Source organism: Candidatus Krumholzibacteriota bacterium, assembly GCA_016931295.1.
In the GTDB taxonomy this organism is placed as follows: domain Bacteria; phylum Krumholzibacteriota; class Krumholzibacteriia; order Krumholzibacteriales; family Krumholzibacteriaceae; genus JAFGEZ01.
In genome coordinates, this window is the sequence record JAFGEZ010000002.1 from 1 (window position 1) to 55238 (window position 55238).

The window sequence follows — 55238 nt, forward strand, 5'->3', positions numbered from 1 at the left end:
CGGTTCCGCTGTTCACCACGCCGGTCGTGACGATCCTGGTGCTCGCCATGATCCTCGCGGCGGCCGTGTTCATGCGGAAGCACGCCATCAACAGGGCGTAACGATCCGGAACGATCGCGACCCGTCTCGTGACGGGTAACCGAAAGACATTCGTTGGGCCACGGAAAGAAGCCAGAAGTTGATCGCGGAGCGGTAGAGACGGCGGGCGGATTCCGCGGGGAATTCATCCGGTTCCTCATCCTCTTCTTCATCATCTGGCTTCTTTCCTATTTTTTGACCCGTCGCGCGCCCGGCCTCCTCGTCGGGATGCAGGAGATCGTCGCCCGCGAGCTCGCCTGGTTCCTCGCGCGCTTCGGGTACTCCTTCAAGCTCGCCGGCTCGTCCTTCCTCTTCTACACGGCCCACGGCGGCGAGAACCTCGTCGTCATCGCCGAGTGTACGGGCGTGTACACGTCGATCATCTTCCTCTCGATCGTGGGCGCGTATCCCGCGCGCGCATGGGAGAAGATCGTCGGCATCCTCGTCGGGTTGCCGGCCATCCACCTCCTCAACTTCGTCCGCATGGTCGTCGTCGCGCTTGTGCTCTTCCACCGGCGCGAACTCTTCGACCTCGTCCACGGGTACCTGTGGCAGGTGGTCTTCTTCATATTCATGCTGGGGCTGGTCGCGCTGTGGATGGGCAGGATCGTGGGCAGGTTCAGGCCGCAGCTGCCCGGGACCCGTCTCGCCGGCGGCCTCGTCTTCGTCGCCAGGATCGTGGCGGCGGCCACCGCGCTCTTCCTCGTGCAACACTACCTGCTCGGGGGGCTCTACATGCGACTCGTCGCGCAGGGGGCGCGTCCGCTTCTCGCCCTCTTCGGCCACCGGATCGTGATGGATCGGGCGATGCGGATCACCGAGGAGATCTCGCTGAACCCGGTCGTCTTCCTCTCCCTGGTGCTCGCCGTGCCGGCCCTGGCGTGGCGGCGGCGCCTCGGGGCGGCGGCGATCGGTCTCGTCATCCTCACCGCCCTGAACAGCATCGTCGTCTTCCTGGCCTTCCTGAGCGCCTACCGCGGGAGCGAGAGGCTCTGGACGGGCACGGAGTTCTTCATGCTGACGATGAATCTCTTCGTTCCGCTGCTGCTCTGGCTCATGCTCGTGCCCGTCGGCAGGCTCCTCTCGCGATCGCGGAGCGCCGGCGGCGCATAGCGTTCCCTCGACATCCGTGGATCAGCCGGTCATGGGGTTTCCGGTTCCCCGGCGGCGATCTCCGCGAGCAACCGCCCCGTGAGGGCCGAGCGGGGCTCATCGGCGAGGATATCGCGGTCGCTCTCGAACCCGTCCCGCTTCTTCACGAGCAGCCAGCGGGTTTTCGGGCCCGCCCCCGTGCGGATCAGGGCGAACCCGCCGCGGAGCTTGCGCCCTTCGAGAAAGATCTCGATCATCCCCTCCTCGCGCGACGCTGCCATCGTGGCGCCCCCCTCCTCCTTCTCCGCGCGGAGGTTGCGATAGGTGCCCGTGTCCCACACCATGACCGTCCCGCCGCCGTACTCCCCCTCGGGGATGATTCCCTCGAATTCGGCGTAGGAGAGCGGGTGGTCCTCGGTGGGCACGGCGAGCCTGCGCTCGCGCGTCGAAAGGGACGGACCCTTCGGAACGGCCCACGAGGCGAGGACGCCGTCGATCTCGATGCGGAAATCGTAGTGGAGATTGCGGGCGTCGTGCTTCTGCACGACGAACCGGAAACCGCCGGCGGTGTTGCCGCCCGCCTCGTCCGCCGGCTCGGGGGTGCGATTGAAATCGCGTTTGCCGCGGTAGTCGTCGAGCGGACGCTTCGCCGCCATGGCCGTTACTCCCCGGGCTTGAGGGCGTACCCGTCCGGGCGGTCCTCGACAATCCAGCCGAGGGCGGCGATCTCGTCGCGGAGCCGGTCGGCCTCCGCCCAGTTCTTCGCGGCGCGCGCGGCCACGCGCTCCTCGGCGAGTTGGGCGACCTCGCCGGGGATCTCGGCCCCGGCCGCCGGCAGGCCACCCCGGAAGAGGCCAAGGATGCGGTCGAAGACCGTCATCGCCCCGAGGAGCTCGTCGATCGCCCCGCGGTCGGCGAGGAGCGCGCCCTCGCCGCGGAAGCGGTTGAGCTCGCGGACGAGCCGGAAGACGTGGCCGATCGCCTCGGCGCTGTTGAAGTCGTCGTCCATCGCCTCCTCGAAGCGGTTTTTCACCTCGCCGGCGAGGGCGGCGAGTTTCTCCGTCTCCGTTGACCGCGCCGGGGCGGCGCCGCCGTCGAGCGCGCGGCGGCTCTCGTCGAGCCAGCGGCAGACGTTGCGGATCCGGTCGAGGCCGGCCGCCGCCTCCTCGAGGCGCTCGCGGCTGAACTCGGCGTTCGACCGGAAGTGCGTGGAGAGGAGATAGAACCGCACCACCTCGCCGGAAAACTCCTTCGTGATGTCCGCGATCGAGAAGAAGTGCCCCGTCGATTTCGACATCTTCTCGCCCTTGAGGTTGAGAAGCCCGTTGTGCATCCAGTAGCGGACGAAGGGGCTGCCGGTGGCCGCCTCGCTCTGGGCGATCTCGTTCTCGTGATGGGGAAAGATGAGATCGAGCCCCCCGCCGTGCATGTCGAGGGTGTCGCCGAGGTACTTCGTCGACATCACCGAGCACTCGATGTGCCAACCGGGGCGGCCCCGGCCCCAGGGGGAATCCCACGCCGGCTCGCCGGGCTTCGCCCCCTTCCAGAGGGTGAAGTCGAGCGGGTCCTCCTTGCCCTCGCCCGCCTCGATGCGGGCGCCGACCCGGAGCTCGTCGATCCGCCTGCCGGAGAGCTTGCCGTAGCCGCCGAACGTGCGGACGCGGTAGTAGACGTCGCCGCCGGAGGCATAGGCGCAGCCCTTGTCGATGAGACGTTCGACGAAGGAGATGATGTCCCCGATGTGCTCGGTCGCCTTCGGATAGACGTCGGCGGGCAGGATGTTGAGCGTCTCGGCGGCCCGGAAGTACTTCTCGATGTTGCGGCCGGCGACCTCGCCGAACTCGACCCCCTCGTCGTTGGCCCTGGCGATGATCTTGTCGTCGACGTCGGTGAAGTTCTGGACGTAGGTGACGTCGTATCCCTTCCACGCGAGATAGCGGCGGATCATGTCGCCGGCGACGAACGCGAGCATGTGCCCCATGTGCGGCTCGTCCTGGACGGTCATCCCGCAGAAATAGATGCCGACCCTGCCCTCCCGGACCGTTGTGAACTCCTCCTTCTTCTTCGTGTACTCGTTGTAGATCGTCAGTGCCATCCCGGCTCTTCCTCCTCTGTCGCTACGCGAGACCCGCGACCGTCTTCGCGTCGAGCGCACGGACCGTCTCCACGACGAGCCTGACCGCGCTGTCGACGTCGCGGCGAAGGACGATCCCCGCCGCGCTGTGGATGTATCTCGTCGGCACGCCGAGGACGATCGTCGGCACGCCGTCCCGGCTGACCTGCACGCGCCCGCCGTCGGTGCCACCGAGCGGTATCGCGGAAAAATGATAGGGGATCTTCTTCTTCTCCGCCACGGCGATCACGAGATCGCGCAGCCTCGTGTTCGGAATGAGCGAGGCGTCGTAGACGCAGATCGACACGCCCGCCCCGAGCTTTTCCGTGCTCCCCTCGGGCGCGCCCGGCAGATCGCTCGCGATGTTGACGTCGACGGCGACACAGACGTCGGGATCGACGCGGTGCGCGGCGGTCTGCGCCCCGCGGAGGCCGACCTCCTCCTGGACCGTGCCGACGCCGTAGACGGCGTTCACCGGGCGGAAACGGGAGAGGCGGCGAAGCGACTCGACGAGCACGGCGCAGCCGAGGCGGTCGTCCCAGGCCTTGGCCATGTACGTCTTCCCGCCGGCGAGCATGGTGAAGGGCCCCCACGGCACGATCGGATCGCCCGGACGGATCCCGAGGCTCTCCGGCGTCTTCTTCCCCGTGAGCCCGACGTCGACGAAGAGGTCTTTCGTTTTGACGGGCTTGTCGCGCTCCTCCCGCTCCATCATGAAGGGGCTCTTCGACGAAACGACGCCCCGCACGTCGCCGCGCGACGTGCGGACGACGACGGGGAGACCGATCATGCGCGGTTCCCACCACGCGCCGAGCGTGTTGAACCGGATGAAGTTGCCCGTGAAATGGGACACCATGAAGCCGATCTCGTCCATGTGGGCCGCCACCATGACGCGCGGACGCTCCGGCCCCTTTTCGAGACGGGCGATCAGCGAGCCGAGGCGGTCGCGTTCGATCGCGGCCACCCCCTCGAGGTTGCGGGCCATCAAATCGAAGACCTCCCCCTCGTAACCGGGCACGCCGACGGCCTCGACCAGCTCCCGCATCAGGGATTCCATACGGTCCATCGTCAACTCCTGTCTGTGCTGCGCCGCTCGACGGCCATGCGGCAGATCCGCTCGACGAGCTCGTCGAAGCCGATGCCCGCGGCGGCGGCCGCCATCGGCACGAGGCTGAGCTCCGTCATGCCGGGAAGGGTGTTGACCTCGAGGCAGGCGGGCACGCCATCCTCCCTCAGCCGGAAATCGACGCGCGCGTAGTCGCGGCAGCGCAGGGCCCGGAATGCGAGAACGGCCTCGCGCGCGAGACGCCCGGCCGTCTTTGCCGGCAGATCGGCCGGCGCGACGTACCGGCTCGTACCCTTCGTGTACTTTCGCTTGTAATCGTAGAATCCCCCCTCGGGGATGATCTCGACGACGGGGAGGGCCCTTCCGTCGAGTATCGCCACGGTCACCTCTCGTCCGGGCACGTATGCCTCGACGATCGCGTCGTCCCACCGGTGCGCCTCGGCGAGAGCGGCGTCGAGCGCGTCCGGGCCCTCGACGAACGAGAAGCCGACGCTGGATCCCTGCGTGTTCGGCTTGACGACGAGCGGATACCCGATGCGCTCCCGGACGGCCCCGACGAAATCGCCCGCCGCGAGGCCGGCCGGCACGAGGAGATGGTCGGCGGTCGAGACGCCCGCCTCGCGGAAGAGGGCTTTCGACCGGTCCTTGTCCATCGCCAGCGCCGAGCCGAGCACGCCGGTGCCGGCGAAGGGGATTCCCGCCTCCCCGAGCAGCGCCTGAACGGTGCCGTCCTCGCCGCTCCCCCCGTGCAAACCCACGAAGACTGCCTCCGCCTCGAGGATCGCCGGCGAGGAGAGCCACCCGAGGACCTTTCCGGGTTCGAGGGGCGGCGGCGGCGTTCCCGGCGTCTCGTCGATGCGACCGCCGCCCGCCGCGGCCTCGCCGCCGGGAAGGGCCGGATCGACCGCCGCCGCGTCGTGTCCGCGCCTGCGGAGTGCGGCGAGCACACCCGTGCCGCTCGCGATCGAGACGTCGCGCTCGGGCGATCGCCCGCCGAGAAGCACCGCGATTTTCATGAGGGCCGCCCCTTTCCCCCGCCGTCCGTCGCGGCGGCGTCGAGCGCGCAAAGCACGTCCTCGCGCCCCCTGACGGCGATGACGGCGGCGAGATCCGGCCCGTGCACGGCCCCCGTGAGCGCCGCCCGAAGGGGCATGAAGAGATGCCGGCCCTTCGCGCCCACCGCCGCTCCCGCCGATTTCACGGCCGCCGCGATGGCGTCGCGTTCCCACGCGTCGAGTCCGGCGAGGGCATCCCGGACGGCGCGAAGGATCGGCGCCGCGCCGGCGAGCGCCACGCGCGCCTCCTCGTCCAGCTCCGGCGATCCCGGCCGGAAGGGCGCAACCGCGGCGGCGAGCCGGGAGAAGGCGGGGAGCTGCTCCGCGGCGATGTCGAATATCCGCCCGAGCGCCGCGCGGTCGTAGGTCCCGGCGAAGCCGGGCGGGAACCAGGGAAGCGCGTCGTCGAGAAACCGCGCCGCGCCGCCGTCGCGCACGTGCCGCGCGCACACCCACTCCATCTTCACCTCGTCGAAGATGCTCGGGCTCGGCGAGACGCGCTCGAGCGTGAAAACCCGGACGAGCTCCTCCACGGAGAGGATCTCGCGCCCGTCGCCGGGAGACCAGCCGAGGAAGGCGAGGTAGTTGACGATGCCGTCGCGCGGAAAACCGCGCTCTCGGAAATCGGCCACGTTCGGCGCGCCGTGCCGCTTGCTCAGCTTCGAGCGATCGGCCCCGAGGATGAGCGGCAGGTGCGCGAACCGCGGCGCGTCGAGGCCGAGGGACTCGTAGATCACGATCTGCCGGAGGGTGTTGGACAGGTGCTCCTCGCCGCGCACGACGTGGGTGATCTCCATCATGGCGTCGTCGACGGCGGCGGCGAAGTTGTAGGTCGGCATGCCGTTCGAGCGCATGACGACGAAGTCGCCGACCATCCCCGGCGGAAAGACGACCTCGCCGCGGATGATGTCCTCGATCCGCCGCTCCTCTTCGGCGGGAAAGCGGAAACGGACGCTCGCGAGGCGCCCCTCGCCGCGCAGGCGCTCCCGTTCCGCCGCGGTCAGTTGGCTGCAGCTGCCGTCGTACCGCGGGGGCTCGCCCCGGGCGGTCATCTCCTCCCGTTTCCGATCGAGTTCCTCCTCGGTGCAGAAGCAGGGATAGGCCATGTCGGCGGCGAGAAGGCGGTCGACGTGCGTCCGGTAGATCTCCATGCGGTTTGACTGGCGGTAGGGACCCCGGGAGCCGTTTCTGCCCGGCCCCTCGTCCCAGTCGAGCCCGAGCCAGGCGAGGTCCTCGAGCAGCTGCGTCTCCAGGGCGGGGTCGGAGCGTTCGCGGTCCGTGTCCTCGACGCGCACGATGAACCGCCCGCCCTCGTGCCGCGCGAAGAGCCAGTTGAAGAGGGCCGTCCGCGCCCCCCCCATGTGGAGATGCCCGGTCGGACTCGGCGCGAACCGTACCCGCACGTCGCTCACCGTCGCCTCGTTCCTTTTCTCGCCGCGCCCCTCGCGGCGCCGGTCACGTCCTCGCCAGCAGCACCACGGCCCGCGCGGCGATCCCGCGCTCCTCCCCCACCGGGCCGAGCCCCTCGCCGCGCGTCGCCTTCACCGAGACGACGGCCGCGTCGATACCCGCCGCCTCCGCCATCCGCCTCGACATCTCCGCCCGGTGCGGCGCGATGGCCGGCCGCTCGGCGTGGACGATGCAGTCGGCGTTCACGATGCGCCAGCCCCGTTCGGCCGCCATCGCGGCGACCCGGCGGAGCAGTTCGAGGCTCGCGATCCCCGCGAACTCGTCTGTCTCGGGGAAGTGCGCCCCGAGATCCCCGAGGTTCAGCGCCCCGAGGATGGCGTCGCAGAGCGCGTGCACGAGGGCGTCGGCGTCCGAGTGGCCGGCGAGCCCCCGGTCGTGCGGGATCTCGACGCCACCGAGCACGAGGGGGCGCCCCCCGGCGAGCGGGTGGATGTCGTACCCGATCCCGATCCGCAGCGCGTCCTCCGTCATCGCTCCCTTTCCCCGCCGGGAAGCCAAACCGCCGGGGGATGCCCGGCGGCGGCATTCGACGTCGTTTCCCGTCGCCGGCGACCGGTCATTCGCCGGCGGTCGGCATCTCCAGCCTGGCCCCCACGAGAAAGCTCCTGACGATATCGACGTCTTCCTTGTACGTCACCTTGATGTTCCAGCGTTCCCCCTCGACCGCCCGGACGGGGAAACCGGCGGCGAGGACGAGGGAACTCTCGTCGGTCGCCGTCCGTCCCGATTCCTCGGCGGCCTCGAAGGCTTTCCTGAGCACGTCGAGCCGGAAGGCCTGCGGCGTCTGTATCCCGACGACGCGGTCGCGGGGGATGGCGCTCTCGATCGCCTCGTCGCGGATCCTCGCGATCGAGTCCGTAACCTGGAGCACCGGGACGGCGGCCCCGTACTCGCGGGCCGCCTTCACGATCCGCTCGACCATCGGCACGGAGAAGACCGGCCGGCTCGCGTCGTGCACGAGCACGAGATCGGCCTCCCCCACCTCGGCGAGGCCGCGAGCCACCGATTCCTGGCGGGTCTCGCCGCCGGCGTGGACCGAGTATTCGATTTCCTCGAGTTCGGGCGCGAGGGTTTCCCGCGCGCGGTCCTCCATTCCCGAGAGGACCATCACGACGAAGCGCGAAACGCCGCCCCAGGCGGCCACCGCCGCGATCGACCGCGCGAGGAGCGTCCTGCCCTCGATCGGGTAGAAGCTTTTCGGCAGATCCCGGCTGAACCTGATGCCGCGCCCCGCCGCGGGAATGATGCAAACGTTCTTCTCGCCCTGCATTGGCACGTCCCTCTGTCAGAAGATCTCTACCTTGAAGTATCGTTTCGGATTCGCCTTGATGTCGGTGACGAGTTCGTCGAACCCGGCCAGGGCCTCCTCGAGTCGGTCCATCAGCTCGCGGTCGTGGATGAGCGAGCCGAGCGTGCTCTCGTCGTCCTCGAGCCGCGCGGCGATCCCCGCGAGGGCCGCCGTCAGCTCGTTCATCCGATCGACGAGCGCGGGCAGATCGCCGCTCATCTCATCGATGGAGACGACGATGCTGTCCATGCGTTCGGCGTTCCGCTCGACGAAATCCTCCATGCGCTCGCTCGAGCGCCGGAAGGAGGCGATCCCCCGCTCGAACTCGGGAGCGTTCACGTCCAGCGTCCGGCGCAGCTCGCCGGTGATCGCGGCGAGATTGGCGATCGTCGAGTCGAGCCGCTCCCCCTTCGTCAGCACGCCGGTGATCTCGTGGATGTCGCGCGCGAGCAGCGTGAGATCCTCGAGCAGGATGCCCATGTGCGCGAGGGCCTCGGAGATCCCCGGGTCGTAGACGCCCTGGAGCACCGCCCCCGGCTCGACGTGGACATCGGATTCGCCGAGGATGATCGAGACGACGCGCTCGCCCATGATCCCGACCGTCTGCAGCACGACGCGGGAATCGTCCGGGATGCCGTCCACGTCGCGGAGCTTCATCGTCACCAGGACGTCGCGGTCGCGCAGCTCCACGCGCTTCACCTCGCCGCGCTCCACGCCGTTCACGTTCACCACGTCGCCGGGGTCGATCCCGCCGACCATCGGGAAGACGGCGTGGAGATCCCACGTCGTCCTGCCGATCTTGAACCCCTGGAACCACATCAGTCCCACGGTGAGGACGAGGATGGCGAGAAAGATCGTGAATCCGACGCGCAACTCGAGTCGCCTGTAGGTCATTCGACGCTCCCCCGGCTTCCGTCAGACCGCCTTGATCGGGCCTTCGGCGGTCCCCTCGATGAACTGTCTCACGATCGGATCCCGCGTCTCGCGGGTCTCCCCGGGCGTCCCGCTGAAGATGATCCGTCCGCCGTGCAGCATGGCGATGCGGTCGCCGACCTTGTACGCGCTCTTGATATCGTGCGTGACGACGACCGACGTGATGTTCAACTCCCGCTCGAGCCCCCTGATCAGTTCGTTGATGACGTCCGACATGATCGGATCGAGGCCCGTGGTCGGCTCGTCGTAGAGGACCACGTCGGGATTCATCACCACCGCCCGCGCGAGACCCACCCGCTTCTTCATCCCCCCGCTCAGCTCGGCCGGCATGGTGTCGTGGATCCCGGTCAGCCCGACGAGCCGCAGCTTCTCGCAGACGATGCGCTGGATCTCCTCTTCCCCGAGATCGGTGTGCTTCCTGAGCGGCAGCCCCACGTTCTCCCCGACCGTCATCGAATCGAAGAGGGCCGCGCCCTGGAAGAGCATACCAAAGCGCATGCGCATTTCAAATATCTTTCTCCGCGAGAAATGCGTTATGTCGTTGTCCTCGAAAAAGATGGTGCCTTCGTCGGGGCGAAGCAGCCCCGTGATGTGCTTGAGCAGGACGCTCTTGCCGCAGCCGCTCCGCCCGATCACGACGAGGGTCCGGCAACGCTCGATGTCGAGATCGAGACGGTCGAGCACGCGCGTGCCCTTGAAGGTCTTCGAGATCCCCCGCAGGCGGATGATCGGGTCGTCGCATTCCCAGTGCACCGTCTCACCTCCCCTATTCCGGGGCGAACAGGACCCGGAATATCAGCGTCGCAAGCAGGTAGTTGGAGACGAGGATGAGCAGGCAGGAGGAGACGACGGCCCGCATCGTCGAGATCCCGACCCCCTCGGCGCCTCCCCGCGTGGCGAATCCGTTGTAGCAGCCCATCAGGGCGATGATGAAGCCGAAGACGAAGGTCTTCATCAGCCCGCCCACGACGTCCTGGTACCGGAAGAGGAGCTTGAGCCCGTTGGCGAACATCGCGTACCCGACGCCCATCGAGATCTTCGAGACGACCATCCCCCCGACGATGGCGAGCAGGTCGGAGAAGATCGTGAGAACGGGCAGCATGATCGTCGCCGCCACCATGCGCGGGAGGACGAGATACTCGATCGGGTCGATGGCGATCATCTCCATCGCGTCGATCTGCTCGGTGACCTTCATCGTGCCGAGCTCGGCGGCGATCGCCGCGCTCACCCGCCCGCCCACCACGAGGGCGGTGAGGACGGGGCCGAGTTCGAGCGTGACCGTCTTGCCCACGACGGCGCCAACGTAGTGGAGGGGGATGTAGCCGTGGAACTGGTAGGCCGCCTGGACGGCCGTGACGGCGCCGACGAACAGCGAGGTGACGACGACGAGCGGGATCGAGCCGATGCCGATCTTCTCCATCTGGTCGAAGGTGTTGCGCATGTTGCGGAAGAGCTTCGGGACCGACTGCACCAGCTGCCAGAAGAGGATCGAGATGCCACCGATCTCTTCGACGAACCCGAGGAAGAACCTGCCGAGCATCGCGAGCAGTCTCATCCGGTCACCTCCGCGGCCCCGCGGGGCCGTCGGTCAGGTCTCGAAGTACTCGTCGCCGCCGCCCCCGCCGGCGCCCACCGGCGCGGCGAGCGACCGGAACCGCGTATACTGCTTCTCGAAGAGCAGGTTGACCGTGCCGGTCGGACCGTTCCGCTGCTTGCCGATGATGAGCTCGGCGATCCCCTCCTTCTCGGGGTCGCCCGGGTCGTAGAACTCCGGCCGGTAGAGGAAGAGGACGAGATCGGCGTCCTGCTCGATCGCGCCGGACTCGCGGAGGTCGGAGAGCATCGGGCGCTTGTCGCCGCCGCGCGACTCGACGGCGCGGCTGAGCTGCGAGAGGGCGAGGACGGGGATGTCGAGCTCCTTCGCGAGCGCCTTGAGGGAGCGGGAGATCGAGGAGATCTCCTGCTGCCGGTTCTCCGACCGCTCGCTCGCCCGGGCGAGCTGGAGATAATCGACGACGACCATCGCCAGGTCGTGCTCGGCCTTGAGCCGCCGCGCGCGCGCCCGCATGTCGAGGGTCGTGATCGCCGGGGCGTCGTCGATGAAGATGGGCGCCTCGGAGAGGAGCCCGGCGGCGTTCGTCAGCCGCTCGATGTCCTTGGCCGAGGTGAAGCCGCGGCGGACCTTCTGCGCGTCGACCTGCGCCTCGGCGCAGAGGAGACGCTGGACGAGGAGCTCGCGGGACATTTCCAGGCTGAAGATCGCCACGGGCTTGCGGTCGACGAGGGAGACGTGCTGCGCGACGTTCAGGGCGAAGCTCGTCTTCCCCATCGACGGCCGCCCCGCGATGATGACGAAGTCGCTCTGGTGGAAGCCGGCCGTGTACTTGTCGAGGTCGAGGAACCCGCTCGAGATCCCCGTGACGCTCTCGCGCGTCTCGTGGATGCGCTGGATCTCCTCGAAGCGCTCCTTGAGGATCTCCTTGATGTGGGTGAACCCCGAGGTGACGCGGTTCTCCGAGATGCGGAAGATCTTCTGCTCGGCCTCGTCGAGGATCGTGTCGGCCGGTTCCCCGGCGCGGTAGCACTCGCCGGCGATCTCGGTGGAGGCGCGGATCAGCTGCCGGAGGATGTGCTTCTCGAGCACGATGTTCGCGTAGTACTCGATGTTCGCCGCTGTCGGCACGGAGTCGACGAGCTCGGTGAGCGCGCCGGGGCCGCCGATCGCATCGAGATCGCCGGCGCGGCGCAGCTCCTCAGAGAGGGTCATCGCGTCGATCGGTTCGCGCCGCATGAAGAGCGCGATCATCGCCCGGTAGACGCGCCCGTGCGCCGGGCGGTAGAAGGCCTCGGGCGGGAGGATCTCGATCGCCCGGGTCGCCGCCTCCTGCTCGAGGAGGATGCCGCCGAGCACCGCGCGCTCGGCGTCGACCGCCTGCGGGGGCACGCGGTCGATGACCGCGTCGGGGGCGGTCTGCCCTGTCGTCTTCGCCATCGTCGCCTGTCCTTCCGGCGGCCGTCCCGTCGGCTCCGCCCGTTACCCCGCCATCTCCTCGTCGTAGAGTTTCCGGACGAGCTGGATGTCCTCCCAGGCGGCCCGCTTGAGGTTCGGGTTGCGGAGCAGGGCGGCCGGGTGGTACGTCACGAGGACGCGGATGTCGTCGTAGTAGTGGACCCCCCCGCGGAGCACCTTGAGGGACGCGTTCCGCTTGAGGAGGTTCTGCCCCGCCACGCGCCCGAGGGCGACGATCAGGACGGGATCGATCAACTCGAGCTGCCGCCGCAGCCACGCCTCGCACGCCTCGACCTCCCCCTCGAGGGGATCGCGGTTGTTCGGCGGACGGCACTTCAGGATGTTCGTGATGTAGACGTCGTCGCGGTCGAAGCCGACCGAGGCGAGTATCTTCGTCAGAAGCTGGCCCGCGCGGCCGACGAAGGGCTCCCCGGAGAGGTCCTCGTCGCGGCCCGGGGCCTCGCCGATGAAGACGATCCGTCTGGCGGCGTTTCCCGCGCCGAAGACGGTCTTCGTGCGCGTCTCCCGGAGCGCGCACTTCGCGCAGGCGGCCACGGCCGCCTCGAGTTCGCCGAGGTCCATGTCGTCGTCTTCCGCGGGGGAGGCCGCCGGCGCTCCGCCGAAGAGCCCCGCCTGCGCGGGGGCCGTCCGGCGCCGGATGCACGGTGCGTTCCCGGCCGGCGCGTTCGCGTTTCGCGTTTCCTTCCGCGCCGCCGGCGCGTTCCCGGCTTGCTCGTTCCCGGCCGTCGCAATCCCCGGCGCCGGGATTTCCTCGCCCGCGACCCGGTAGACGACCGCGGCCCCCGCCGCGCGCCGGCGGGCGAGCCACGCGCGCGCCGCAACGACCGTTTCCCTCTCCGTCTTGTCCGTCACGACCGGCCCTTCCGTGCGCGCGCACCGACGACGGCGTCTATGATCCGCGCCGCCGCCTCGTCTTTCGACACGACGGGCGTCTCGAAGAGCTTCCGTTGCCCGCCGAACACGGCGACGGCGTTCGTGTCGACGCCGAATCCCGTCTTCTCGCCGACGCGGTTCAGAACGAGAAGGTCGCACTTCTTGTCGGCGAGCTTCCGGCGCGCGTTCCGCTCGGCGTCCTCCGTCTCGAGGGCGAAGCCGACGACGAGCTGTCCCGGCTTCTTCCGTTCGGCGAGGGATGCGAGGATGTCGGGGACGGGGACGAGGTCGACGGCGAGCTGGCCGTTTTCCCGCTTGATCTTGTTTCCGGCTCGCCGGGCCGGCGTGAAATCGGCGACGGCCGCGGCCATCAAGAGGACGTCGCAGCGGGGAAAGGCGCGGCCGAGCGCCCGCTTCATCTCCGCAGCCGATCGCACCGCCGTGACGCGGTTTACCGCGGGCGCCGGGACGTCGACGGGACCGTGCACGAGGGTCACCCGCGCGCCCCGCCCGGCCGCCTCGCGCGCGAGGGCGAAGCCCATCCGCCCGGAGGATCGGTTCGAGAGGTAGCGGACCGGATCGATCTCCTCCTCGGTCCGGCCGGCCGAGACGAGAACGCGCACGCCGTCGAGGTCGCCCGGCGCGAGAAGAACCCCGAGGGCCCGGACGATCTCCTCCGGCTCGGCCATGCGCCCCGCGCCGGCCTCGCCGCACGCGAGGTGACCCGTGCCGGGCTCGACGAAGCGCCGCCCGTCGGCGGCGAGTCGTTCGACGTTGCGGCGGACGGGGGCGGAAACCCACATCGCCTCGTTCATCGAGGGAGCGATCAGGAGGGGCGCCCGCAGGGCGAGGATCGTCGTCGTCGCGAGGTCGTCGGCGATCCCCGCGGCGGCCTTCGCGAGCAGGTCGGCCGTCGCCGGGGCGACGACCGCCGCGTCGGCCCAGTTCGCCAGCTCGATGTGGCGCACGCCGCCGCCGTCGGGCGATTCGAAGACATCGGTGCAGACGGGATGTTCCGAGAGGACGTCGAAGGTCAGGGGCTGCACGAAGCGGACGGCGCCGGCGGTCATGACGACGCGCACCGACGCGCCGGCCCGCCTGAGCAGACGCACGAGGGAGGCGGACTTGTAGGCGGCGATGCCGCCGGTCACGAAGAGCAGGATGCGCGCGCCGGCGAGCGGACCGTTCCCGCCCTTACTCCTCCTCCGCCTCGTCTGCATACGCGAACTTCACTTTCCCGTCGATGAGACGGTTCATCGCGATGGTGGTCGGCTTCATCTCGATCTCCTCGCCGGAGAGACGGATGATCGTATTGATCCGCCGCGCCTCTTTCGCGATCACCCGGATGGCCTCGTAGCGGTTCGGAATCCTGTCGAGCACCTTTTCCAGCGCCCGTGTCTCCTTCTGCGGCATCTGCCTCTCCCGTGTTTCCTCGTTGCGCGCCCCCGCGGGCGGTGCCGGCCCGCCGGCGGCGCCGGCGGCTCCGTTCGGGTCGTTGTCCCGGGAACTGATATTATTAATACAATCCGGGGAGAATATCAACGTTAAAAGACCGCGCGTGCCCGGCGAAGCGACTCTGCCCGCAGGATGGCGAGAACGTCGTCGACGCATCGCTCGAGTCGGTCGTTGACGACGACGTAGTCGTACATCTCGCTGAATCCCGTCTCCCACGCGGCCTTTTCGAGCCGCCGGGCGACGACCTCCTCGTCGTCCGTCCCCCGGCCGCGCAGCCGTTTCCCGAGCGCTTGCTCCGACGGCGGGAGGAGGAAGACGAGAACGGCCTCGGGGCGCTTCCGCTTGACCTCCGTGCCTCCCTGCACGTCGATCTCGAGAAGGACGCAATCGCCGCCGCCGAGGGCGCGGTCGACGAATCCGGCCGGTGTGCCGTAGAGGTGGCCGTGGACCTCGGCCCACTCGAGGAACTCGCCCGCCTCGCGGCGCCGCTCGAATTCCCCGCTGTCGACGAAGACGTAGGCCTCGCCGTCGGTCTCCTCCCCGCGCGGCGGCCGCGTGGTCACCGAGACCGACGAAACGATCTTCCCGCCCCGCTCGAGGACGCGGGCGGCGACGGTCGACTTGCCGACGCCCGAGGGGCCGGAGATCACCAGGATGAACGTCCGCCGCGTCATCGCTCCTCCGCTCCCCCCCGCCGCTCGTTCCACCGCTGGGCGATCGTCTCCACCGCGACGGCGGAGAGGATGACGTGGTCGGTGCTCGTGACGATGACGGCCCGCGTCTTGCGCCCCTGGGTGGCGTCGATGAGCTTGCCCGCCTGGCGGGCCTCCTCGCGGCGGCGGCGCATCGGCGCCGAGTCCGCGCCGACGACGGCGACGACCTTGTCCGCCGCGACGACGTTTCCGAATCCGATGTTCAGCAGCATGGCCCCTCCCGCCGGGCGCCGATCCCGGCCGCGCCGGTCATTCGAGGTTCTGGACCTGCTCGCGGATCTTCTCCACCGCTTCCTTCACGTTGATGGCGTCGCGGATGATCGCCGCCTCGGTCGCCTTGTTGCCCATCGTCGTCGCCTCGCGGTGGATCTCCTGCAGGAGGAAGGTGAGCTTCTTCGCCACCTCGCCCCCCGTGGAGAGGACGTGGCCGAACTGCTCGAGGTGGCTCTTGAGACGGACGATCTCCTCGGAGAAGTCGGCCCGGTCGGCCATGATCGCCGCCTCGGTGGCCCAGCGCTGCTCGTCGATCTCCTGGTTCTCGACGATCTGGGCGAGACGGCGGCGCGCCCGCTCGACGGCCGCCGCGAGGGCCGCCGGGGCGTTCTTCTCGATCCGCGCCGCGGTCTTGCCGATCCCCTTGAGCCGGCGGGCGATGTCGGCCTCGAGGGCGGCTCCCTCCCGCCGTCTCATCTCCACGCACCGGTCGGCCGCCTCGTCGAGGGCCTTCCTGGCGATCCGCCACAGGGCCGTGGGCGGCGCGCTCTCGGGGCCGTTCGAGAAGGCGTCGGGCAAAGAGAGGAGCGTGTTGATGTCGACCGTGCCGGGGATCTTCTCGCGCTTCGCGAAGGCCTGGAGCTCCCGGAAGGCTCGCCGGAGGAAGGCGCGGTCGATCCCGGCGGCCGCCGCCTCCGTCCCGCGGTCGACCGAGACGTTGACGTAGACGTGCCCGCGTCCGAGCTTGCGCCGGAGGAGCTTCTCCACCTCGGTCTCGTAGCCGCTCAGGGGCCGCGGCATGCGGATCGAGAAATCGATGAACCGGTGGTTGACCGTCCTGATCTCCGCCGCCACCCTCCCGGCCTTCGACGTCGCCTCGCCCCTGCCGTATCCGGTCATGCTCGTGATCATGCATTCTCCTTGTCGGTCGTGCGTGCGGCGCGCCCGCCGGCGCGCGATCGACCGGATGGTAGCGGCAACGCCCGCGGGATGCAACGGCTTTCCGGCACCGGAAAAAACGCGGGGATCCGCCCGGGATCCCCGCGATCGTTTTCCGTCAGGCTGGCGCCGTCAGTCGAGCATCGACTTGATCGCCCCCCAGCTCGCCTCCTCGACGGCCGTTCCCATGCACTCGGCATCATCGAAGCCGTAGTTGATGTAGAGGTTCGTGAGGATGACGAGGGGCTCGAGGGGGTAGCCGGGCGTGCAGTTGGCGAACTGGTAGACGCCGACATCGGGGTGGGCGACGATCCGGACCGCCGTTTTCTCCGGACCGGTCACGTAGAGCAGCTGGTGTGCGATCCAGTACCAGTCGTACCGGCACTCGGTGAAGCAGACGCTGAGCCCGGAGGCGATGTTTCCGAGCGCCACCGAGATGATCGGATCGTGAAAAGTCACCGTGCTCTGGATGACGTTCGCCGGGTAGGCGATCATGTACTCGGCGCAGATCGAGCCGAGCTCGCCCGGAAGGGCCCAGATCCACATCTCGACCGGATAGAATCCGACGCCGGTGACGCACCACGAGCCACGCTCGCCGTCGGCATAGAGGCCCATGTAGCCGAGGGGCACCATGGCGTTCGCCCCGGTCGCCGTCACGGCCAGGATGGCGGCGCCGAGAAGCAGCTTCTTCATGGTTTCCTTTCCGCCGGCGCGCGGCGCCGGCCTATTCGAGCATCGACTTGATCGCCCCCCAGCTCGCCGTCTCGACGGCGGTCGTCTGGCACTCGGGGAGCTCCGGTCCCGCGTTGAGGTAGAGATGCGTCAACGCCACGCAGGGCTCGGTCGGGAATCCCTCGTTGCAGTTGGCGAACTGGTAGACGCCGACGTCCGGGTGCCCGAGTATCTGGACGAATGTCAGCGTCGGATCGGAGACGTACAGCGTCTGGTGGAAGAACCAGAGCCACGATTCGTTGCACTCCTTGAGGCAGGCGCTCATGCCGCTGGCAAGGTCGCCCAGCGTGACCGAGATGGCGTCGGTGTTCGCCGTGACCGTGCTCGTGATGACGTTCGCCGGGTACCCGATCATGAACTCGGCGCAGATCTGCCCGTTGATGCCGGCCAGGCACCAGATCCACATCTCGACCGGGTAGAAGCCGGACCCCGTCGCGCACCACGTGCCGTGCGCGCCGTCGGCGTAGAGCCCCATGTATCCGAGCGGCGTCTGGGCGGTCGCGCCCGCGGCGAGCAGGATGCAGACGACGGCGATCGCGAATATCCTCTTCATGCGTTTCCCCTCCGTTCGGCGGCCGGCCCGCGGGCCGCCGCCGGTCGCAGCGATGCAAAGACGATTTATCGAAAGATACCAATCCGCGTCGGCCGCATCACCTCCCCTCCCTCCCGGGTGGGCGATCCCGCCGGTGCGACCCCACCCGGACGGCGTACCGCACACGACGGAACGCAACGTCCGATGCGCGACAACGCCCGGCGCGCGGCCGCGCTCGCGGAAATCGCACGACATGTGGCTGAAGGCTTACAAGCAGTAACCATAGCGTACCACGAGACGGCATCCCGTGTAAACCATTATCTCGGCCGGGCGGGCGGGATCCCGCCGATCGTTTGACATGCCGTGCGCCGACGCGTATCATTCCGCCGATGAACAGCTTGACCGCATACGCCGCAGGGATCGAGTTCGACGCGCTGCTGCGCGGATCGTCGATCGTGCGCATCGCGCGGTTCGCCGGCGGGTTCACGATCGAGCTCGACGGCGCCCCGCGACCGTGCCTGCACATCCTGCGGTACGGCCGGACGACCGAGCTCGTCCCGGGCGACCGCCCGCTCGCCGGCCCGGGCGCCGCGTCCGAGCCGCTGCGGCGCCTCGACAACTCCCGCATCGAACGCGTCGAGGCGGTCGGACTCGAACGGATCCTCCTCTTCCACCTCCGCGGCGGCACGGGCTGGGGAGAGGAGGAGGCGCTCACGCTGCGGCTCGACCTGACGCCGGCGGGCAAGACGCTCGTCCTCTTCGGCGCCGACGGATCGGCCCTCGAATCGCTCGGGTCCCCGAAAACTGCCGTCCCGGCGGCGGCCGACGAGACGCTGCCGCCGAAACCGCTCTCGATCCTCGACCTGCCCGCGGACGTGCCGGCCGCGATCGCCGGGGCGTGCGTCCCGGACGGGCCCGCATCCCTCCCCGGGCACACGCGCGCCTGGCACGCCGCCCGCGCGGTCGCGGCGGCTCTCGTCGCCGGGGTGGGCGGTGTCGACCCCGTCCTCGCGCGCGCGCTCGCCGACTGCCGGAACGGCGATCCCGCGCTCGTGTGGGAAGACCTCCGCCTGATCGGTGACGCGCTCGTCTCCGGCGAGCGGCGTTGGCGTATCTACGATTTCCCAGCCTCCGGCGAGGCGGGGATCCACACCGTCTATCCCGTCGAGCTGCCCGTCCCGGAACCGGGGCGCGAGGCGACGGACGTCCTCGACGCCCTCGCCGGCCGTGGCGCCGCCGTCCTGCTGCCCGCCTTCACCGACGCCCTTCGCGAGCAGGCCGTCGCCGCGGCCCGCCGCGATCTCCGGCGGCAGGAACGTCTCGAGGAGAACCTCGACCGCGACCTCGCCGAGGCGCAGCGCGCGGGCGAGCACCGCCGCGCCGGGGATCTTCTCGTGACGCACCGTCACCGGATGAAGCCGGGGATGTCGTCGATCACCGTGCGCGATTTCTCCGGCACGCGGGATGTCACGATCCCCCTCGATCCGGCGCGCTCGCCGGACGCGAACATCCGCGGCTACTTCACGAAGGCGAAAAAGGGGGAGAAGGGGGCGATCGTCATCCGCAATCGCCGCGGGGAGGTCAGGCGCGAGGTGGCGAGCCTCCGGAAGCGGCTCGATCGCATCGAGAACGCGACCGGCCTCGAGGAGCTTCTCGGGATGGTACGGCCCGCCCGTCTCGCGCGGGCGGGCCGCGCCCCGGCGGGACGGCGTGGATCCTTCCGGCGATTCCGGCTCGACGATCGCCATACCGTCCTCGTCGGCCGGACGGACCGGGAAAACGACGAACTGACGCACCGGGTGGCGGCCCCCGGCGATCTCTGGTTCCATGCCCAGGGCGTCGCCGGCTCCCACGTGGTTCTCCGGGGCGCGACGCCCTCGACGCCGAAACGCGTCATCGAGCGGGCCGCGGCGATCGCCGCCTGGTTCAGCAAGGCCCGGAACGCGACGACCGTCCCCGTCCTCTACACGGAGAAACGCTACGTCCGCAAGCCGCGGAAGGCGGCGCCGGGCACGGCGGTCACCCTGCGGCACAAGACGATCTTCGTCGAACCGGCGCAGCCGGCCGATGACGAAGCGACCCCGAACGGCGCCGACTGACCTTTCGCCGCTTCCACGACACCGGACACAAAAAGAAAAGTGGCAGGCGGCACACCTGCCACTTTCCCGATAACCGAGCCCCCAGGCGAGTACGATACTGCCCGGACAGGACATTCAACGATGGGGGTCTGCTATCAGCAGCAACACCTCTTCCTGTTACCGCGGGCTTCACTTGTATATGCGCAAGTTGTGTACCAGAATCGCGCGGAACGGCCCCGCGCGGCAGCACTGCATCTCGTTGTCCGACAGGCTATTATGGAATATGTCCGGCGGAAGGGACGAATCTCCCGGTCGTGCGACGCCGGGAGAGTCAAATTTCTTTCACGTGCGTAAAAATATTGAACGCGCTACTTCTCCGCGTACCCCGTCTCGGTGTTGAGGAGAAACGAGCTTCCACCCCCGCCGTCCAGCGAAAGGACGAGCGGCGGAAAGCATCCCCACTGCACCGCGACTTCGCACATCATCGTCGGCTGTACGAAGATGGGCTTTACGGTGAGCTGGACCCGGACGTCATCGACACGGTCGAACGCGACGGCGATCGGCTTGTCGGTGAAGATCCGGTAGGCGATCCCGTCGAAGCGGACGAGCGAGACGCCCGAGGCGACCGTCTTGTCAATGGCCAGCGCGCACTCGTCGGCCGCCGCCGGAACGGCGACGCCGATCAACAGGACCGCGGTCAGCGCCAACAACCAACCCGTACCCTTCATGCGTGTCCTCCTCTCTCCCCTCACGAGAGAACGCGTGCCCGGCCGCCACCGGTCGGTGCGTGATATGGCGTGTCGGCCTCAGGAGATACGACCCGCGACGGCACGCCGGAAATATACCACATCCCCGGATTCTTTACCACGATTTTTCATTCGGGGGGATCGCCCGCGCCGTCCTGGTCGTCGACGAGTCGCCTGACCTCGGCGACGAGTTCCTCGACGTAGTCGCCCTCGATGGTCTGGACGACCCGGCCGTGGCGGAAGAGGACCGCGCCGCCTCGCGCCCCCGCGATGCCGATGTCGGCGCCGGCGGCCTCTCCCGGACCGTTCACCTCGCAGCCCATCACCGCCACGGTGATCGGCCGCCTGATCCCGAGGAGCTCCCGTTCGAGACGTTCGGCCGCGGCGGCGACGTCGATCCATGCCCTGCCGCAGGTCGGGCAGGAGACGATGCGGGGAATGTCGCCGCGAAGACCGAGGGCCGACAAAACGGCCGCGGCGACGATGACCTCCCGGACGGGATCTCCCGAGAGGGAGATCCGGATCGTGTCGCCGATCCCCTCGTCGAGGAGGATCGCCAGGGCGGCGGCCGACACGGCGGTCCCGGTGAGTGCGGGCCCGGCCTCGGTCACGCCGAGGTGCAGGGGGTAGTCGTTGTTTAGGGCGAATATCCGGTTGGCCTCGATCGTGGCCAGGGCGTCGGAGGACTTCAGGCTGAAAACGAGGTCCGTGAAACCGGCGTTCTCGATCATCTCCAGGTGGCGGAAGGCGCTCTCGGCCATCGCGCGCGCCGGCTCCCGGGCGGCGAGGCCCCGCAGGTCGCGCTCGATGCTTCCCGCGTTCACGCCCACGCGCACGGGGATCCCCGCGGCCGACGCCGCGTCGAGGACAGCCAGGACCTTCCCGCGCGACCCGATGTTCCCCGGGTTGATCCGCAGCCCCGCGGCCCCGGCCTCCGCGGCGGCCACGGCGAGACGGTGATCGAAATGGACGTCGGCGACGACGGGGATCGGGGAGGCCGCGCAGATCCTTTCGAAGGGCCCGACGTCGTCGGCCGCCTTCACGGCGACACGGACGATCTCGCAGCCCGCCCGCGCGAGCGCGGCGATCTCGGCTGCCGTCTCCTCCTCGCTCGCGGCCGGACGGGTGCTCATCGACTGTATCGAGACGGGGGCGCCGCCGCCGACCGTCACCTCGCCGAATCTCACCGCTCTCGTGTGCCGCCGCGGTCTCGTGGCCATCCCGCTATCCCTTCGTCTCCGCGTCCGCCGAGAGGCGTTCGCCGGCGACCCGCACGTCGCCGGTGCGTTTCGTGTACCCGTTCGCGTCGAGATGCTCGAGGAGCGGCACGGCGTATTTCCGCGAGACGCCGAAGGCCTCCTTGATGTCGCCGATGGCGATCGTCCCCCCCGCGGCGAACCGCTCCCGGAGAAGGCCGATCAGCCGGTCGCGCTCCGCGGCGTCGAGCCAGCCGTCCCGGCCGATCCGCACGGCGTCCCCCCGCTCGGCGAGTATCGCGAGGTATCCGGCGAGCCGTTTCGCCCCGCCCGCCTCGCCGGCGAGCTCGCCTGCGGAGGGGAACCTGAACCCCGACTCCGCGATGCGCCGCGCGAGGGCCTCGAGGATGCGGCGGTCCTCCGCGGAGAGCTCCCGGTCGACGCTTCCCGCGCGGACGGCCCCGTCCCGGAGGTAGAGCACGCCCGCCGACACTCCCCGCTCGACGAGCAGGTCGAAGAGGGGATTGCCGGCGAGACGCGTCTTCTCGCGGAGCTCCTCCCGGTCGATCCCCCAGGAGAGCCGGTTCCGCGCGTGGAACTCCCGCGCGATCGCCGTCATCGAGCGGGCCGTCTCCTCGACGACCGCCGCGTCGAAGAAGAGATCGCCGATCCGGCGGAGTTTCCCGTGTTCCGCGAGACGTCCGAGGGCGGCCGAGGCCTCCGCGGCGGTCCATCCGAAGCGCCGGAGCACGCCGCTGGGGAGCCCGCCGGTGCCCCGCGCGGCGGCGAGGGCGACGATCGCGTCGTCCCCGCCGGCGAGGAGCGCCTCGAGTGTCCGGATCGTCTCCGGCCGGAAGCGCTTCGCCTTCTGCGGGGCCGGATCGACGACGCGGCCGCCGGCGACGACGCGCATCGGCGAATAGGAGCGCAGCACGAACCCGTCGCCGCCCATCGCCAGCGTCGGCCGCTCCAGCCGGAACTGCACGAAGCCGCGCGAGCCGGCCTCGAGCTCGTCACGGTCGAGGATGACGGCCCGGGCGAGCGTCTCGCCGGCGGCGTGGTGGAAGCGGACGCGCTGGCGGTTGACGAGGGCCGAGCCGGCGAGTCGTCCCACCTCGACGACGGCGTCGATCATGCTCGTCCGCTCCAGGACGCCGGGAAAGACGACCTGATCGCCGATTTCGACGTCGCCGACGCGGACGCCGTGGAGCGCGAGCGCCGTCCTCATGCCCGATTGCGCGCCGTCCATGACCCGATCGAAGCTCTGCACCTCGCGGACGCGCACGGGCCGCCCCGCCGGCTCGACGACGAGCTCGTCGCCCTTGTGCACCTCGCCGCTCCAGGCGGTGCCGGTGACGATCGTGCCGATCCCGCTTCTCGTGAAGATCCGGTCGACGGGCAGGCGGAAGAAATCCCCGCCCCGCCGCTCCCCCTTGCCGGCGACCGCGACCCGGAGGAGGAGGCGCAGCTCCTCGACGCCCGCTTTCGTGACGGCGGAGGTCTGCACGATCGGCGAGCCGGCGAGCGGCGTGCCGGCGAGGAGATCGCGGATCTCGCTCTCGACGATCTCGGCCGTCTCGTCGTCGACAAGGTCGATCTTGGTCACCGCGACGACGCCCGCTTCGATCCCGAGGAGCCGGAGCACCTCGAAGTGCTCCTCGGTCTGCGGCATGACGCCCTCGTCCGCGGCGACGACCATCAGGGCGACGTCGACGCCGACGGCCCCCGAGACCATGTTCTTCACGAAGCGCTCGTGCCCGGGGACGTCGACGATCCCGGCGGCGACGCCCTCGCCAAGGTCGACCGGGGCGAACCCGAGAACGATCGAGATCCCCCGCGCCTTCTCCTCGGCGAGCCGATCGGTCTCCCACCCCGTGAGGGCCCTGACGATCTCGGTCTTGCCGTGATCGACGTGGCCGGCCGTTCCGATGATGACGTTCACCCCGGGCTCCTCCCTCTCAGTCGGCGGTCCGCCTGATCACGGCGCCCAGCCCCCCGAGCTTCTCCTCGATCCGTTCGTAGCCGCGGTCGATATGATAGACCCGCAGGAGCTTCGTCTCTCCCTGCGCGGCGAGGGCGGCGATGATGAGCGCCGAGGAGGCCCTGATGTCGGTCGCCATCACCGGCGCCCCCTCGAAGCGCTCGACTCCCGTGACGACGGCGACGCTCCCGTCGAGGACGATCCTCGCCCCGAGCCGCCGCAGCTCGGGGACGTGCGTGAACCGGTCCGGGTAGACGTGCTCGACGATCGAGCTCGCCCCGCGCGCGAGGCAGAGGACGGCCATCGTCTGCGCCTGCATGTCGGTCGGGAAGGCGGGATAGAATCCCGTCTCGACGTCGACCGGCTCGATCCGCTCCGGGCCGGTCACCGTCATCCGGTCTTCCTCCTCCTCGATCGTCGCGCCGCACCGCTCGAGCGTGTCGATGACGGCCCGCATGTGCGCGGGCCGGCAGCGCTCGATCGTCACGCGGCCGCCGGTGAGCGCCGCGGCCGCGGCGAAGGTGCCCGCCTCGATCCGGTCGGGAACGACCTCGTGCTCGAAGGGGCGGATCGCATCGACGCCGCGGATCTCGATGCGCGACGTCCCCTCCCCGGCGATCTCCGCGCCGCCGCCGCGGAGGGCGAGCGCGAGCTCGGCGATCTCCGGCTCGCGGGCCGCGTTCTCGATGACCGTCTCCCCCTCGGCGAGGACGGCGGCCATCATGATGTTGACCGTCGCGCCGACGCTCGGCACCGCCAGAACGATCTCCGCGCCGCGCAGGCGCTCGGCCCGCACGTCGATATACCCGTGGTCGATCCGGAGCTCCGCGCCGAGCGAGCGCAGCCCCTGGAGATGGAGGTTCACCGGCCGGGGCCCCCACGCGCATCCCCCCGGCATCGAGACGCGCGCCTTGCCGTACCGCGCCGTCAGGGGCCCGAGGGCGTAGATCGAGGCACGCATCGTCCGCACGAGATCGTAGGGCGCCTCGAAGGATGTCACGGTCGTGGCGTCGATCTCGAGCCGCCCCCCGTCGAGTGTCGACGGCGCCCCGAGCAGCTCGAGGAGCTTCATCATCGTGCGCGTGTCGCGCAGGTCGGGCACGTTCCGGAGGACGCAGACGCCGCCGGTGAGGAGCGAGGCCGCCATCAGCGGCAGCATCGCGTTCTTCGCGCCGCTCACCCTCACGTTCCCCTCGAGCCGGCAGGGCCCGGTGATGAGAAAACTGTCCATGCGATACTCCTCCCGGCTCACGCCGGTCGGGCGGCGGTCACCACCCGTTCCAGCCCGTTGTGGTCCCTCGTCGTCTCGATCTTCTCGAACCCGGCGCCGGCGAGGATCGCCTCGACCACCGCTTTCTGTCCGTCGCCGATCTCGAGAGCGATCACCCCCCCCGGACAGAGCAAGGCGGCGCCCGCCGCCGCGATGCCGGGATAGAGATCGGTCCCCTCCTCGCCGCCGTCGAGGGCCAGGCGGCTCTCGAACCGGGAGACCTCCGCCTCGAGCGCCTCGATCCGTTCCGTGGGCACGTAGGGCGGGTTCGAGACGAGAAGGTCGAATTGCCCGTTCGCCCGGACCGCGCCGAATCCGTCGGCGACGAAGACGGACACGCGGTCCCCGATCCCGAGCGCCCGGCAGTTCTCCAGGGCGAGATGGGCCGCCCCGGGATCCCGGTCGAAGGCCGCGCCGCGCCAGCCGGGATGCCGGGCGGCGAGGGTCGCCGCGATCACGCCGCTTCCCGTGCCGAACTCGACGAACCGCGCGACATCGCGGCCAAAGAAGAGTCGCTCGACGCGCTCGACGAGCAGCTCGGTCTCGGGACGGGGGATGAAGACGCCCTCGCGGACGCGGAAGGGCAGGGAGAAGAACTCGATCTCGCCGAGGATGTACTGGAGCGGATAGCGCGTCGCGCGCAGCCGGAGGTTCTCCCGGACCGCCGCGAGGACCGCCGGCTCCACCTTCCGGTCGAATCGCAGGTAGAGATCGAGGCGCGAGCAGCCGATTCCGGCGGCGAGGAGATGCTCGGCGTTCGTCCTGGCCGCCGGCACGCCGTTGCGCTGGAGGTATCCCTCGGCGAGCCGGATCGCCTCCACGATCGTCGGCCTCTCCGCCTCCCCGCCGGCCCGCGCGTCCACCCGTTCCGCCATGCTCCCTCTCCCTCAGCCGCGGCCGGCGCCCGGCCCGGCGCCCGCGTTCAGCCGCGCCTCCCGGTCGGCGACGGCGAGCGCCGCGACGTACTCGTCGAGCTCGCCGTCGAGGACGGCGTCGAGGTTGTGCGTCGTCATGCCGATCCGGTGATCGCTCACCCGGCTCTGCGGAAAATTGTACGTCCTGATCTTGGCGCTCCGATCGCCGCTGCCGACCATGCCGCGCCGGACCTCGGCGATCTCCTCCTCCTGCTCCCCGCGCGCCTTCTCGAGGAGCCGGGAACGCAGCACCTTGAGCGCCTTCGCCTTGTTCTTGTGCTGCGATTTCTCGTCCTGGCAGGTGACGACCATCCCCGTGGGCAGGTGCGTGACGCGGACGGCCGAGTCGGTCGTGTTGACGCTCTGCCCACCGGGGCCGCTCGACCGGTAGACGTCGATCTTGAGATCCTTCGCCTCGATGTCGATGTCGACCTCCTCGGCCTCGGGAAGAACGGCGACCGAGACGGCGGAGGTGTGGATCCGTCCGCCCGACTCGGTGACCGGGACCCGCTGGACGCGGTGGACACCGCTCTCGAACTTGAGTTTGCCGAACGCGTTCTCGCCGCTGACGAGGAAGATGATCTCCTTGAATCCGCCCATCTCCGTGGGGTTGCTCGAGAGTACGTCGACCTTCCAGCCGTGCCGTTCCGCGTAAAGCCGGTACATCCGGGCGAGATCGCCGGCGAAGAGCGCCGCCTCGTCGCCGCCGGTGCCGGCCCGGATCTCGAGGACCGTGTTCCGCGAATCGTCCGGGTCGGTCGGGATCAGAAGGATCTTGATCTGTTTCTCCAGCTCGTCGACCCGCTCCTCCAGCTCGTCGATCTCCTCGTTCGCGAAGAGGACGAGCTCGGCGTCCTCCCCCGCCTCGACGACCCCGCGGTCGTCGGCGATCCGGCGCCGGAGATCGAGCAGCTCGCGTATCGGCCCGACGGCCTTCTCGAGGTCGCGCCGCTCGCGGGCGATCTCGCGGTACCGCCGCTGGTCGCGGATGATCTCGGGGCGGCCGAGCTCCCCGCCGAGGAAATCGAAGCGTTCCAGGATCGATTCGTATCTCGTGTCCGTTTTCATCGTCGGTCGCTCCGTGCGCGTAAAAAGACCGCGGGCGGCGCGTCCGCCACCCGCCTCATGCTACTCCCGCATCGGCTACGAATCAAGCGCGGTTTCGGCGAGGCTCGCCTCGAGCGCGGCGATCGCCACCTCGATCTGATCGGCGGAGGGCTCGCGCGTCGTGAAGCGCTGGAGGAAGATGCCGGGCCAGAAGACGAATCCGAGCCACCGGCGCACGCCGGGGAGCGCGGAGAGCCGGAGGACCTCGTAGGAGAGGCCGGCGATCACCGGCACGGCGGCGAGACGCAGAAGACGCTCGCCCACGTTCTCGGGCCGCCCGAAGAACATGAAGACGAGGATGCTCACGATCACGACGATCAACAGGAAGCTCGTCGAGCAGCGCGGGTGCATCCGCGGATAGCCTTTCACCGTCTCGGGCGTGACCTCCTCGCCCGCCTCGAAGGCGAAGATCGTCTTGTGCTCGGCGCCGTGGTACTCGAATATCCGCCGCATCTCCTTCCAGAGGGAGACGAGGATGATGTAGAGGACGATGAAGACGAGGCGGATGAGCCCGTCGACGAGGTTGAAGGCCAGCCCGCTCTCGAAACCGGCGAGCTCGGTCAGCTTGAGGGGGATGTAGAAGAAGAGCGCGAGCCCCAGGAGAAAGGCCCCCGCGACGGTCAGAACCATGTGCAGCGTCGAGAGGCCGCCGCCCGCCTCCCCGCCTTCCCCGGCGGCGTGCTCGGCGGAGAAGTTGAGCGCCTTGACGGCGATCATGAACGTCTCGAAGAGGGAAACGGCGCCGCGGACGATCGGCAGCCCGAGCAACCGGTGGCGTTTGGCGAGGGATACGAAGAACTCCGCCGAAACGACGACTTCGCCGTCCGGCGTGCGGACCGCGGTGGCCAGCCGGGTGGGCGAGCGCATCATCACGCCTTCGATGACGGCCTGGCCACCGACATGAAGGGCCCGTCTGGCTTCCCTTTCGGGCATGATGACCTCGGGATACCCGGCGGCGGCGGGCAGGATCTACTTGCTCTGCTTCTTGCGGTAGTCGCCGTACTTGCGCTGGAACCGCTCGACGCGACCGGCCGTGTCGACGAGTTTCTGCTTGCCCGTAAAGAACGGGTGGCAGCTCGAACAGATCTCGACGTGGATCTCGTCCTGCGTCGAGCGCGTCTCGATCACGTTCCCGCAGAGGCAGGTGATCTTCGCCTTCTTGTAGTCGGGGTGCAGCCCCTTCTTCATCTCGTTTCTCCGTTTCGAAGCCCTTCCCGGCCGTTCCGCGGCCGGGACCATGGAATCTAATACGCCGGCCGCGCCGGCGCAACCGGAATTTCCGCCGCAGCTTCCCCCGTCACGCGTTCATCGACTGGAGGAACTTCTGGTTGGTCTTCGTCTTCGATATCTTCTCGAGCAGGAACTCCATCGCCTCGACGGGAGACTTGTCGCTGAGGAACTTGCGGAGAATGTAGACCTTGCTGAGCGTCTTCTCGTCGAGGAGGAGCTCCTCCTTGCGCGTTCCCGACCGGAAGATGTCCATCGCCGGCCAGACGCGCTTGTCGGCGAGCCGGCGGTCGAGGACGATCTCGAGGTTGCCCGTTCCCTTGAACTCCTCGAAGATCACCTCGTCCATGCGGCTTCCCGTCTCGATCAGCGCGGTCGCCATGATCGTGAGGCTCCCCTGCTCCTCGGTGTTGCGCGCGGCCCCGAAGAAGCGCTTCGGCCGCTGGAGGGCGTTGGAGTCGACGCCGCCGGAGAGGATCTTCCCCGAATGCGGCACGACGGCGTTGTGCGCGCGGGCGAGACGCGTGATCGAGTCGAGGAGGATCACGACGTCCTTGCCGTGCTCGACGAGGCGCTTCGCCTTCTGGATGACCATGTCGGCGACCTGGACATGCCGGTCGGCCGGCTCGTCGAAGGTCGAGGAGATGACCTCGCCGTTGACCGAGCGCTCCATGTCGGTGACCTCCTCGGGGCGCTCGTCGATGAGCAGGACGATCAGGGTCACCTCGGGATGGTTCGCCGTGATGGAGTTGGCGATCTTCTGGAGCAGGATCGTCTTTCCGGTCCGGGGCGGGGCCACGATGAGGCCGCGCTGTCCCTTTCCGATCGGCGTGAGCAGGTTCATCAAACGCGCGGAGAGATCCTCCGGATCGTGCTCGAGGTTTATCTGCTCCTCGGGGTAGAGCGGCGTGAGGTTGTCGAAGAGCGTCTTCTTCTTGACCTCGTCGGGGTGCTCGTGATCGACGGCCTCGACCTTGAGGAGCGCGAAATACCGCTCGGATTCCTTCGGCGCCCTGACCTGGCCGGAAACGATGTCGCCGGTGCGCAGGTCGAATTTCTTGATCTGCGAAGGGGAGACGTAGATATCGTCGGGGCCGGGCAGATAGTTGTAGGTCGGTGAACGGAGGAATCCGTATCCCTCGGGAAGGACCTGCAGGACGCCCTCGCTGAAGATGAATCCGTTCTGCTGCGCCTGCGCCTCGAGGATCTTGAAGATGATCTCCTGCTTGCGCAGGTTGCTCAGACCCGTGATTCCCAGGTCCACGCCCATCGTCATGAGCTCCTCGATCTTCATGCTTTTCAGTTCGGCGATATCCATGTACCCTACCTCTTCTTCTCCCACTGATGCTGATGCGGATGATCGATCAGGCGGCACCGCCCGAACACGAGGCCCAAGATCGGTGCCCGGCAACGTTCTCTTGATTGGAAGGAAAACGAAGAATCACGAAGCGACGATTCTCCACGTATCAGTCGTGATTGTACTTCAATGACCTCCTGATGTCAAGCGTTTCGGGTGATCGGGGCGCCGGTCGGGGTCGTGCTGTCCGGGCGTCGGGACGGAAGGGGGCGGGCGCCGCAGCGCGCGGCGTCCGCCCCTCGAAACCGCTTACTGCCCGGTGAGCTCCTTGTATTTCATGAAGGCTTCCTCGGCCTTCATCTTCATGCCCTTCTTGTTGTAGGAGAGGCTCAGGATCTGATAGCCGCGCGGATCGTCGGGGAACATCCCCGTGTACTTCTGCCCCTGCGCGACGGCCTCGTCCCACAGCTCGCCCTTCCAGTAGGTGAGCAGGAGACTGTAGTTCGCCTGCTGGTCCTCGGGGGAGACGTTGATGGCGCTCTGGTAGGCGTCGATCGCCTGGAACCACTTCTCCATCTGGTAATAGGCGACCCCGAGATTGTAGTAGAGATCGAAGCTCTCCGAATCGGTCTTCAGCCGCGCCTCGACGGCCATCTTCAGGAAATCGACGGCCGCTTCGGCCTCGCCCGTGCCGAGGTAGACGTAGCCGACCTTCTCGACGGCCTCGTAGTTGGCTGGATCGTCGAGGAGCAGCCGGTCGAAGATCTCGAGGGCCCGTTCCTTGTCGCCGCGCGAGACCATCACCTGGCCGGCGAGCGTGAGGACGGCGGAGTATTCGTCGTCCTCGGGAGTCGTCCGGGAGACGAGCGTGTCGGTCGCGACGTAGGCCGGCTCGAGGTAGGTGCTGTCCTCCTCGCTCAGCGCGTGGTAGACCTTGGCGAGGTTGAGCCACCCCTTCACCGCGCGCGGATCCGACTTGGTGGCCATGTCGAATTCCTTGGCCGCGCCGACGAGGTTCTCGGCCTGGTAGTCGCTGACGCCGTTGTTGAAATGCTTGGCCCAGTTGTGCGTGATGTTGTTCTCCGCGTCGTTCGTCTTCTTGGGATCGATCCTGGCGGCCGTCATGAACTCTTCGAAGGACTCCCGCATCTTGCCGGTGAAGCTGTAGGAGATGCCGAGCTGGAAATGCGCCTCGGCGTCCTGGGGATTCTTCTCGAGCGCGAGCAGCGCCATCTCGATGGCCTTTTCGTAGTTCTTGTGCTGGTTGTGCAGCATCGCGCTCGTCGTCTCGACGCTCTTGCACGAATTGAGCGTCAGGGCGAGCACCAGCAACGCGAGAATCACCAGCGTCCGCTTCATGTGAGGAGTACCTCCTGTTGAACCGTGATGGGAAATCCGTTTCCCCGTCCGTCGTCGCCCGCCCGCATGCCGACGGCAGGCGGTCGGTGAAGGGTTGGCGGTCCGGGGATTTCCTCCTGAGCGCGAACAGCCCGGAACGAGGGATGTTGCAGGTTGCCTTGTGTGACCACAGGAAAGGTAGCAATCGCCGGAAAAGGTGTCAAGCACTATCAATACGCCCCTTGCGCCCTCCCGGTCACGAGATGTTCACCGGGTCGACGTCCCACTGCAGATCGAGGCCGGAACGATCCCGCAAAGCCGCCGACGCGGCGTCGACGAACCGGCGGCATTCAACCGCGTCGAGTGGCCCGCGGACGAGGACACGGAACCGGTGCCGGCCGCGGACCCGCTGGACGAGCGCGGGGGCGGGGCCGAGCACGCCGGCGAGCATCCCGGCGGCGTCGCGGAGCGCGTCCGCGGCGCGCACGGCGCCATCGAGGGCCGCGTCCTCGCCCCGCGCGGAGACGGTGAAGAGGAGGAGCCGGCCGGCCGGCGGGTACCCGAGCTCCCGCCGGAGCGCGAGCTCGCGCTCGGCGAAGCCCGCGAAGTCGTGGACGGCGAGATGCTCGTAGAGGTAGTGCTCGGGCACGAGCGTCTGGACGATCACGCGCCCCGTCTCGCCACCGCGTCCCGTGCGGCCCGCCGCCTGGAAGAGCAGCTGGAAGGAGCGCTCGACCGCGCGGAAATCGGGGAAGTTCAGACCGGCGTCCCCCGAGAGGACCCCCACGAGCGAGACGTTCGGGTAGTGGTGCCCCTTCGCCACCATCTGCGTCCCGAGGAGGACGTCTGCATCGCCGCGGGAGAAGCGCTCGAGTATCTCGAGGTGGCCGCGCACGCCCGATGTCGTGTCGAGGTCCATGCGCGCGACCCGCAGCCCGGGGACGAGGTTGGCGAGATCGGTCTCGATCCGCTGCGTCCCCGCGCCGCGCTGGCGCAGTCCCCACTTCCCGCAGTTCGGACACTGTTCGGGCGGCGTCCGCCGGTGCCCGCAGTAGTGGCAACGCAACTCGCCGCTGCGGCTGTGGTAGGCGAGCGAGATCGAGCAGTCCGGGCATCGCTCGATCCACCCGCACGCGCGGCACTGGACGTAATTCGCGTGCCCGCGGCGGTTGAGGAGGACGATCGCCTGCGTGCCGTCCCGGCGGCACCGGTCGAGCTCGTCGAGGAGCCGCGACGAGAAGAGCCCCTCCTCTTTCCGCATGTCGACGATCTCGACGGCGGGCATTTGCCCGTCGATGGGCCGGTGGCTCAGTTCGAGAAGCGTCGTCCCCCCGCCGCGCGCCTCGGCGTAGCTTTCGAGCGAGGGGGTGGCCGACCCGAGCAGGAGGGCGGCGCCCTGCAACCGTGCGCGCATGCCGGCGACGGCGACGGCGTGGTAGTGCGGCTTCTCCTCCTGCTTGAAGGAGGTGTCCTGCTCCTCGTCGACCACGACGATCCCCAGGTCGGGCATCGGCACGAAGACGGCCGACCTGGCGCCGATCACCACCCGCGCCTCGCCGGCGGCGGCGCGCAGCCAGATCGAGTGCCGCTGCGGCCCGGTGAGGCGGCTGTGGAGCACGGCGACCTCCCGGCCGAAGCGCCGCCGGAACCGCGCCGTCGTCTGGGGGATCAGGGCGATCTCCGGGATGAGCACGAGGGCGCTCCTGCCCCGCTCGAGCGCCGCCTCGATACAGCGGAGGTAGACCTCGGTCTTGCCGCTTCCCGTGACGCCGTACAGGAGAAAGCGCCCGGGGGCACCCTTTTCGACGGCGCCGGAGACCGCCGCGACGGCCGCCGACTGCTCGTCGGTGAGGTCGGGGTATTCAGCGTCGTGCGGGAATCCGTCGCCCCCCGTCTCGGCGGGGGTCCGCCCCCGCCCCTTGAGCGCGGCGGGAAACATCGCGCGGAGGACCTCGCCGAGGGGATGGACGTAGCGTTCGGCGATGCCCCGCGCCAGTTCGAGAAGCGTCGCGTCGAGAAGGGGCGTCTCGTCGAGGACCGCGGCGATCGGCCTGGCTCGGATGCCGCGCGGCGCGGCGCGCCTGGCAGCGACGACGTAGCCGGTCATCCGCCGCCGGCCGAAGGGCACGAGGACGCGGCAGCCGGGGACCGGCGCCTCCTCGAGTTCGTCGGGAACGAGATAGGTGAACTCCCGCTCGAGTGGAACGGGAAGAACGACGTCGACGAACCGGTATGCCCGCGGCGGTCTGCTCATGACGGGCCGGAGTATACGGCCCGGCGGCCGCCCCGGCAAACCGATTCTCTAGTGCTTGCAGGCGAGCAGCTCGTGTATCCTGTCGACCAGCTTGTTCGGGCTGAAGGGCTTCACGATGTAATCGGTTGCGCCCACCTCGTAGCCGAGCCGCTTGTCGATGTCGCGTCCCTTGGCCGTCAGCAGCATGACGGGGATGTTCCTGGTCAGCGGGTTCGCCTTCAGGATGCGGCAGGCCTCGTAACCGTCGATCCGCGGCATCATCACGTCGAGAATGATCAGGTCCGGCTGTTCGCGCCGCGCCTTCTCGATCGCCTCCTCGCCGTTGGAGGCGGCGATGACCTCGTACCCTTCCGACGCGATGCTGAACTCGAGTATCTGCGTGATGTTGACCTCGTCGTCGACGACGAGCACCTTTCCCTTGTTCATCGAATCTCCTCCATGGTTGCCGTCTCGTGATGCGTGTCGACGGAGCCGGCGGCGGGCGACGGCTCGAGGGCCGAGAGGACGATCTCGCCGCGGTCCTCGGCAGCGCCGAGATCGAGCAACGCCTTGACGAAGGCGCCGACGACCCGGGGATCGAACCGCGATCCGGCCCCCCTGATGATCTCGTTTCGGGCCTCGTCGAGCGTGAAGCAGCGACGGTAGGGCCCCGGCGTGACGAGGGCGCGGAAGGAATCCACGACGTTGACGATCCGCGCCTCGATCGGTATCTCGTCCCCCGCGAGGCCGTCGGGGTACCCCGTGCCGTCGAAATACTCGTGGTGGCAGCGGATCATCCGCATGATCCGCTCCTCGAGCCCCATCGGCGACACGAGGGTGTATCCGGTCGACGGGTGTTCGCGAAGCGCTTCCCATTCCCTGGCGGTGAGCTCCTCCTTCTTGCCGCGTATGGAACGCGGCACCTTCATCATGCCCAGGTCGTAGAGGTTCATCCCGAGCCGCAGCGCGGTGAGCGATCGCTCGTCGATATCGAGTCGCCGCCCCACGGCGAGGGCGATCCGCGTGAGGTTGGTCAGGTTCCGGCTGCCCCACGTCTCGCGGATCTCGAGAATGGAACGCATCGAGTCCTTCAGCTTGTCGAAATTCGACGAGACGGCCTCGTAGGCCCTGAGCTTGTTCAGCATCCCCACGATGATCAGGGCGAGCGACTCGAGCAGCTCCCGGTCGGCCTCGTCGTACTCGCGCCCCTCGACGTTGTCGCTGACGTTCACGACACCGACGATCCGGTCGCCGTCGCGGAGCGGAGCCGAGATGAAGGAGTGGGTCCCGTAGAAGAGGGAGTTGTTCGTGCGGGCATAATCGAGGTCCTTCTCGATGTCGGCCGCGTGTATCGACAGGCCGCTTTCCGCCACGCGCCCGGCGATGCGCTCGCCGACGCGGACGCTCGTGTTCTGGACGAAATCGTATTCGAGCCCCTTCGCGGCGACGATGCGGAGAAGATCGTCGTCATCCTCCTGGCGGAGCATGATCGACGCCTTGCGCGCCTGGAGGATCTCGGAGACCATCTCGACGAGGAGCGAGAGGTACCGTTCCCGGTCGAAGCGGATCGAGCCGAAGTACCCCGCCCCGCCGGCCTGCCTGACGACGACGTCCTTCATCGGCAACAGCACGACGAATCTCGCGCCGGCCTCCTTGACGTTCTCCACCCAGATCTGGCCGTCGTGCCAGTCGACGATGTTCTTGCAGATCGCCAGCCCGAGGCCGCTCCCTCCGTGCTCGCGGGTGTTGCTGGCGTCGACCTGGTGGAAGCGCTCGAAGATCTTGTCGAGCTGGTCCTCGGGGATCCCGCTGCCCGTGTCCTGCACGACGATCCTGGCCGCGGCCGCCTCCTCCTCGAGGGTCACCGTCACGCGGCCGCCGGCCGGCGTGAACTTGACGGCGTTGCTCATCAGGTTGTTCAGCAGCTGCCGGAGCAGCTCGCGGTCCGCGTCGATCGTCACCGGCCCCTTCGGCAACCGGAGATCGCTGTCGACCTCGGCCGAGAGGAATTGCTCGTGCAGCTTGCCGTGGACCTGCTCGATGATCTGGCTGAGGTTGCACGGCACCTTCTCCACCTTGAGGAGCCCCGTCTCCATGCAGGAGTAGTTGAGGATGTTGTCGACGAGCTTGATGATCCGCTCGCCCTCCTCGTCCATCACGCTGAGGAAGTCCCGCATCGTTCCGCGCTCGATCGAGTCGATGTTGTCGAGGAGCGTCTCGGTGTAGGCCTTGACCGACGTCAGGGGCGTGCGCAGCTCGTGCGAGACGATCGAGAGAAAGTTCGACTTGAGCTGGTTGACGCTCTCGAATTCCTCGCGGCTCGCGGCGAGCGCCCGCTCGCCGTCGCGGATCTTGCCGGCGGCTCGCTCGCGCTGCAGGACCTGCAGTATCCCGTTCGTGTAGAAGTCGAAGATCTCCCTGTCGGCCGCGGAGGGGAGGTCGTCGTGGAATCCGACGGTCAGGAAGCCCTTCGCCAGCCCCTTCTCCATCACCGGCGCCACCCATACGGCGCGCCCCGTCCATTCGATTCCGCCGGGAACGAACACGTCGAGGTCCTCGCCGAGTTCCCCGGCGTCGACCGACCAGCCGTTGCCGTGGGAGAGGTCGTCCCGGCAGACGCGGTGGAAGAGCTCCCGCTCGACGGTGAAGGAGGCGTCCGGTCCGGGCTCGAGATCGATCCCGCCGGAGAAGGCGGCGAAGGTGAAATGCGCCTCGCCGTTGCGCGCGAGCCGGAGCAGGACGTACGACGCCCCGGTGTCGGCGGCGACGGCGGAGACGATCCGCTGGAAGAGCTCGGGCGGACGGACGTCGCCGGCCACTGCGCGGTTGATCTCGAGCGCCGAGGCGATCGACAGTCCCCGCGCCGGCGGCTTCGCCTCCCGCGAGACGTAAAGCAGTGACGGCGGTGGCGGGAAGGAGACGGCAGCGACCGCCGTGAGCGCGCCCGCGAGGTCGACGAGCGCGACGAGCTGGAACCAGAAGGGGTCGTAACCGGTCATGCCCGCGGCCGTCAAACCGGCGAGCGCCGTCCCGGCGGCGAGCATGGCCCCCGCGGCGGCGGGCAGGAGACGGCGGGGAACCCGCCCCGCGCCGGCGAGCCACAATCCCGTCGCCCCCAGGGCGACCGCGGCGACGACATGGAGGCCGGGGAGACCGTCGCCGAAGGCGAAGACGAACCGGGAGGCGGCAACGAGCGCGATCCCCGCCACGGAGGCGCCGCGCCGGCGGTCCGGGCCGGACGCGACCGCGCGCGCCGCGCAGACGACGGCTGCGAGGAGGAAGACCAGCAGGTACGCCGCCTGCCCCGCCTCTCCCGTCAGCATCGTATCGATCGCCCGAATGGTCACCGTCGTTCTCCCGCTCAGGTCACCGGGTGGTGTTTCCCCGCGTATCGCAGCTGTTCCGCGAATCGCGTGTAGTCCTCGATCTCGATCACGCCCTCGTCCAGGAGGACCTCGATGAAGGCCTTGATCACCTGCCCGTCGAATTGCGTCCCGCTGTTCGCGATCAGCTCCCCCACCGTCTCGGAGACGGCGAGCCGATGGCGGAACGGACGCGCGCCCATCATCGAGGCGTACGCGTCGAGGACGGCGAGGATGCGCGAGCCGATCGGGATCTGGTCGCCCTTGAGCCCCATCGGGTATCCCTTGCCGTCGATCCGCTCGTGGTGGAAGAGGATGTTCTGGCTGACCATCTCGACGAACTCGAGCGGCCGCATGATCGCCGCGCCCCGCTGCGGGTGCTTGCGTATCTCGTCGATCTCCTCGGGCGTGAGGGCGAGCGTCTTGTTGAGGATGTCGTCGCTCACGCAGGTCATGCCGACGTCGTGCACGCTCGAGACGTACTGGATGACCTGCACCTCCTTCTCGGAGAGCCGGAGCTTCCGCGCGATGCTGGCCGACCACTCGACCGTCTTCCTGTTGAGCCAGTGGTAGTCCTCGCGGCAGGTCGCGATCATCGAGTGAAGCGTGGCGATCGTCTCCTTCAGGAAGACGGAGAAATCCTCCGCCGTTCGCATCCGCTCGATCACCTTCGAGAGGCGCTCGCTCACCGTGACGAGCAGGTTGAGGTCGTCCTCGGTGAAAGATTCGCCGGAGATCTTGTTGTTGGCGTTGATGACGCCGATCACGGTGTTCCCCACGCGCAGGGGCACGCTGACCAGGGACTTCGTCTCGTACTGCCCGTCGTTCGATCGTTCCTTCATCCCGCTCGTCTCGATGTCCCGCACGAGGAGCGGCTCGCCCGTCTCGGCGACCTTGCCGGCGATCGACCGGCCGACGGCCACGCGCGCCTTCTCGACGACCCGCTCGTCGAGCCCGTACGCGCCCTTGATGAACAGCTCCGCGCGGCTCCGGTCGAGGAGCATCAGGGAGACGATCTTCGCGGAGAGCATCTCGGCGATGAACTGCACCGAGAGCTGGAACATCTCCTGGATCTCCTCGCTCGCCTCGATCGATTCGAAGAGATAGCCGAGGAGGTCGTTGAAGTGGTGCTCCTTGGGCAGCGTGAAGGTGAAGCTCGCCCCCTCGCCGACCGTGCTCGACACCTGTATCCAGCCGCCGTGCTGCTCGACGATGTTCTTGACGATCGCGAGCCCGAGGCCCACCCCCTCGCCCATGCTCGTTCCCACCTGGTAGAACTGCTCGAAGATGTGCGTGAGATCCTTCTCGGGGATCCCCGTCCCCTCGTCCCGCACGGTGATCTTCACCGATACGGCGTCCTCGACGGCATCGATGAAGAGCCGCCTGCCCGGCGCCGAGAACTTGACGGCGTTGCCGAGCAGGTTGATGAAGACCTGCTTGACGAGGTCCTCGTCGCCGTCGATCTTCGGAAGATCGCCGGGAAGGCCGATGCGAAGATCGAGCTGCTTGTCGACGAGGTAGGGCTGCATCGCCTGCTCGACCTCGGCGACGACGTCGGCGAGCACGAAGAGTTTGCGCTTGAGCGTCCGCTGGCCGAACTCGATCTTCGAGACGTCGAGCACCTTGTTGACCATGCGGATGAGCCGGTCGGTCTCGGTTGAGATCACGCCGAGGAACTCGTCGCGCTCGACGAACTCGGGGTTGTCGATGTTGTCCTGCAGGCTCTCGACGTAGGCCTTGATCGAGGTGAGGGGCGTCTTGAGCTCGTGCGAGAGATGGGAGATGTAGTTCATCTTGAGCTTGTTCGTGTTCCGCAAATCCTCCGCCTCGCGCTCGAGACGGCTGATCCGTCCGCTCATCACCTCGTAGAGGCGGCTCTTCTCGATGGCGGAGACGACCTGCCCGGAGAGGATCGAGATCAGCCTGACGTCCTCTCCGCCGAAGGGCCGCTCTTCCCGGTCGCCGACCATGAGGATGCCGAGATCGTCGCGCCCCGAGACGATCGGGACGGCGAGCAGGGGATGGAGTTCCCGTCCGTCTATCATCGGCGATCCCGCGATGCGCTCGTCGGCGCCGGCGTCCTCGGAGACGAACCCCTCGGACGCGGCGAGCACCGCGCCGACCAGGCGATCCTCCGCGATCGGGGGTGAGGGCTCGTTCGAGGCGACGCCCTCCTCGCCGAGCTCGACGTGCCGGACGATCTCCCCCTCCGGGTTGAGGAGGAGGACCGACGACCACGGCCGCCGGAGCAAAAGCGTGATCTCCTTGCAGACCATCTTGAGGAGCGTGTCGAGACTGATGACCGAATTGATCCCGAGAGAGATGTCGTAGAGCCTCGTCAGCTCGCTGATCCGGTGCCGCGAGTTCACCAGGCGGTCCTCGGCCGTCCGGAGATAGACCTCGAAGCTGTCGTAGAAGGTGGCGAAGAGGTAGGTCATCAGACTCATGAAGCCGGCGATGACGAGCAGCGTGCCCACGAGGAAATGCGGCCCGGACGGCATCGCCGCCCCCGCGTCGCAGCAGACGAAGTGGGGGATCGTCCCCCGCAGCTCGAGCGCCCCGAGCACGGCGATCGCGGCCACCGTCGCCAGGGTCACCGCCGCGCCGGCGCGCAGCGGGGGCAGGAGCCGCCCCGCGAAGAAGAGGGGAAGCACGAGCAGGAAGAGGAAGGGGCTGGCGACCGTGCCGGTGAGGTAGACGAGGCCGATCACGGTGAAGAGATCGACGAAGACGGTCGCCCACCGCCACGCCTCGCCGGCGCCGCGGCCGAGAATCCGGCCGCCGCGCGCGTTCCCGAGGCTCGCGACCAGGATATCGAGAAAGGCCGCCGCGATGAAGACGCCCGCGACGAGGCCGGTCCGGAAATCGAACCCGGCGATCTCCCGCGCGATGTAGAAGATCGAGAAGATCGCCGCGAGCTCGATCAGCCGCACCTGCGGAATGCTGACGATCGTCGGCGAACGTCCCTCGGTCTGTCTCCTACCGAACATGTCGCTCCATCCGTCTATCCGATGCGGTCGGTCGCCGACGGCGACCGCTCCGGCACCGGCACGTCGAAGGACACCGTCGTGCCCCGCCCGGGCTCGCTGTCGATGTTGACCGCGCCGCCCATCATCTCGACCACGTTCTTCACCAGCGCGAGGCCGAGTCCGAGTCCCTCTTCCCCGCTGCGCGCCGCGCCGCGGTAGAAGGGATTGAAGATCTCCCGCATGTCCTCCGGCGGGATCCCCGGGCCGCCGTCGATCACGCGGACGATCAGGACGCGCCCCCCGATCCCGCCCCGCCGCTCCATGCGCATCTCGGCGGCGACCGTGACCGGCACGTCGTCCCCGCCGTACTTGAGGGCGTTCGACAGCAGGTTCTCGATGACGACCTCGATCGCCTCGCGCGCCACGTACAGGGGCGGCAGCGCGGGATCGACCCGGTTCCGCACGTTGGCAGCGCCGGAGCCGATCCGCCCGCGCACCCGGTCGACGAGCGCGTGCAGGTCGACGACGTCCAGTTCCGGCTGCGAGCCGTCGCCGCTCTCGGCGCGGAGCATGCGGACGAAGGACTCGATCAGCTCCTCCATCCGGGCGATCGCCGCGCGGATCTTGCTGAAGTAGCGCTCGGCCCGCTCGTCGCCGTCCACCCCCCCGATCTCCTCGACGAGCTGCAGATACCCGCTGATCGACGTGAGCGGCCGGATGAACTCGTGACCGACGACGAGACACGCCGACTCGAATACGGCGCGATAGCGGTCGATCGTGCGCCGGAGCTCGAGGATCTCGGCCTCGTGCTCCTGCGTCTCCGGTCGCCGCGGAGTCTCCGTATCAGTCGCTCGGACCACCGCTGCTCCTCCGGCGTCGCCGGCTTCGGGGCCGGCCGCGCCCGAACAATCTCCCCCCCGTCCGTCCGCCGCCCGGCCCTCCGCTCAGTTCTCGACCGTCTCGGAGGCCGCCTGGATCTTGCGGCGTTCGCGGACCACGATGCTCCCGGACATCCCCTTGCCGAAGGACTTGAGCTCGGAAGCGATGTCGCTGACCTGAGCGAAGTGCTTGAGGCGCTGGCCTTCGTCCATGACGATGGCGATCGTCAGCGACATGAGGGGAACGCGCTTTATCTCTCCCAGCCGGTTGCGGACCTCGAGGTAGCCGCGCCGGATGTCCTGCTCCTTCATGAGGACCAGCGAGCCCTTGTCGAACTCGTCGATGATGTGGCGGGCGATGAACTCCGCCCGGGCGGGAGAGGTGATGATGACGAAATCGTCTCCGCCGATGTGTCCGACGAAGTCGTTCGATCCGCCGAGTGAATTGACCGACTCGGTGATGATGTCGGCGAGGAACAGGATCGATTCGTCACCCTTCTGGTAACCGTAGTAATCGTTGTACGCCTTGAAATTGTCGATGTCCATGTAGAGGAACGCGTAGGCTTCCTTCCGCTCGATCCGGTGCAGCAGCTCCTTCTCGATCGCCCGGTTGCCCGCGAAGCCGGTGAGCGGGTTGGCCTCCTTCTGCTGCTTGCTCCAGTCGATGACGTTGCCGACGCGCAGCAGCATCTCCTCGTTGGAGTATGGCTTGATCAGGTAGTCGTTCGCTCCGTCCTTGAGCCCCTTGATCTTGTCGGGCAGATCGCTCTTCGCCGTCAGCATGATGACGGGGATCTGGCAGGTCTGGAAATCCTGGCGGATGCGGCGGCAGACCTCGAAGCCGTCGATCTTGGGCATCATCAGGTCGAGGATGATGAGGTCGGGCTGCTCCCGCCTGACGAGCTGCAGGGCCTCCTCGCCGTTTTCCGCGGTGACGACCCGGTAGCCGTTCTTCTCGAGCTGGAACTGGAGGATGCGGCGGATGTGCTCCTCGTCGTCTACGACGAGGATCTTGTACGCGTCGCAGCTGTCTCGGTCGGTCATCGGTCGAACCTCGTCCTGCATCCGGTTGCATGTCGGCCGCACACGAAGCGTTATGGCGCATCGGGGTTTTCGCAATTACTGTGCCAAGCCCCGGAACGGGGCCCGCCGCCAGGGGGCGGGGGCAATCCGATTTCATATTCCCATGTACGCCAGCATGTTGCGTGCCTGACGGGTTGCGCGGACAGCGTCACGCCGCCCGGTGCGCCGGGGCGGGTTCGTGCAGAACGGCATGCGGCGTGTGCGGCTCCCGGCGCGGGCGGGGAGAAAGAACGAGGCGAAAAATGCCGGTTCGGGGCGGGCGGGCCGTCAAGCCCAGGAGAAGAGCCGGCCGCGGGGGAAGGTGTTGAGGTCGAGGCCGTCATGCCGCCCGGCGCGCAGATGGTGCGCGGCGGCGCAGGCGATCATGGCGGCGTTGTCCGTGCAATAGGCGGCCGGCGGCCAGGAGACGGCGACGCCCCCGGCCTCCGCGCGTCCGCTCATCGCCTCGCGCAGCCGCGAGTTCGCGGCGACGCCGCCGGCGATGCAGACGCGCCCGGTCGGCCGGAGCGTTTCGGCGAGGAGCGTCTTCTCGACGAGGATGTCCACGATCGCCTCCTGCGCCGAGGCGGCGACGTCGGCGACGAGTGCGTCGTCGAGGCGTCCGAGGGCGTCGACCTTCAGGCGGACGGCCGTCTTCAGCCCCGAGAAGGAGAAGTCGCAGCGTCCCGTATTGCGGAGGGCCCGCGGAAAATCGAAGGCCGCCCGGTCGCCCGCCGCCGCCGCCCGGTCGATGGCGGGGCCGCCGGGCCAGGGAAGCCCGAGGAGCTTGCCGATCTTGTCGAAGGCCTCGCCCGCCGCGTCGTCGCGGGTGCCGCCGAGGAGCTCGTAGGAACCGATGCGCTCCACGTGGAAGAGCTGGGTGTGGCCGCCGGAGACGACGAGGACGGTCGCCGGCGTCTCGAAGGGGCCCTCGAGCGCGTTCGCCAGGATATGGCCCTCGATGTGGTGGATGCCGACGAGCGGCAGGTTGGCGCCGTAGGCGAGCCCCTTCGCGAAGGAGAGCCCGACGAGGAGGGATCCCACCAGGCCGGGGCCGTTCGTGACGCCTATCCCGGCGAGGCTGCCGGGCTCGACGCCCCCCTCCGCCATGACCCGCTCCCAGAGCGGGAGCAGCGCGCGCATGTGCGAGCGGGAGGCGATCTCGGGAACGACGCCGCCGTAGAGGTCGTGATCGAGCTGGGCCGCCGTCCGGTGGACCGCGACGCCGCCGTCGGGGGAATAGAGCGCGCAGGAGGTGTCGTCGCAGGAGGTCTCGATGCCGAGGTAGAGTTCGTCCATCCGGGCTAGAGCGCCTCCTCGCCGCTCTCGCCGGTCCTGACGCGCACGATGTCCTCGACCGGCGAGACGAAGATCTTGCCGTCGCCGACCTGTCCCGTCCGGGCGGCGGCCACGATCGCCTCGACGACGCGGTCGACGTCCTCGTCGCGGACGACCGTCTCGACCTTCACCTTGGGCAGGAAATCCACCTGGTACTCCGAGCCGCGATAGAGCTCCGTGTGACCCTTCTGGCGGCCGAATCCCTTGGCCTCGGTGATGCTCATGCCGGTGACTCCCGCCTCGGTGAGGGCGTCCTTCACCTCGTCGAGTTTGAAGGGCCTGATAAAGGCCTCGACCTTCTTCATCGGTCCTCCTCGCGTCCGTCGGAAACGCTGGCCTTCCGGCCCCGGGCGGTGATACGCTGCGCATGCCCGCCGGAAGAGAGCGTACCGCAAATAACCCGGGCCGCGCAAGCGGCCTTTCGCGATGAAGACGACACCGGACATCGTCCGACTGCTGCTCGATCCCGACAGGGACGCCGACGCCGCGCGAATCTTCCAGTCGGCGGGATTCGCCGATCCGCCGAAGGCGGCCGCCCTCTGGCGCCGCCTGCGCGCCGCCGCCGACCCGGCGGCCGACCGGGTCGCGATCCTCTTCGACGACATCGCCGCTTCTCCCGATCCGGACATGGCCTTCCTCAACGTCGCGCGTCTCGCCGACGCGGCGATCGATCCCTCCGCGCTCCTCGCCTCCCCCCTGTTCGGGCGTCCCCTCTGCCCGATGCTCGTGCGGCTCTTCTCCTCGAGCTACTGGCTGGCCGACATCGCCATCCGCAACCCGGGATACCTGTGGTGGCTCATCGAGCGGCGGACGATCGAGCGAAAGACGGAGGCGAACGCCATCCGCCGGGAGCTGGCCGCGCAGCTCCGGCCCTTCCGCGACGAGCGGCGCCGGATCAACAGCCTGAAACGTATCCAGCGCCGCGAGATCCTCCGGATCGGCACGCGCGACCTCCTCGGCCTCGCCGGCGTCGAGACGGTCGCCCGGGAGCTCGGCATCCTCGCCGACGCCGTCATCGAGGCCGCGCTCCTCATCGCCGGCGGCGAGGCGGCCGCCGAGGCGGCCGGCGGCGGTCGGCCCGGAGCGGAGAGCGGCGCCGACGCAACGCAGCCCGATCCGCCGCCGGAGGGATTCGCCGTCGTCTCGCTCGGCAAGCTCGGCGGCCTGGAGCTCAACTACTCCTCCGACATCGACCTGCTCTACGTCTACGACGCGAACCTCGTCGACCGCGGCCGGGCGACTGACCTCGCCCGCCGGCTGACGGCGATCCTCGCCGAAAAGACCGAGGAGGGGATCCTCTACCGCGTCGATCTCCGCCTGCGGCCCGACGGCGAGAGCGGCCCCGTCGCCGTCTCGACCGGCGAGCATCTCGGCTACCTCCAGGGGCGGGCGCGCTTCTGGGAGCGGCAGGCGCTGCTCAAGGCGCGCGTCTCGGCGGGAGACCGCGAAACGGGCGCCGCCTTCCTCGGCAACTGCGAGCGCGTCGTCTTCAACCCGCTCGCCGAGCCCGTGCCGCTCGGCGACATCCTGGCGATGCGCGAGCGCGGGCTGCGCCTGCTCTCCCCGGAGCGCCGAACCGACGACATCAAGCGGATGCCCGGCGGCATCCGCGACATCGAGTTCCTCGTGCAGGCCCTCCAGCTCGTGTACGGCCGGCACCGCCCCGACGTCCGCGGCACGAACACGCTCGACGCCCTGGCGCGCCTCGAAGAGCACGGCCTCCTCGCGCCGGGCGTCCACGATACGCTCGCTGACGCCTACCGGCTCTTCCGGACGGTCGAGCACCGGCTCCAGCTTTTCAGGGGATCGCGCACCCACCGGCTCCCCGCCGGCGGGGAGGAACTCGCCCGCCTCGGCGGGCGCGTCGCCTACAGCGGGCTCGCCCGGTTGCCCGCCCCCGCCGGTTTCAGCGCGGCGCTGGGCAGCTCGATCGAGCGGGTGCGGGGAATCTTCGAGGGATTCTTCCCCGCGGGCGCCGGGGAGGAGATCCCGCTCCTCCTCTCGCTGCCCCCCGGCGAGGAGGCCGCCCTCCTCCTCCTCTCGCGCTACGGGATCGCCGAGGGGGAGAGCGCGCGCCGGTTCATCGACTCGCTCGTCTACGGGGACTTTCCCCGGCTCGAGGGGCCCGGCACGCTCGCCGCCGCCGTCCGTCACCTTCCCGCCGTCCTCGAGGCGGTCGGCGCCACCCCCGACCCGTCGCTCACCCTCCGCAACCTCGTCCGGATCGTCAAGGCCACCGGGGCGGTCCGCACCACGCTCGAGCTGCTCGGCCGCGGCGGCGACCTTTTGCGGCTGTTCCTCGCCGTCGCCGCCCTCTCGACCGACCTCTCCGACCTGCTCGCCAACCGGATCGAGCTGCTCGACCGCCTCGCCGCCGGCGCGGGACCGCCGCCCGCCCCGTCCGGCGGCGACGCCGGGACGGTCGCGCGCTGGCGAGCCGAATCGACGCTCTTCCTGCACTGCAAGGCCCCGCCGCCCGGCGCCGGGCGGCGCCGCATCGCCCCGCGGCTGACGGCGATCGTCGAGGCCGCGCTCGGCGCCCTCTTCGGGGAGGCGGGCGGCGACGAGGCGGGGATCGCGCTCTTCGCGCTCGGCTCGCTCGGTGCCTGCGACGTCCGGGCGGGCAGCGACCTCGACATCGTCCCGGTCATCGGCGACGGCGGCGACCCGCAGGCGGGAGTCGTGGCGGTCCGGCAACTCATCGATCTCGCCTCCCGCGCCGGCGTCGGCCAGGTCGACGCCCGCCTGCGCGGCGAGGGCGGCGGCGCGCCGCTCGTCCAGACGATCGGGCGGTACCGGCGCTATTTCGCCGGGCGGGCCTCTCTCTGGGAATTGGTCGCCTTCACCCGGTGCCGCTTCGTCTGCGGCCGGGCGGCGACCGGGGCGGCCTTCGCCACCGCCCTCCCCGGCATGCTCGACATCGACCGGTTCCGGCCCGGCCTCGCCGACCGTTTCCGCGGGGAGCGTCGCCGACTCGAGTCGCTCGCCGCCGGCCCGCGCGACGTCAAGCACGCGCCGGGAGGGCTCTACGACATCCACTTCATCGCCGCGGGAGCGCGCCTCCTCGTCGACCCGGCATCGGCGCCGGGCACGGTCGACGCGGCGCTCGGCCGCCTCGTCGACGCGGGGCTCCTCGAAGCGGCGGAGCGGACGATCCTCGTCGACGCGCTCGACCGCTTCTGGCTCGTGCAGCACGCCGCCGCGCTCCACGGCATCCCCTACCCGCCCCTGGCCGGGCGGGAGGCCTTCATGGATGGCTACCTCGAGCGATTCGCGGGAACGGGCGGGACGGCGTTCGTTCGGTGGCTCGACGGCGCCCGCGCGGACGTCCGGGCCGTCTTCGAACGCTATCTCTCGCGCGTGACGTGACGGGGGTCATCGCCCGCCGGGCCGGTCGTTTGCCGGGAGATTACGGAGCGGAAGAGAAACGCGGGGCCGGGCGCGGCCACGGATTCATGGTCTCCGGGCGTCGCCGCTGACGGCGGGCACCGGATCACCTGGACTGGCGCATCCATTCACCTTCAACCCATTTTCGGCCGCACCCGGTCCGCAAACATGCCATATCGGGACGTCGGCCCGCGGCGCCCCGCTCCGGGGAGCCGGGCCGCGGGCATAAAAAAATCGGGCGTGGATGGAGGCGTCGACCGGGGAGTGCCTGCCGACGCCCGAGCGGCTGGAGGTGAGGTGGGTCATTGCGCTTGCGCTCACCGTCCAATACGGAATGTCCACGCCCGAATGCGTCTCCGGCGGGTGCCGGCGGGGAAGGGATGGGGTCCCTGTCTGTAATATGCGAATCGGCCCCTCTTTGTTCCACGGATAATTCACCGTTCTTCCCTTCCGCCGCTGTCCGGCGTGACCTCCTCCGCCCCGGCGGGGCGAGCCGCCCCGCCCCCGGGGAGTTGCAGACCGGTTTGTTTCGATCCGCGCCCCCACCACCCGCCGGGAAGACTATCAACACGCGTGCCACACTTGTAATGCCTTGTTATACAATGTCTTGGTGATATCTTCGCGGGTCGCGCGTGTCCGGCGACGGCACACCGCCTGTCCGCTGACGGACAGTGCCGTCACTCGCAGCGCAGCGCCCGCGCCGGCTCGACGGAGGCGGCGCGAAGCGCCTGCGCGCAGACCGAGAGGATCGCGACGAGGACGGCGAGGCCGCTCGCCCCGATGAAGACAGCCGGCTCCAGCGGTGTCGCGTACGCGAAGCCGCCGAGCCAGCGGCGCATGAGCAGCCACGAGACGGGCCAGGCCACGAGGGAGGCGAAAAGGACGAGCCGCGCGAACTCGGCCGAGAGCATCATGACGATCCGCGCCCGCGACGCCCCGACCGCCTTGCGGATGCCGATCTCCTTCGTCCGCCGCTCCGCCGTGAAGGAGGCGAGGCCGAAGAGACCGAGACAGGAGAGGAAGACGGCGAGGCCGGAAAACCACGCGAAGACTCGCCGCAGCCGGCGTTCCCCGACGTAGCGGTCGCCGAGGGCCTCTTCGACCGGCCTGATCTCGAGGGGGGCTCCCGGGACCGCCTCCTCCCAGGCAACGCGCAGGCGGTCGAGGGCGTCGGTCGCCGGGGAGAGCCGGATGTAGAGATGCTTGTAGTGTGCGGAAACGGGCATCAGCAGGAGGGGCCGGATCCGGTGGTGGAAGCTCTCGAAATGGAAGTCGGCGCAGACCCCCACGATCCGCCCCGGCCAGAAGAGATCGAACCGCGTCCCGACCGCCTCCGCCGGCGCCATGCGCCGCGCCCCCTCCTCGTTGACGACCGCCGCGGCCGTATCGGCCCCGTAGATCGAGCCCTCCAGGATTTGGACGCCGATCAGGTCGAGGAAGGAGGGGCTCGCCGACAGGTAGGAGATGAGCACCGGGAGGGGATCGGTTCTTCCCTCGAGGGAGAAGGCGCCCGTCGTGTAATGGGACATGACGACCGGATCGTTCGAGGCGGCGGCGACGGCCTCGACGGCCGGGTCGGCGAGAAGCCGGCGGCGCACGTCGTCGAATCGCCCGGCCGTGCCCCGGTCGATCGGCGCGGTGTAGAGCCGCTCGGTGTCGAATCCCGGGTCGCAGCCGAGGATGTAGTCGATCTGCCTGGAGACGGTGGCCGTTGCGACGAGCAGGGAGATGGCGATCGCGAACTGCGCGACGACGAGGATCCGCCGCATTCGGGCGCCGCTTCGCCCCGCCACCGTCCGCCCGTGGAGGATCGCCGCCGGATCGTCGCGGGCCAGCGCGACGACGGGGAGCACGCCGGCGACGGCGACGGCCGTGGCGACGGCCGTGGCGGCGAGGAGGGCGAACCACGGCGCTGCCGTCCCGTCGAACGCGGGCTCGACGCCGGCGATGCGGCCGAATCGGGGCAAGAAAAGCTCCACCGCCACCGCTGCGAGGGCGCCGGCGATCACGGTGAGCACGACCGCCTCCGTCGAAAGGAGCCGGAGGATATCCGCGCCGGCCGCGCCGGCCGCCTTGCGGAGCGCGATCGAGCGGAGGCGCTGGCCGGCGCGGGCCGTGGCGAGGTTCACCGCGTTCACGCAGGCGAGCAGGAGGATGAAGAGGCCGATCCCCGCGAAGAGGGCGACGAAGCGGATATCGCCGCGCCACGGAAGGGAAACGCCCGAGAGGCGCGCCGAGCGGAGATGCACGTCGCGGAGGGGCTGCAGCCGGAGGGCGGCCGCGAACGAGGAGACGCGCCCGCCGAGGAAGTTCCGCACCGAGGCGTCGACCGCCTCGCGGTCGGCCCCCTCCTCGAGGAGGACGAAGGTCATCACGGAATGGACGTCCCATGATTCCGTGTCGATCTCCATGAACGGATAGAAGGACGGGATGTTCTCGAGACGGGCGAGAAAGGAGAAGCGGATGCTGGAGTTCGCTGGCGGATCGGCCGCCACGCCGGTGACGATGAACCAGTTCCCGTCGTTCACCTCGATCAGGCGTCCGACGGGATCCTCGTCGCCGAAGTACCGGGCGGCCGCCGAGGCCGTGAGCACCACGGCATCCCGCCGCGACAGGGCCGTCGCCGGGTCGCCGCGCAGGAGGGGGAAGGAGAAGACGCGGAGAAAGGCCTCGTCGGTGAAGACGAATCGCCGCTCGAAGCCGAACCGGCCGCCGCCCCGCACGGCGACGAGGGTGAAGGGCCGCAGCGCGGTGGCGTCGGCGACGCCCTGCACGCCGCGCAGGGCGGAAGCCAGCGGAATGGATGTGGCCCAGTAGACGGCCGCCGTGTCGTCGCGATCGTCCTCGGCGAGGATGCGGTGGATGTGGTCGCCCTTCTCGTGGAAGCGGTCGTAGGAGAACTCCCCCACGATCCAGACGAAGATGAGCAGGCTGCTCGCGATCCCCACGGCGAGCCCGGCGACCGTGACGATCGCGTACAGCCGGTTCCTCGCGATGTCGCGAAGCGTACAGGAGAGATCGTGTCGCAGCATCGCGTCTCCTCGTCGCCGCGGCCCGTGGAAACGGAGCCGCCGCAGGCCCGCGCCGCCCGCGATGGAGGCCGCCGCCGGCTCGCGGCCCGCGGGAACCGGGCCCTCCCCGGCGGCGCCCCACCGCCGTCCGTCAGTTCTGTTCGTCTGCGACGATCCACCCGTCCTTGAGGTGGACGACGCGGCTCCCGTACGAGGCGTTCTTCTCCGAGTGCGTCGCCTGGACGATGGTCGTCCCTCCCCGGTTGAGCTTGGCGAAGAGCTCCATGATCTCCTCGCTCTCCTCCGTGTGGAGGTTGCCCGTCGGCTCGTCGGCGAGGAGGAGGTCGGGATCGGCCACGACGGCGCGCGCCACGCCGGCGCGCTGCTGCTGGCCGCCGGAGAGCTGGCCCGGGCAGAGGCTCTCCCTGCCGGCGAGGCCGAATCGTGCGAGCATGTCCCGGACCCGCTTTTCGCGCTCCGTTTTCGGCGTCTTCATGTAGAGCAGGGGCATCTCGATGTTTTCGCGGACGGTGAGGTCGTCGATGAGATGGTAGCTCTGGAAGATGAATCCGACGTGCGCCCGGTAGAGGTCGGCGCGTTCCCTCGCGCCGAGATCCTGGATCGGCTCGCCGAGAAACCGGTACTCGCCGCCGGTGGGCGAGTCGAGCATGCCGATGATGTTGAGGAGCGTCGTCTTGCCGGCGCCGGAGGGGCCCATGATCGTCACGAACTCGCCGCGATCGACGTCGAGGTCGATGCCGCGCAGCACCCAGGCGGTGAGCGGACCGTGACGGTGGCTTTTCTCGATGCCCCGCATCCGGATGAGCGGCTTTTCCGGCATGACGTCCGTCCCTTCCCGCCGCCCGCGCGGCGGTCGCTCACGCGAGCGGCGTGCCCGCGATGTTCTCCGTCACCACCGCGCCGTCGATCAGGTGGACGACCCGCCGCGCGTACTCGGCATACGTCGGCGAATGCGTCACCATGACGATCGTGGTGCCGTCCTCGTTGAGCCCGGCGAGCAGACTCATCACCTCGTCTCCGTGCGACGAATCGAGATTGCCCGTCGGCTCGTCCGCGAGGATGAGCCGCGGCCGGGCGATGACCGCGCGGGCGAGCGCGGCCCGCTGCTGCTGGCCGCCGGAGAGCTGCTGGGGAAAATGATTGCGCCGCGGCATGATCTCGAGCCGGGCCATCACTTCCTCGACCCGCCCCCGCCGCTCCCGCGCGCCGACGCCGAGATAGAGGAGCGGCAGCTCGACGTTCTCGAAGATCGTCAGCTCGTCGATCAGGTTGAAGCTCTGGAAGACGAACCCGATGTTGTGCTTTCTCACCGCGGCCCGCTGCCGCTCCGACAGGTTCGAGACCTCCTCGCCGAAGAGGAAGTACCTGCCGGCGGTCGGGCTGTCGAGCAGGCCGAGGACGTTGAGGAGAGTGGATTTGCCGCAGCCGGACGGCCCCATGACCGCCACGAACTCCCCCTCCTCGATCTCGATGCCGACATCGTTGAGGGCGGTCGTCTCGACCTCCTCCGTCCTGAAGACCTTCTCGAGATGCTCTGTCCTGATCATCGCGTCCCTCTCTCCTCTCTCCGCCGTGCACACCCGGTGGCCGCCCGCGGGCGACCCGCTCAGTTCCGCAGGACGAGGACGTCGGCGTCCCCGAAGGCATCGTAGGCCGAGGTGACGACGCGGTCGCCCGGCTCGAGCCCCGCGATCACCTCGTAGAAGTCGGGATTCTGCATCCCGAGCGTGACGAACCGCCGTTTCGCCGAGGCGTTGTTCTCGTCGAGGAGGAACACCCAGCGGCCGCCGGTCTTCTGGCTGAAGCTCCCCCGGGGGAGGAGGACCGCTTCGGAGACGTCGCCGAGCTCGATCCGCACGCGCACCGTCTGCCCGCGCCTGATCGCCGGGGGCTCGGCCCCCTCGAAGGTCATGTCCACCTCGAATCTCCCGTCGACGACCTCGGGATAGACCTTCTGCACGAGCAGGCCGAACCGCTCGCCGCCGATGTCGACGGCGCCCCGCCGGGCGATGTCCACCCGCTGGATGTAGTATTCCTCGACGGCGAGCCGGATCTTGAAGCCGTCGAGGACGTCGATCTGGCCGAGCCGCTCTCCCCGCGATTTCGACTCGCCGGCCGCCGCGTTCAGGGAGGTGAGATGGCCGGAGACGGGCGCGCGGATGACGAGGTTGTCGAGATTCTTCCTGACGACGTCGAGATTCGCCTCCATCCGCGCGAGCGAGGCCTCGATCTGGCCCACCTGGACGGCGCGGAAGAGGCTGTCCTGCGCGTGCGTCCGGAGGGTGAGCAGCCGGCGTCCGACGAGGTACTCGTACTCGTCGCGGGCCGACTCGTACTCCTGCTCCGGCACGAGCCCGCGCGCCGCCAGCTCGCGCCGGCTCTCGTAGCCCCGCCGGCTCTCCTTGATGCGGTAGTCCAGCTCGTGGAGCTCCGTGCGGAGGGCCAGCTCGTTCTGCGCCATCGCGAGCCGCGTGTTCCGGAGGTTGTTGCTCTGCTGGAAGAGCTCGGCCTCGCGGTACATGATGTCGAGGAGCAGGTCCGTGTTGGCGAGCCGCATGATCGGCTGTCCCGCGGCGACCATCGCTCCCGCCTCGAGACAGACGGTATCGACCCGCCCCCCCTCGACGGCGTCGAGATAGATCGTCCGGATCGGGATGACCGTGCCGGGGACGGTGACGTACTCCTGGAAGGGGCCGCGCTCGACGGTGGAGACGGTGATCCGTTCGCGCGGGACGTCGAGCCGGTCGCCGCCGGTCGACACGACGAGTCGCCAGGCGACGACGAGAACGACCGCGGCCGCGACGATCGCCGCGATCCGGGCCGGCGTCCGGCGGTTCTTCTCGATGATCCTGTCCATTGCCTTCCTTCGATCGCCCCCCGCGCGGAACAGCGGGTTCAAGGACCGTGCCTGCCGCCTATCTTCCCCCCTGGCAGACGGATACGCCCGAATGCCCCCCCGGGGAGGTGTCCGGCTCCGCGACAGGAGGTGTCCGCATGCGGACACCCGCCGGCGCACCGGCCGCCCCCGCCGTCACTGCTGCCCGCGCAACCGGGTGCCTGTCATCCAGTTGCCTGTTCGCCGGCCGGCGCCCGGCCCGGAACGAAACCTGCAGGGCTTCCCGCTCGACGGCGGAAAAAACCCTGTTCGGCCGCGGCCGGATCGGCTATCATCGCCCGGGAACGGACACTCGGCGAAAGGACCCCGATGTCACGCAGATACGGCTCGATCCTGATCGTCGACGACGACGAGGACGTCCTGTTCGCCGCGCGCCTCTTCCTCCGCCAGCACGTGGCGTCCGTCCAGGGGGAGAGCGATCCCGAGAAGATCCCCGCCCTCCTGCGCGCCGGCCGCTTCGACGCCGTCCTGCTCGACATGAACTTCACCCGCGACGTGACGAGCGGCCGGGAGGGGTTCCACTGGCTCGAGCGTATACTGGAAATCGACCCCTCGACAAGCGTGATCCTCATCACGGCCTACGCCGACGTCGACATGGCCGTGCGGGCGATCAAGGAGGGCGCGAGCGATTTCATCGTCAAGCCGTGGCAGAACGAGAAGCTTTTGGCGACGGTGAACGCGGCGCTCCGCCTGAGCCAGTCGCGGCGGGAGCTGGACAATCTCCGCTTCCGGCAGCGGCAGCTCAGCGACGATCTCGACCAGCCCTTCCACGACTTCATCGGCACCTCCCCGCCGATGCAGCAGGTCTTCGAGATCGTCGAGAAGGTCGCCGTGACCGACGCGAACGTCCTCGTCACCGGCGAGAACGGCACGGGCAAGGAGCTCGTCGCCCGCGCCGTGCACCGCCGCTCGCCACGCGCCGCCGAGGCCTTCGTCAAGGTGGACATGGGCGCCTTGAGCGGATCGCTCTTCGAGAGCGAGCTTTTCGGCCACGTGCGGGGCGCCTTCACCGACGCGCGCGAGCACCGGCCGGGCCGCTTCGAGATCGCCTCGGGGGGCACGCTCTTCCTCGACGAGATCGGCAACCTTCCCCTCGACCTCCAGGCAAAGATCCTCACGGCCCTCCAGAACCGCCGCGTGACCCGCGTCGGCTCGAACACGCCGCGCGACGTCGACATCCGGCTCATCAGCGCGACGAACATGGATCTCGGCCGGATGGTCGGCGAGGGCCGCTTCCGCCAGGACCTCCTCTACCGGATCAACACCGTCGAGATCCGGATCCCGCCGCTCCGCGAGCGTCCCGACGACATCCCGCTCCTCGTCGACCACTTCCTCGCGGGCTACGCGCGCAAGTACCGCCGCCCGCAGCTGCACGTCGGCGCGGGGACGATCCGGAAGCTCCAGCGGTACCGGTGGCCGGGGAACGTCCGCGAGCTCCAGCACGCCGTCGAGCGGGCCGTCATCATGGGGTCCGGGTCGTCGCTCGGCCCGGGGGACTTCCTCTTCCCCGCCGCCGAGCGGGAGGGCGACGGGCTGGCGATCGACTCCTACGATCTCGAGGAGATCGAGAAGACGGTCATCCGCAAGGCGATGACCCGGTTCGGCGGCAACGTGAGCCGCGTGGCCCGCGAGCTCGGGCTGAGCAGGGCGGCCCTCTATCGCAGGCTGGAGCGATATGACCTCTAGGGATTTCCGGCTGCGCATGCTCGTGCGGATCGCGCTCCTGTGTTTCAACGCCGGCCTTCTCCTCTTCCTGCTCCTCCGCGCCTCGCTGCCGGCCACCACGGCCCTCGCCGCGCTCGTCCTCGTGCTCCAGGCCTGGTCGCTCGTCGCGTCAATCGAGCGGACCAACCGCGATCTCGCGCGGTTTCTCGAGTCGATCGAGTTCTCCGATTTCTCGATCGGCTTCGAGCGGGGCCCGGGCGGCCCCTCCTTCGACGAGCTCCGCGCCGCCTTCACCGCGGTGATCGCTCGCTTCCGCGAGATCAGCCTCCAGCGAGAGGAGCAGGCCCGCTACCTCAACTCCGTCGTCCAGCACGTGGGGATCGGCCTCGTCGCATGGCGCGACGACGGGACGATCGAGCTCGTCAACACCGCGGCGAAGCGGCTTTTCGACGTGCCCCGCCTCGCCTCCATCGACGATCTCGCGCGGATCTCCCCGCCGCTCCGCGCTCGCCTCGAGGCGCTGCGCCCGGGGGAACGCGATCTCGTCACGGCGACGATCGGCGGCCGCATGCTCCAGATCTCCGTCTTCCTCACGCGGCTCAGGATGCGGCGGCGGGTCGTCACCCTCGCCTCCTTCCAGAACATCAGCCCGGAGCTCGACGAGCGCGAGATGGCGGCCTGGCAGAACCTCGTCCGCGTCTTCACGCACGAGATCAAGAACTCGATCACGCCGATCGAGTCGCTCGCCTCCACCCTGGAAGGCTTCCTCGCCGCCGACGACGGGCGCCTCGCCGCGGCGGCCGGCGACGACGCCGGCGACATCCGCGACGCCCTGAAAACGATCCGCCACCGGAGCCGCGGGCTGCTCCAGTTCGTCGACGCCTACCGCAACCTCACGCACATCCCCAAGCCCGAGTTCCACGCCTTCCCGGTCGCCGGGCTCGTCGAGCGCGTGGAGACGCTCGTCGTGCGGGGGGCGGGAGACGGACGGATCTCGTGCCGCCGCTCGGTCAAGCCAGAGACACTCGAGCTCACCGCCGACCAGCGCCTCGTCGAGCAGGTGCTGATCAACCTCGCCCTGAACGCCGTCCAGGCGATCGCCGGCCGCCCCGACCCGCGCGTGGAGATCGCGGCGGCGAAGAACGAGCGCGGCCACGTCTACATCCAGGTCACCGACAACGGACCGGGGATCGGACCCGACCTCGTCGAGCGGATCTTCGTGCCCTTCTTCAGCACGAGGAAGGACGGCTCGGGGATCGGCCTGAGCCTCTCGCGGCAGATCATGCGGCTGCACCGCGGCGAGCTCACCGTCGAGTCGCGCCCCGGCGAGCAGACGACCTTCACCATGCTCTTCTGAGATTCAGGCGGGTCAGGAGGAGGCGAGCGCGTCGACGAGCCGTCGCCGCACCCGCTTCATCGCGGCGGCGTCGGCGAACTTGCCTCCCGCGGCGTCCCGGACGTAGAAGGAATCCGCCGCCGTGACGCCCTGCGTGGCGACGAGCGCCGTCCGGATGTCGAGCCCCTCCTCCCCGAACACGCGCGTGATGCGGTAGAGGAGCCCCGGGCGGTCCTGCGCCGTCACGTCGACCACCGTGTCGCTCGCCGAGAGATCGTTGTCGAACTCGACGGCGGCGGGCACGGGGATCGCCTCCCTGGCGAGCCGCCGCCAGCGGGAGACG

At 69.1% G+C, this 55238-nt stretch carries 47 protein-coding genes; 5 read left to right on the forward strand and 42 right to left on the reverse strand.

Going from position 1 to position 55238, the window contains the following annotated elements:
• The first annotated feature begins 153 nt into the window (after positions 1 to 153).
• Positions 154 to 1191, forward strand: coding sequence for a hypothetical protein (locus JW876_00970; protein ID MBN1884077.1), 1038 nt, complete (start codon positions 154 to 156; stop codon positions 1189 to 1191).
• A 29-nt stretch (positions 1192 to 1220) separates the two neighbouring features.
• On the opposite strand, the gene JW876_00975 is transcribed toward JW876_00970, so the two are convergent.
• From JW876_00975 to JW876_01065, 19 genes are all read right to left on the reverse strand, one after another.
• Positions 1221 to 1826 (reverse strand): DNA ligase, encoded by a 606-nt coding sequence (locus JW876_00975; protein MBN1884078.1) that lies wholly within the window; start codon positions 1824 to 1826, stop codon positions 1221 to 1223.
• Between the two features lie 5 nt (positions 1827 to 1831).
• Positions 1832 to 3265, reverse strand: a complete 1434-nt coding sequence (locus JW876_00980; protein MBN1884079.1) for a cysteine--tRNA ligase — start codon at positions 3263 to 3265, stop codon at positions 1832 to 1834.
• 22 nt (positions 3266 to 3287) lie between these two features.
• On the reverse strand, positions 3288 to 4349 hold the full coding sequence (locus tag JW876_00985) for a M42 family metallopeptidase (GenBank protein MBN1884080.1): 1062 nt from the start codon (positions 4347 to 4349) through the stop codon (positions 3288 to 3290).
• A gap of 2 nt (positions 4350 to 4351) precedes the next feature.
• Positions 4352 to 5365, reverse strand: coding sequence for a D-alanine--D-alanine ligase (locus JW876_00990; GenBank protein MBN1884081.1), 1014 nt, complete (start codon positions 5363 to 5365; stop codon positions 4352 to 4354).
• The gene (locus tag JW876_00995) at positions 5362 to 6816 is read right to left on the reverse strand and encodes a glutamate--tRNA ligase (GenBank protein ID MBN1884082.1); all 1455 of its coding nucleotides are present in this window, start codon (positions 6814 to 6816) and stop codon (positions 5362 to 5364) included. The genes JW876_00990 and JW876_00995 overlap by 4 nt, the downstream gene beginning before the upstream one ends.
• 43 nt (positions 6817 to 6859) lie before the next feature.
• Entirely contained in the window at positions 6860 to 7345 is a 486-nt protein-coding gene (locus JW876_01000) for a 2-C-methyl-D-erythritol 2,4-cyclodiphosphate synthase (protein MBN1884083.1), read from the reverse strand.
• A gap of 85 nt (positions 7346 to 7430) precedes the next feature.
• Positions 7431 to 8144, reverse strand: a complete 714-nt coding sequence (ispD, locus tag JW876_01005) for a 2-C-methyl-D-erythritol 4-phosphate cytidylyltransferase (protein MBN1884084.1) — start codon at positions 8142 to 8144, stop codon at positions 7431 to 7433.
• Positions 8145 to 8159: 15 nt separating this feature from the next.
• Positions 8160 to 9056 carry an MCE family protein gene (locus JW876_01010; protein ID MBN1884085.1) on the reverse strand — a complete coding sequence of 299 codons (897 nt, stop codon included), beginning with the start codon at positions 9054 to 9056 and terminating at the stop codon, positions 8160 to 8162.
• A 21-nt stretch (positions 9057 to 9077) separates the two neighbouring features.
• A complete protein-coding gene (locus tag JW876_01015; protein ID MBN1884086.1) occupies positions 9078 to 9824 on the reverse strand; it encodes an ABC transporter ATP-binding protein in 747 nt (248 codons plus the stop codon).
• 37 nt (positions 9825 to 9861) lie between these two features.
• On the reverse strand, positions 9862 to 10635 hold the full coding sequence (locus JW876_01020) for an ABC transporter permease (protein ID MBN1884087.1): 774 nt from the start codon (positions 10633 to 10635) through the stop codon (positions 9862 to 9864).
• 48 nt (positions 10636 to 10683) lie between these two features.
• Complete coding sequence (gene dnaB / locus JW876_01025; protein MBN1884088.1) at positions 10684 to 12087, reverse strand: replicative DNA helicase; 1404 nt, start codon at positions 12085 to 12087, stop codon at positions 10684 to 10686.
• Between the two features lie 42 nt (positions 12088 to 12129).
• Complete coding sequence (locus JW876_01030; protein ID MBN1884089.1) at positions 12130 to 12978, reverse strand: uracil-DNA glycosylase; 849 nt, start codon at positions 12976 to 12978, stop codon at positions 12130 to 12132.
• On the reverse strand, positions 12975 to 14219 hold the full coding sequence (gene coaBC / locus JW876_01035) for a bifunctional phosphopantothenoylcysteine decarboxylase/phosphopantothenate--cysteine ligase CoaBC (GenBank protein ID MBN1884090.1): 1245 nt from the start codon (positions 14217 to 14219) through the stop codon (positions 12975 to 12977). Before coaBC ends, JW876_01030 begins: the two co-directional genes overlap by 4 nt.
• Positions 14194 to 14412 (reverse strand): DNA-directed RNA polymerase subunit omega, encoded by a 219-nt coding sequence (locus JW876_01040; protein ID MBN1884091.1) that lies wholly within the window; start codon positions 14410 to 14412, stop codon positions 14194 to 14196. Before JW876_01040 ends, coaBC begins: the two co-directional genes overlap by 26 nt.
• Before the next feature lie 131 nt (positions 14413 to 14543).
• Positions 14544 to 15128 (reverse strand): guanylate kinase, encoded by a 585-nt coding sequence (gene gmk / locus JW876_01045; protein ID MBN1884092.1) that lies wholly within the window; start codon positions 15126 to 15128, stop codon positions 14544 to 14546.
• Positions 15125 to 15379, reverse strand: a complete 255-nt coding sequence (locus tag JW876_01050; GenBank protein MBN1884093.1) for a DUF370 domain-containing protein — start codon at positions 15377 to 15379, stop codon at positions 15125 to 15127. Before JW876_01050 ends, gmk begins: the two co-directional genes overlap by 4 nt.
• A gap of 37 nt (positions 15380 to 15416) precedes the next feature.
• Positions 15417 to 16292, reverse strand: a complete 876-nt coding sequence (locus JW876_01055) for a YicC family protein (GenBank protein ID MBN1884094.1) — start codon at positions 16290 to 16292, stop codon at positions 15417 to 15419.
• A gap of 159 nt (positions 16293 to 16451) precedes the next feature.
• Positions 16452 to 17012 carry a hypothetical protein gene (locus JW876_01060; protein MBN1884095.1) on the reverse strand — a complete coding sequence of 187 codons (561 nt, stop codon included), beginning with the start codon at positions 17010 to 17012 and terminating at the stop codon, positions 16452 to 16454.
• 31 nt (positions 17013 to 17043) lie between these two features.
• Entirely contained in the window at positions 17044 to 17604 is a 561-nt protein-coding gene (locus tag JW876_01065) for a hypothetical protein (protein ID MBN1884096.1), read from the reverse strand.
• 377 nt (positions 17605 to 17981) lie between these two features.
• Between JW876_01065 and JW876_01070 the strand changes: the two genes are divergently transcribed.
• Positions 17982 to 19682: a DUF814 domain-containing protein gene (locus JW876_01070; protein ID MBN1884097.1), complete on the forward strand. Its 1701-nt coding sequence runs from the start codon at positions 17982 to 17984 to the stop codon at positions 19680 to 19682.
• Between the two features lie 347 nt (positions 19683 to 20029).
• Here the strand turns inward: JW876_01070 and JW876_01075 are convergent, their stop codons facing one another.
• The 18 genes from JW876_01075 to JW876_01160 form a co-directional block, all read right to left on the reverse strand.
• The gene (locus JW876_01075) at positions 20030 to 20389 is read right to left on the reverse strand and encodes a hypothetical protein (protein ID MBN1884098.1); all 360 of its coding nucleotides are present in this window, start codon (positions 20387 to 20389) and stop codon (positions 20030 to 20032) included.
• A 146-nt stretch (positions 20390 to 20535) separates the two neighbouring features.
• Positions 20536 to 21627, reverse strand: a complete 1092-nt coding sequence (gene ispG / locus JW876_01080) for a flavodoxin-dependent (E)-4-hydroxy-3-methylbut-2-enyl-diphosphate synthase (protein ID MBN1884099.1) — start codon at positions 21625 to 21627, stop codon at positions 20536 to 20538.
• Positions 21628 to 21631: 4 nt separating this feature from the next.
• Positions 21632 to 23545, reverse strand: coding sequence for a selenocysteine-specific translation elongation factor (selB, locus tag JW876_01085; protein MBN1884100.1), 1914 nt, complete (start codon positions 23543 to 23545; stop codon positions 21632 to 21634).
• A gap of 16 nt (positions 23546 to 23561) precedes the next feature.
• Positions 23562 to 24815 carry a UDP-N-acetylglucosamine 1-carboxyvinyltransferase gene (murA, locus tag JW876_01090; protein MBN1884101.1) on the reverse strand — a complete coding sequence of 418 codons (1254 nt, stop codon included), beginning with the start codon at positions 24813 to 24815 and terminating at the stop codon, positions 23562 to 23564.
• A 17-nt stretch (positions 24816 to 24832) separates the two neighbouring features.
• A complete protein-coding gene (prmC, locus tag JW876_01095; GenBank protein ID MBN1884102.1) occupies positions 24833 to 25729 on the reverse strand; it encodes a peptide chain release factor N(5)-glutamine methyltransferase in 897 nt (298 codons plus the stop codon).
• Positions 25730 to 25741: 12 nt separating this feature from the next.
• The gene (prfA, locus tag JW876_01100) at positions 25742 to 26836 is read right to left on the reverse strand and encodes a peptide chain release factor 1 (protein ID MBN1884103.1); all 1095 of its coding nucleotides are present in this window, start codon (positions 26834 to 26836) and stop codon (positions 25742 to 25744) included.
• Positions 26837 to 26911: 75 nt separating this feature from the next.
• Positions 26912 to 27808, reverse strand: a complete 897-nt coding sequence (locus JW876_01105; GenBank protein MBN1884104.1) for a DUF1385 domain-containing protein — start codon at positions 27806 to 27808, stop codon at positions 26912 to 26914.
• Between the two features lie 36 nt (positions 27809 to 27844).
• A complete protein-coding gene (rpmE, locus tag JW876_01110; GenBank protein ID MBN1884105.1) occupies positions 27845 to 28063 on the reverse strand; it encodes a 50S ribosomal protein L31 in 219 nt (72 codons plus the stop codon).
• 109 nt (positions 28064 to 28172) lie between these two features.
• Positions 28173 to 29420: a transcription termination factor Rho gene (gene rho, locus JW876_01115; GenBank protein ID MBN1884106.1), complete on the reverse strand. Its 1248-nt coding sequence runs from the start codon at positions 29418 to 29420 to the stop codon at positions 28173 to 28175.
• 288 nt (positions 29421 to 29708) lie between these two features.
• Positions 29709 to 30758, reverse strand: a complete 1050-nt coding sequence (locus JW876_01120) for a tetratricopeptide repeat protein (protein ID MBN1884107.1) — start codon at positions 30756 to 30758, stop codon at positions 29709 to 29711.
• Positions 30759 to 30993: 235 nt separating this feature from the next.
• The gene (priA, locus tag JW876_01125; protein ID MBN1884108.1) at positions 30994 to 32991 is read right to left on the reverse strand and encodes a primosomal protein N'; all 1998 of its coding nucleotides are present in this window, start codon (positions 32989 to 32991) and stop codon (positions 30994 to 30996) included.
• Positions 32992 to 33039: 48 nt separating this feature from the next.
• Positions 33040 to 33417, reverse strand: coding sequence for a response regulator (locus JW876_01130; GenBank protein MBN1884109.1), 378 nt, complete (start codon positions 33415 to 33417; stop codon positions 33040 to 33042).
• Positions 33414 to 36317 carry a GAF domain-containing protein gene (locus JW876_01135; GenBank protein MBN1884110.1) on the reverse strand — a complete coding sequence of 968 codons (2904 nt, stop codon included), beginning with the start codon at positions 36315 to 36317 and terminating at the stop codon, positions 33414 to 33416. The genes JW876_01130 and JW876_01135 overlap by 4 nt, the downstream gene beginning before the upstream one ends.
• A gap of 14 nt (positions 36318 to 36331) precedes the next feature.
• Positions 36332 to 39322: a GAF domain-containing protein gene (locus JW876_01140; GenBank protein MBN1884111.1), complete on the reverse strand. Its 2991-nt coding sequence runs from the start codon at positions 39320 to 39322 to the stop codon at positions 36332 to 36334.
• A 14-nt stretch (positions 39323 to 39336) separates the two neighbouring features.
• On the reverse strand, positions 39337 to 40161 hold the full coding sequence (locus JW876_01145; GenBank protein MBN1884112.1) for a HAMP domain-containing histidine kinase: 825 nt from the start codon (positions 40159 to 40161) through the stop codon (positions 39337 to 39339).
• Between the two features lie 84 nt (positions 40162 to 40245).
• A complete protein-coding gene (locus JW876_01150) occupies positions 40246 to 41223 on the reverse strand; it encodes a response regulator (protein MBN1884113.1) in 978 nt (325 codons plus the stop codon).
• A 306-nt stretch (positions 41224 to 41529) separates the two neighbouring features.
• Positions 41530 to 42540 (reverse strand): tRNA (adenosine(37)-N6)-threonylcarbamoyltransferase complex transferase subunit TsaD, encoded by a 1011-nt coding sequence (tsaD, locus tag JW876_01155; GenBank protein MBN1884114.1) that lies wholly within the window; start codon positions 42538 to 42540, stop codon positions 41530 to 41532.
• Between the two features lie 5 nt (positions 42541 to 42545).
• Complete coding sequence (locus JW876_01160; GenBank protein MBN1884115.1) at positions 42546 to 42884, reverse strand: P-II family nitrogen regulator; 339 nt, start codon at positions 42882 to 42884, stop codon at positions 42546 to 42548.
• Positions 42885 to 43005: 121 nt separating this feature from the next.
• Between JW876_01160 and JW876_01165 the strand changes: the two genes are divergently transcribed.
• Entirely contained in the window at positions 43006 to 45948 is a 2943-nt protein-coding gene (locus JW876_01165; GenBank protein MBN1884116.1) for a hypothetical protein, read from the forward strand.
• 695 nt (positions 45949 to 46643) lie between these two features.
• Here the strand turns inward: JW876_01165 and JW876_01170 are convergent.
• From JW876_01170 to JW876_01185, 4 genes are all read right to left on the reverse strand, one after another.
• Positions 46644 to 48998: an ABC transporter permease gene (locus JW876_01170; GenBank protein ID MBN1884117.1), complete on the reverse strand. Its 2355-nt coding sequence runs from the start codon at positions 48996 to 48998 to the stop codon at positions 46644 to 46646.
• Positions 48999 to 49128: 130 nt separating this feature from the next.
• Positions 49129 to 49818 (reverse strand): ABC transporter ATP-binding protein, encoded by a 690-nt coding sequence (locus tag JW876_01175; protein ID MBN1884118.1) that lies wholly within the window; start codon positions 49816 to 49818, stop codon positions 49129 to 49131.
• Between the two features lie 37 nt (positions 49819 to 49855).
• Complete coding sequence (locus JW876_01180; GenBank protein ID MBN1884119.1) at positions 49856 to 50545, reverse strand: ABC transporter ATP-binding protein; 690 nt, start codon at positions 50543 to 50545, stop codon at positions 49856 to 49858.
• Positions 50546 to 50604: 59 nt separating this feature from the next.
• The gene (locus JW876_01185) at positions 50605 to 51855 is read right to left on the reverse strand and encodes an HlyD family efflux transporter periplasmic adaptor subunit (protein MBN1884120.1); all 1251 of its coding nucleotides are present in this window, start codon (positions 51853 to 51855) and stop codon (positions 50605 to 50607) included.
• Between the two features lie 348 nt (positions 51856 to 52203).
• On the opposite strand from JW876_01185, the gene JW876_01190 reads away from it, so the two are divergent.
• Both JW876_01190 and JW876_01195 read left to right on the forward strand, forming a co-directional pair.
• On the forward strand, positions 52204 to 53580 hold the full coding sequence (locus tag JW876_01190) for a sigma-54-dependent Fis family transcriptional regulator (GenBank protein ID MBN1884121.1): 1377 nt from the start codon (positions 52204 to 52206) through the stop codon (positions 53578 to 53580).
• Complete coding sequence (locus JW876_01195) at positions 53570 to 54916, forward strand: ATP-binding protein (GenBank protein ID MBN1884122.1); 1347 nt, start codon at positions 53570 to 53572, stop codon at positions 54914 to 54916. The genes JW876_01190 and JW876_01195 overlap by 11 nt, the downstream gene beginning before the upstream one ends.
• Positions 54917 to 54928: 12 nt before the next feature.
• Here JW876_01195 and JW876_01200 read toward each other — a convergent pair.
• Positions 54929 to 55238 (reverse strand): ACT domain-containing protein (locus JW876_01200; GenBank protein ID MBN1884123.1); only part of this gene is annotated, 310 nt, incomplete at its 5' end.

Excerpts from the sequence above, each read along its gene's own strand:
- JW876_01055 (MBN1884094.1), bottom strand. The coding sequence starts at position 16,292 with ATGATCACGAGCATGACCGGATACGGCAGGGGCGAGGCGACGTCGAAG.
- priA (MBN1884108.1), bottom strand. The coding sequence starts at position 32,991 with ATGAGCAGACCGCCGCGGGCATACCGGTTCGTCGACGTCGTTCTTCCC.
- JW876_01060 (MBN1884095.1), bottom strand. The coding sequence starts at position 17,012 with ATGAAGAAGCTGCTTCTCGGCGCCGCCATCCTGGCCGTGACGGCGACC.
- JW876_01120 (MBN1884107.1), bottom strand. The coding sequence starts at position 30,758 with ATGAAGCGGACGCTGGTGATTCTCGCGTTGCTGGTGCTCGCCCTGACG.
- JW876_01190 (MBN1884121.1), top strand. The coding sequence starts at position 52,204 with ATGTCACGCAGATACGGCTCGATCCTGATCGTCGACGACGACGAGGAC.
- JW876_01000 (MBN1884083.1), bottom strand. The coding sequence starts at position 7,345 with ATGACGGAGGACGCGCTGCGGATCGGGATCGGGTACGACATCCACCCG.
- JW876_01075 (MBN1884098.1), bottom strand. The coding sequence starts at position 20,389 with ATGAAGGGTACGGGTTGGTTGTTGGCGCTGACCGCGGTCCTGTTGATC.
- rho (MBN1884106.1), bottom strand. The coding sequence starts at position 29,420 with ATGGATATCGCCGAACTGAAAAGCATGAAGATCGAGGAGCTCATGACG.
- JW876_01195 (MBN1884122.1), top strand. The coding sequence starts at position 53,570 with ATGACCTCTAGGGATTTCCGGCTGCGCATGCTCGTGCGGATCGCGCTC.
- dnaB (MBN1884088.1), bottom strand. The coding sequence starts at position 12,087 with ATGGCGAAGACGACAGGGCAGACCGCCCCCGACGCGGTCATCGACCGC.
- JW876_01130 (MBN1884109.1), bottom strand. The coding sequence starts at position 33,417 with ATGAACAAGGGAAAGGTGCTCGTCGTCGACGACGAGGTCAACATCACG.
- JW876_00975 (MBN1884078.1), bottom strand. The coding sequence starts at position 1,826 with ATGGCGGCGAAGCGTCCGCTCGACGACTACCGCGGCAAACGCGATTTC.
- JW876_01170 (MBN1884117.1), bottom strand. The coding sequence starts at position 48,998 with ATGCTGCGACACGATCTCTCCTGTACGCTTCGCGACATCGCGAGGAAC.
- JW876_01160 (MBN1884115.1), bottom strand. The coding sequence starts at position 42,884 with ATGAAGAAGGTCGAGGCCTTTATCAGGCCCTTCAAACTCGACGAGGTG.
- JW876_01105 (MBN1884104.1), bottom strand. The coding sequence starts at position 27,808 with ATGCCCGAAAGGGAAGCCAGACGGGCCCTTCATGTCGGTGGCCAGGCC.
- murA (MBN1884101.1), bottom strand. The coding sequence starts at position 24,815 with ATGGACAGTTTTCTCATCACCGGGCCCTGCCGGCTCGAGGGGAACGTG.
- JW876_01165 (MBN1884116.1), top strand. The coding sequence starts at position 43,006 with ATGAAGACGACACCGGACATCGTCCGACTGCTGCTCGATCCCGACAGG.
- JW876_01065 (MBN1884096.1), bottom strand. The coding sequence starts at position 17,604 with ATGAAGAGGATATTCGCGATCGCCGTCGTCTGCATCCTGCTCGCCGCG.
- JW876_00980 (MBN1884079.1), bottom strand. The coding sequence starts at position 3,265 with ATGGCACTGACGATCTACAACGAGTACACGAAGAAGAAGGAGGAGTTC.
- prfA (MBN1884103.1), bottom strand. The coding sequence starts at position 26,836 with ATGAAAACGGACACGAGATACGAATCGATCCTGGAACGCTTCGATTTC.
- JW876_01180 (MBN1884119.1), bottom strand. The coding sequence starts at position 50,545 with ATGATCAGGACAGAGCATCTCGAGAAGGTCTTCAGGACGGAGGAGGTC.
- tsaD (MBN1884114.1), bottom strand. The coding sequence starts at position 42,540 with ATGGACGAACTCTACCTCGGCATCGAGACCTCCTGCGACGACACCTCC.
- JW876_00990 (MBN1884081.1), bottom strand. The coding sequence starts at position 5,365 with ATGAAAATCGCGGTGCTTCTCGGCGGGCGATCGCCCGAGCGCGACGTC.
- prmC (MBN1884102.1), bottom strand. The coding sequence starts at position 25,729 with ATGGCGGAACGGGTGGACGCGCGGGCCGGCGGGGAGGCGGAGAGGCCG.
- JW876_01185 (MBN1884120.1), bottom strand. The coding sequence starts at position 51,855 with ATGGACAGGATCATCGAGAAGAACCGCCGGACGCCGGCCCGGATCGCG.
- JW876_01040 (MBN1884091.1), bottom strand. The coding sequence starts at position 14,412 with ATGCCGCAGAAGGAGACACGGGCGCTGGAAAAGGTGCTCGACAGGATT.
- coaBC (MBN1884090.1), bottom strand. The coding sequence starts at position 14,219 with ATGCAGACGAGGCGGAGGAGGAGTAAGGGCGGGAACGGTCCGCTCGCC.
- JW876_01175 (MBN1884118.1), bottom strand. The coding sequence starts at position 49,818 with ATGCCGGAAAAGCCGCTCATCCGGATGCGGGGCATCGAGAAAAGCCAC.
- JW876_01010 (MBN1884085.1), bottom strand. The coding sequence starts at position 9,056 with ATGACCTACAGGCGACTCGAGTTGCGCGTCGGATTCACGATCTTTCTC.
- JW876_01020 (MBN1884087.1), bottom strand. The coding sequence starts at position 10,635 with ATGCTCGGCAGGTTCTTCCTCGGGTTCGTCGAAGAGATCGGTGGCATC.
- JW876_01140 (MBN1884111.1), bottom strand. The coding sequence starts at position 39,322 with ATGTTCGGTAGGAGACAGACCGAGGGACGTTCGCCGACGATCGTCAGC.
- ispD (MBN1884084.1), bottom strand. The coding sequence starts at position 8,144 with ATGCAGGGCGAGAAGAACGTTTGCATCATTCCCGCGGCGGGGCGCGGC.
- JW876_01150 (MBN1884113.1), bottom strand. The coding sequence starts at position 41,223 with ATGACCGACCGAGACAGCTGCGACGCGTACAAGATCCTCGTCGTAGAC.
- gmk (MBN1884092.1), bottom strand. The coding sequence starts at position 15,128 with ATGACGCGGCGGACGTTCATCCTGGTGATCTCCGGCCCCTCGGGCGTC.
- JW876_00985 (MBN1884080.1), bottom strand. The coding sequence starts at position 4,349 with ATGGACCGTATGGAATCCCTGATGCGGGAGCTGGTCGAGGCCGTCGGC.
- ispG (MBN1884099.1), bottom strand. The coding sequence starts at position 21,627 with ATGGCCACGAGACCGCGGCGGCACACGAGAGCGGTGAGATTCGGCGAG.
- rpmE (MBN1884105.1), bottom strand. The coding sequence starts at position 28,063 with ATGAAGAAGGGGCTGCACCCCGACTACAAGAAGGCGAAGATCACCTGC.
- JW876_01050 (MBN1884093.1), bottom strand. The coding sequence starts at position 15,379 with ATGCTGCTGAACATCGGATTCGGAAACGTCGTCGCGGCGGACAAGGTC.